The following is a 57,671-nucleotide window of genomic DNA, read 5'->3' as shown; positions in this document are numbered from 1 at the left end:
TTAAAAACCCAATTCAAGAATGTCGGATTCTACAAAAAACCAATTACAAAAAAGTTTAGGACTTAGTTTCAATATTGCCGTTTTAATTGGCGGAACAATTGGTGTTGGAATTTTAAGAACGCCTGGAACTATTGCAGAAATGTTGAATAATTACTGGCTTATTCTTGCTTCTTGGCTCTTTGGAGGTTTGTATGTTTTATTAGGAGCAAATTCGTATTCAGAATTGGCTACAATGCTACCAAAAGCTGGTGGATCGTACAATTATATTAAAAGAGCTTTGGGCGAGTATGCCGGTTTTCTTTCTGGCTGGTACGATTATATTGTAAATGCTATTCCGCCCGCATTTTATTGCATCGTAATTAGCGAATACACGATTATTTTATTTCCTCAATTGGCCCATTATTCGACAGTATTATCTATTTCTTTATTGGTTGCATTTGTTTTGCTGCACTTAAGCGGAGTCAAAAACGGAAGTGTAATTCAGCAGATTACCAGTTTACTAAAAGTCATTTGCTTTGTGGCTTTGGTTGTGGCTTGTTTTATGTATTCTGGAGTTGAAGTTCCAGCGATAAAAACGGATAGTTCTATTTTTCAAATCGGACTTATTTTTGGATTTTTTAAATCGTTACAGCTTATTATTGGAACTTATAATGGCTGGAATGCCGTTTGCTTTTTTGCAGAAGAAAATGATGATCCAAGTAAAAATATTCCGAAATCTTTATACAGCGGTGTTTTACTAGTTGTGGCCATTTATATTTTGGTAAACGCAGCATTTTTTCATGTATTGCCAATCGAAACTTTAGCCAAATCTAATCTAGCTGCTGCCGATGTTGCTAAAATTCTTTTTGGAGAAAGCGGAGCCAAAATCGTAACGGTAATTTCTATTTTTTCATTAATTAGTATTTTGAATGCCTTTATGATGATTCCGCCAAGAATTCTTTACGGATTAAGCCGTGACGGTTTCTTTATCGAAAAAGGAACAACAGTAAACAAAGGTGGAACTCCAATTGTTGCGCTATTGGTTTCCTCTCTTTTCAGTTTGTTTTTAATTTGCATTGGCTCTTTTGAAGTATTATTTTCTTTCGCTGCCTTTATCTCTATAATCGTTTGGGGATTGGCTTATTATTCGCTTTTAAAATTAAGAACCACAGAACCAAATTTACCAAGACCTTACCGTTCTTTCTGGTATCCTTGGACCACTATAATTGCGATTATATTTTCTATTGCATTACTTGGAGGATTTATTTACAGTGACCCTAAAAGTTTTATTATTATTGTTGCGATTACGATAGTTTCTTATCCTTTGTTTTTGGTTTTGAAGAAGAAAAGATAGCCACGGCTCGACCGAAGGGAATTGACGAAGTAATTCACGAATTTTATTTTACAATCGTTGGGTAAAACAATAATTTAGAAATTATTTCACGAATAGATTTTAAAAAATAAAATTCGTGAATTCGTGGCGGAAAAAAAATAAAAACCCGACACGTTTCAAAAAACTGTCGGGTTTAATTCTATAATATAATAGAAATTAAATTCTTATTTCAAACCAGCCAAACTCTGCTCTATTGTAGCAATTTTTGCTAGAGCATCAGCTTGTTTTTGTTTTTCTAAATTAAGAACTTTCTCTGGAGCTCCGTTTACAAATTTCTCGTTTGAAAGTTTTGCTTCAACAGATTTCAAAAATCCTTTTGTGTAATTTAATTCTTCTGTCAGTTTTGCAATTTCAGCCTCAACATCGATGTTTCCTGTAATCGGAATGAAATATTCATTTGATTTTACACGGAAAGACAATGCTCCATCTACTTTTTCTGAAACATATTCGAAAGCAGAAACGTTTCCTAATTTTGTTATGATTGAATCAAAATAAGTAGAAACATTTTCGCTGTTGATTCCTTTTAATTCGATGGCATCTTTAAACGGAATATTTTTGTCTTTACGAATCGTTCTTATTCCAGAAATTACTTCAATTGAGTTTTCAAAATCAGCAATTAATTTTGCGTCAAACGGTTTTACTTCTGGCCAAGTTGAAACAATTAAAGCTTCTTCTGGAGTTCTTTCTGCAATTAACTGCCAAATTTCCTCTGTCAAGAAAGGCATAAACGGATGCAATAACTTTAAGTTGTTTTCTAACATTTCGATCGCTTTCGCGAAAGTTACGCTGTCAATTGGCTGTTGGTAAGCTGGTTTGATCATTTCTAAGAACCAAGAACAGAAATCATCCCAAACCAATTTATAAATTGCCATTAATGAATCTGAAATTCTGTATTTCTCGAAATTATCTTCAATATCAACTAAAGTCTGTTGCAATTTCGCTTCGTACCATTCAATAGCCACTTTTGATGATTCTGGCTGTGGGATAGTTTCTGAAACTTCCCAACCTTTAATCAATTTAAAAGCATTCCAAATCTTGTTTGAAAACGCTTTTCCTTGACTGCACAATTCCTCATCAAACATAATATCGTTTCCAGCAGAAGCGCTTAAAAGCAATCCTACACGAACTCCGTCTGCACTAAATTTATCGATCAAATCTAAAGGATCAGGAGAATTTCCTAATGATTTAGACATTTTACGACGTTGTTTATCACGAACCAAACCAGTCAAATATACATTTGTAAATGGTTTTTCGCCAGCATATTCATAACCTGCAATGATCATTCTCGCAACCCAGAAAAATAAAATATCCGGACCAGTTACCAAGTCGTTTGTTGGATAATAATATTTAAAATCTGGACTTTCTGGATCCATAATTCCACCAAAAACAGACATTGGCCATAACCAAGATGAAAACCAAGTATCTAAAGCGTCAACGTCTTGTTTTAAGTCAGATGTTGTAAGTGAGTTGTTAGATGTTTTTTCTTTTGCTAAAGCCAAAGCATCTTCGATATTTTCTGCAACTACGAAATCTTCTTTTCCATCTCCATAATAATAAGCAGGAATTTGTTGTCCCCACCATAATTGACGAGAAATATTCCAATCACGAATGTTATTTAACCAATGCGCGTACGTGTTTTCGAAACGTTTTGGATGTAATTTAATTTCTCCTGTTTCTAAAACCGACTTAATTGCTGGTTTTACCAATTCTTCCATTTTCAAGAACCATTGGTCAGATAATCTTGGTTCGATTACCGCTTTTGTTCTTTCAGAAGTCCCAACTTTATTTAAGTATGTTTCTGTTTTTGCTAAAGCCCCAATTTCTTCTAGTTCTTTTGCAATTTCAGTACGAACCACAAAACGGTCTTTTCCTTGATAATGTAATCCGAAACTATTTAAAGTTGCATCTTCATTAAAAATATCAACGATTTCTAGGTTGTGCTTTTCTCCAAGAGTTTTGTCGTTCATATCGTGCGCAGGCGTTACTTTCAAACATCCTGTTCCGAATTCAACATCAACATATTCGTCTTCAATAATCGGAATTACTCTTCCGCAAATTGGAACAATCGCTTTTTTACCTTTTAAATGTGTAAAACGCTCATCGTTTGGATTGATACAGATGGCAGTGTCCCCGAAGATAGTCTCAGGACGTGTTGTAGCAATCGTCAAGAAATCTTCTGAACCTTCAATTTTATATTTTAAGAAAAATAATTTTCCTTGCTGTTCTTCATAAATTACTTCTTCGTCCGAAAGAGTCGTTTTTGCTTCCGGATCCCAGTTTACCATTCGGTATCCTCTATAGATTAAACCTTTATTGTATAAATCTACAAACGATTTAATTACAGATGCAGACATGTCTGGATCCATAGTAAATTTGGTACGTTCCCAATCGCAAGAAGCACCTAGCTTTTTAAGCTGCTCTAAGATTGTTCCACCATATTTATCGGTCCATTCCCAAGCATGTTTTAGGAATTCTTCGCGGGTCAAATCGTTTTTATTGATTCCTTCTGCTTTTAATTTCGCTACCACTTTTGCTTCAGTTGCAATAGAGGCGTGATCTGTACCTGGAACCCAACAAGCGTTGAATCCTTTTAGACGTGCACGGCGGATTAAAACATCCTGAATTGTATTATTCAACATATGTCCCATGTGAAGGACTCCAGTGACGTTTGGCGGCGGAATTACAATGGTGTACGGTGTTCTATGATCTGGTTCTGAATGAAAATAATTGTTTTTCATCCAGTAATCATACCATTTACTCTCAATCGTCTTAGCGTCAAATTGTGCTGGAATTGTCATTTACTAGGGTTGTTTAATCGTTAATTTGTTTAACCGTTTAATCGGTTTTTATCATCGAATTTCAAATTGATTGGTTTTCTTATTTTCTGTTTTAAAAAATCATTTATAAATCAATCTCAACGATTAGACAAATAAACGATTAAACAGTTAAACAAAAAAACTGGTTCAATTTTTGTATTTATAACTGACAGCAAAAGTAAATAATTAAGTAGACTATAAAAAGAGAAATAATAATTTGTGTGTTAATTAAAAGAATGTATATTTACTTACAATTAAAAAAAAGATTTCATATGAAAAATGCAGCCTCTTTTATTGCAGTCTTATTGTTTAGCGCAATAAGTTATGCACAAAACGGCCCGAAAATTGAATTTGCAGCCCCAGACAATACAATTGATTATGGAAAAATTTCTAAAGGTGACAATGGACTTCGTTCCTTTGAATTTACAAATACTGGTGATGCTCCTTTATTAATTACAGGCGCAGAATCTACGCTAAGTTCAATCGTTGTTACCAAACCTGCAGCAGCAATTATGCCGGGCAAAAAAGGAAAAATCGATGTAAAATATAACATGGTAGCAGGACCTATTCGTAAAACAATTACTGTTGAAACCAACGCAGTAAACTATCCTGAAGGAAGAGTAGCTCTTAAAATTAAGGGTGAAGTTCAATAAGAATTTAAAAACTTTAAATAACAAAAGCCGTTTCTAAATCTAGAAACGGCTTTTTATCTTTATAAAGAAACTCTTGCTTCTCACATCTTTATTCTTTATTCTTTACTTACTTCTCAGCGCATTCAACAGAATCAAATTTATATTTTACGCTTTCAAAATCAATTGGCTTATCTTTTACCAAATAAGTAACACCCATTGTAGTTTGCATAACACCATTTCCTAAAATAAGCTGGTTGTTACGTTTTAAAAGTGCCATCGGGTTCTTGAATGTTTTTTCTCCATTTACATTGTCTTTAAAAGTGTAATCTACAAACAAAGTATCACCATGAAACTCGCCTGCCACTTCTCCTGTTCTAACAGTTGAAGGAGCCACTCTCATAATCATATCTCCCGCTAGTTTTCCGTTTTTTAAAGTATTCAATTTTAAATCTATTGTATCCTTTTCATAAATTGCTTTGTAGCATGCGGTGCTTACCACTGCTTCACCTTCTGCTTTTGCAGCTTCAGTAGCTTTTTGTTTTTCTTCATTTTTACAGCTTTGCAATCCAATAAAGGACAAAAGCAAACAAGACAAGGTTAGATTTCTCATATTTTTTTTATTTCGTTGATATCACTATAAAATTAAAGAAAAAAGATTTCCGCAAAAAGGTTTTGGCAAAGTTTTTCTGTAAAATAAAACCCGACAGTTTTTTAAAATCTGTCGGGTTTACTATGTTTCAAAAAAATTACAAACTTTTGATTACAAATTCAGATCGTCTGTTCAATTCATGTTCTTCTTCTGAGCAAGATTCGTCTGTTTTACATTTTATAATTGGCACCGATTCTCCATACCCTTTTGCTGTAACTCGTTTTGCATCAATACCAGACTGAATTATAAATTCTCTTGTCGAATTGGCTCTTTTTTGAGATAAATCTTCATTAAATTTGGCGTTTCCTCTAGAATCGGTATGCGAACCAATTTCGATTTTCATATCTGGATATTTCTTCATCAGCTCTACTACCCTGCCCAAAACTACTTTTGATTCTTTTCGGATATACCACATATTGTAATCAAAGTAAATTGGATCTGTTTTAATGATTAAACGATCTTTATCTTTAACAACATCTTTTTCCTTTGCCAATATCTCTTTTACTTTTTCCTGCTTTTTAACTTCAGCCGCAACGATTGCTGCTTCTTTGGCTTTTTTCTCTTTTTCTTTTAGTTCAATTGCCACCAAAGCTTCTTTTTTCTTGTTTTCTTCTTCAATAATAATTTCTTGCTTTCTCTTATTTTCAGCAATTAGTTTTTCTTCCTGTTTAATAACTTCCAATGATTTTAAAGCCAAAGATCCGTCATTAACTTTATCTCTTGTTTTATCTAAAGTCAGTATTTTTGAAGCATTTGTATAGTTTTCTTTGGAAGCCAAAATTTTATACGAAGCCTCACAAGCAACCGTAAAACTGAATTTTCCATCCGCAGAAGTTGTAACGGTATTTAAAGTTTTATTTTCAGAATCTTGCAATAGTACCGTTGCATTTTCTAGAGCCAATTGCGTATCAATATCTGTAATGGTTCCCGCGATTAATTGCTTGCAATCTTCAACAATCAAATCTTTTATTTCTTTGAATTGATAAATATCATCACTTCCTTTTCCTCCTTCTCTATTAGAAGCAAAAAATCCTTCTTTGGTATTAGAATCGATATTAAAAGCGAAATCGTCTAAATTAGAGTTTACTGGAAGCCCAACATTAACGGGTTTCGAATATTCATTTCCGTTAATATCAGAAACAAAAACATCTAAAGATCCGTAGCCCAAATGTCCATCAGACGAAAAATAAAGTTTATTATCTGCTGAGGCAAAAGGAAATTGCTCTCTTTTATCTGTATTAATTTCTGAACCCAAATTTTTCGGAGTATCAAATGCTCCTTTATTAATATTAACGGAATAAATATCGAAAGAACCCAGAGATCCTGGCATATCTGAAGCAAAATACAATATTTTTTCATCTGCGCTCAAAGCAGGATGCTCCACAGAATAATTGGGACTATTGAATGGAAGAGAAGTAATATTTGTCCATTTTCCTTCAACCCATTCTGCTTTAAAAATCTGAAGATTAGAGATTTTGTTATCGTCTTTTTTCTTCTTTCCATTTTTAGAATTGTTTCGGGTAAAATACATCGTTTTGCCATCTTTTGTAAAAATAGCATTCGATTCGTGCATTCCAGTTTTTAATTCTTTAGCAAAATAATGAACTATAGAATCTCCTGAATTACTATTTTTTAAAGGAATTGAAACTAAATTCAAATACGTTTCGTTATCCCATTTAAACTTTTTATCAAATAAACCAGGCTTCAATTTCACCCCAGCAAAAACTAGATCTTCTTTATATTTTACAGCTCCAAATTCAGAATTTGGTGTATTTATCGCAAGGTTTTTAATCTCAAAACGTTTACCAATTGCCGTAACATTTTCTAATGTTTTAAAGTCTTTTTCAAAATTGATAATATCTTCTGCATTGGCAGACTTAGCATAATATTCTTTTAAATTGGCATTTGCATCGTCGTAACTATTTGTTGCTTTTAAAGTCTGAGCGTATCTAAAATAATATTCTCGGTCTAAATTATTGCTGTAATTTGAAATCAAAAGACGGTAATAACGCTGTGCTTTTACTAAATCGTTAGTATAGAAATAAGAATCGGCTAGATTTTTAATCACTTCTTGAGACGGTTTTTCGACTGCCAATTTTTGGTATAAAATAATAGCTTCACTGTAATATGTTTTATCAAAAAAACGTTTTGCTCTAGCTAGTTCTAGATCTTGTGCATTTATAAACTGTATTGAAAATACGAATATAATAACGAGTAATTTTTTCATATTTTTCATTTTAGAAGAATCTTGGAGATTTATCAAATCCTTTTCCTAACAAGTCCAGATCGAACAACAGCATAATTTCATGTGTTCCAGAATTAAATTGTCCGAAGTTTGTAAGCGTATAATCGTAAGCGTACCCCACTCTTAATGTCGGTGTAACATTAATATTGAAAAGCGCACTTACAGAATCATCTATTCTATACGAAGCTCCAAATTCAAACTTTTCGTTGTAAAGAACATTGGCTGAAACATCTAAAGTTATTGGCGCACCTTTTACAAATTTGGACATAAATGCAGGTTTCAATTTCAATGCATTGTTGAGCTGAAAAACATAACCAGCAGTCAAAAAAGTATGAATCTCTTCGGAACCAAAAGCATTCATTCCTGACTTTTCTTCAATATATTTTGACTTCAATAAGTTTGGGGCAGACAATCCCACATAAAGATTATCTCTAAAATAATACGCTCCAACTCCAATATTAGGTTTTGTTGCATTTATATTTTCTGAAAAAGCAATATCTGTTTGAGGGTCTGTAAAACGAAAACCATTAAAATTGCTTTGCATAGACGAAAATCCAGCTTTTAAACCCAGAGACAATTTATTTTTTCCGCCTAGTTTTAAAACATAAGCAAAATCAGCATAAACATTATTCTCTTTTTTAGCCCCATCTCCTATATCATCTGAAACGAATGAGATACCTGCTTCTATTTTGTCATTAATGGCTGTGTGCCCAAAAAAGGTAAATGTTTTTGGAGCGCCATAAGCACCAACCCATTGCGTTCTGTACAATCCGCCAAAATTCATCATGGCAGGAACTCCAGTCGCATAAGCCGGATTGACTACACTCATATTATACATATAATGGGTATATTCTGGATCTTGCTGAGCAGAAACGGATAAATAGAAAAGGAAATTTATAAGAAGTATTATTTTTTTCATTTGAAAATTATATTAAAATGTAAAAAGGTTTTATCGATTTAAATAAAGACGGCCTTGCTGTGGCGGTTTATTGTCTTTATTGAAATGCAACACATAAAAATAAACTCCGTTGGGTGCAATACCTCCAGCGATACCGCTTTTTTCGTAGTTTTTGCCATCCCAAGCAGGTTTATTATTATCTCCTTTATACATTCCGTTTCCGTATCTATTATAAATTTCAAGTGTATAATTTGGATATAAAAATTCAATATCTTTTATCACAAACGAATCGTTTACACCGTCTCCGTTTGGTGAGAATCCATCTGGAATAAAGAACTCATACTGTGCGACCTCGCAGTCCTGCAGTGAGACTTTTACTTCTTTATAGCTTTCTGACAAACAGTGGGTTGTTTCATTTAAATCATATCCATAATAAGTTGCATTATGAATTAGTAATGTAGTTGAAGGCAATAAATTTCCATCCACCGCATCATACCAAGCCACCGTTGACGGGACATTTGTTTTATTAGAAAGATCACTTATTTTTGGATTGGCCAGCCCGCAAAAATCTGCCGTTTCATTCATTTCTGGTGCAGCTGTATCATTTATAAGTACCGAAACTTTTGCAGGTTCCGAAACGCAGCCTGTAGCAGCAGTTTCTCTAATGAAGTAATCTTCTGTTTTTAAAACATAATCAACTGCAAGTGGCGTTGTTGCTGTTGCAGAATTGTACCATTTGTATTGAGTTCCCTTTGGTTCTAAATTGGCTATGACAGCTTCATCCACTTTACAAAATTGCTGATCTGAAACAGTTGGTGCTGGAGGAATTGGATTTATTACAAAATCATCTGTAACGTTGATTAAACTTACCTCACAATTGGTAACTGTATTCGTTAGATTCAAAAATGTAATTTTTGTCTCGCCTGCATTTAAAAGCAATTCGGCAGGAATAACAAAATCTAATTTACCATTTGTTACTGCTTTAGTAATCGTTTGTACCGCAGAAATATTAGCTTCTGACAATACATAAGAAATACTGACATTGGTTAAAGTTTCTAATCCTGAAACGGCAACGGTAACAGGCGCATTCAAACAATAATCTTTTACTGCTGCTTTTACTGTCAATGCATTTGGCAATGGATTTATATACAGATTTCCTGCAACATTTGCTGTATTGGTACACTGCGGCGAAGGATTGGTAATATTTGTTATGCTATAAATCGTAATTACCGATAATCCGCTTCTTGTACTCAGGTTTCCCGGAATTGTAAATGATGCTTTTCCGCCAATAGACCTCATTTCTGCGGTTTCGCCAAGAGCTAAATTATCTCCATTAATATTATATGAAATACGGTAAAGTCCATCAAGCAATTGAGGTGCAGCAATTTCAATTGTTGCCATATCATTTTGACAAATTGGAAGCGCTGTTAATGTAGCATTATTTAAGCGTGGCAACGGATAAATCTTTAAAACAGTTGAAAACGGATTAAATATGTTTACACATGTTCCTTTGCTCGTTGTAGACGTTATACCTGTAACAGTAATGGTATACTCTCCTACTTGTTTGAAATAAGACGATCGTATTGGGAAATTAAATTGGCCATTTACAAAATTTCCCCTTACGTTTTCAGATGATGATACTCCCGGCCCAACAACACTAAAGTTAACATCGTATGTTCCATTAGGAATATTATCTGGCCCCTGCGTAATTTTTGCCGAATAAGTGGCGGTCGAAATCTCAGATTCGCAAATATCTTTGCTAGCTTCTATTTTTGATCCTGTAAAATCAAGTCTTTTTTCGAGAGTTATATTTACTTTAACGTCTTTATTTTTGCATATATTATTACCAGGAACTGCCAAAACAGTATAGGTATAAGAATATACGCCAGGTCCATTCGCGTCAAACAATTCTTGAAGATTAATATTATGATCTGTGGCAGATGTTAAGCCCGTACCTGTCCAGTTACCTCCTCTATCTCCTCCAATTAGCTGATCAAATAAATCTAAATTGGTATAACCTGCCAAATCTGTAGTTCCGCATAACTCCAAATCTACTGGCCTTCCTATTTTTGGAGCTATATAAATAGTTACTTGTACATTGGTCGACTTTGAGTTAGGAGAACACGCAAGCACCGGTGGCACGGTATAAATGAAGTCAAGTGTCGTTTTGGTTGTATATTGCCCAATCTCTATTGTAGATTCTACAGGCTGACCTGAAGTAGTGGTAAATGTTCCGTTTACATGCGGCCCCATTACCTTACTATCAAAAGCCGTAAAAAGATTAAATAAGCCATTCTCGTTACAAACTGTTGCTTGAGATCCGACTCCAACGTATGCACCAATCGTAATTGTGACTACCGCTTTATTATCGGTACAACCCGAAGTGGCCGGAGCTGTGTAAGTATAGTGATATTCTCCTCCGCTAAGGATAAATTGAGCATTTAAAATACCCGTAGAAGGATTTAGCCCTTTTGAATTATTATCATCTGTCCATGTTCCACCTGGAACTGGAGAACCGCCTAACAAAGAAAATAAATCAACGGATTGATATATTGGATTAGTGACATCACAAATTAATTCATTTACGTTATCATTACCAGCGCATTGTGCGGTTAGTTTTGAAGGAAATGCGGTAAAAAAAATAAAAAACAATACAAAATGTAGGTAGCTAATGTAGTTTTTTGCCATAGATTAATTTTTTGTTAAACATAAGAAAATATTTAACTAAAAAACTAATTTTTAACAAACTTATTTTCACAAAAAACATACATTCCTTCAATACAGAAATATGAAACGCGGTTTTTAAAAATAATTGACCAAAAACTATAATTCAATCTTTTTACAATTCATCTTCTAGTTTAAATCTAAATTTAAGCACCAAACTATTTCGTTCGACTTCAAGATTAATCCATACATCATCTTCTGATTTTAAAAGATTATTTATTTGCTGAAGAGTATATTTATAGGGTTGCGTTTTATTGATACTGACAATAATATCTCCTTTACGCAATCCGCATTTTTCGGCAGCAGAATTTTTACGCACATTCACTATTTCGTAAACAGGCTTAAGCGCAAATTTATATTTAAAATTATTGTCGTTTTTGTCCTTTTCCTGCAGTTCTCCCATTGAAGATGCAACTCGTACGGTTTCTAAATGCACTGTTTCCTGTACCCACTGAAGTCCGTTGTGCTGCACCGTGATTCCGCTTTTATTATATGTAAATGGTTCCCCAAATCTCCCATTTTTTTTAAAGTATAGTTTTTTTCCTTGATAGTCTAAAACAAGTGTAAACCGTTTCAAAACTTCACCTCCAACAGATCCAATACGTCCTGGAACCATCTTAACGTTGCGAACCGACGCAGAATCCGGAAAAGAAACAATTGGTTTTTTAAAATCAAATTCGTCAATAGAAAATTTATCAATTTTAGCACGATGCCCTTCAATGTCACCGCTAAATCCTTTCCCTAAAAAGTCTGGGAAATTTTTATTCGGAAGTTTTATTTTATCATTTTCAAAAATCCAAAATGCATCGCTATTTCCAATATCAATAAGAAGCTTAGCCGGAACTTGCTCATTATTAACTGTAGCTGTTGTCATGATGTATGGTTTCGCTTTTTCTACCGTTATCGGAACCATTTTAAACTTTTTATCTAATTTTTCTTGATACTTAGCGGTTTTCGCCTGAACTATTATTTTCTTTTTCTGATAATTAACTTCAACAAAATTGTTTCTAAAGAATTTATGACCGATAATTCCATTTACTGGAATTCCGATATGAGAAGACAAATTAAAACTTTGATCCAGTATAATAAAAACCATATGATCGTTTGATTTAAGACCATGAGTTTCTAGAATATTTTTTGTCGATTTTAGGCCTTCTATTTCCTCTTCGCTTCCTAAACCGCGGAGTTTGATTTTTACAACATTATTAAAACTAACCTCTCGCTGTTCTTCCATACTAAATAGAATTGTTTCTTCGACGCCCGAATCTAACAGAAAATTTAGCTCGACTCCATTTACTTTTATAGGAATAAAAATAAGGTTGTTAATCAATTTAAAAGGTATTGTAGCCTTAGTTGCATTGTTTTCCAATATGAAATCGCCTTGTCCAAAAAGCAAAAAAGGTAAGAATAACCCAAAAAACAATACTATATATTTTTTCATTGACAATATTTTATTATAAAATTAGTAAATATATTTATTATTGTTACATTTTTGGAAGTACCCTTATTATTTACGTTAAATACGAAAAAAATATGCAAATTTGCACTTCAATAATTTATACTCATGCCGACAATTTCACTCAAGGGAAGAAACATGCCCGAATCTCCGATACGCAAGCTGGCTCCTTTTGCTGATTTAGCAAAGAAAAAAGGACACAAGGTGTATCACTTAAACATTGGTCAACCGGATATCAAGACACCGGAAGTGGCCATCGAGGCGGTAAAAAATATTGATTTAACTCTTATAGAATACAGTCCGTCTGCCGGATATGAAAGCTATAGAAAAAAATTAGCAGAATTTTACCAGCGCCAAAATGTAAACGTTAACACAGAAGACATCATTGTAACAACTGGTGGTTCTGAAGCCTTACTTTTTGCACTGGCCACAATTACAGATCCTGGAGACGAAATCATTATCCCAGAACCTTTTTATGCTAATTATCACGCATTTGCATCTTCAACAAGCGCAACTGTAGTTCCATTGGTTTCTACTATCGAAACTGCTTTTGCCTTACCAAGTATTGAAGAGGTCGAAAAATTAATTACACCAAAAACAAAAGCCATTCTGATTTGCAACCCTGGAAATCCGACTGGATATTTATATTCTGAAGCAGAAATTAAACAACTTGCTGGTTTAATTAAAAAACACGATTTATACTTAATCGCTGACGAGGTGTACCGTGAGTTTTTATATGACGGCGACGATGTGCACTTTTCTGTAATGAATTTAGAAGATGTACAGCAAAATGTAATCATGGTTGATTCTGTTTCTAAACGCTACAGTATGTGCGGAGCAAGAATTGGCTGTTTGGTTACTAAAAATAAAGATGTTTTAGCAACCGTAATGAAATTTGCTCAAGCACGTTTGAGTCCGCCAACAATTGAACAAATTGCCTGCGAAGCTGCGATTGACACACCTCAAAGTTATTTTGACGAAGTAATTGCTGAATATAAAGAACGCCGCAACACGCTGATTGCCGAATTAAACAAAATTGACGGTGTTATTGTAACAAAACCAAAAGGTGCTTTTTATTGTATTGCAGAACTTCCAATAAAAGATTCAGACGATTTTGCACAATGGTTGCTTGAAAGTTACAATTTAAATGGCGAAACGGTAATGATTGCTCCTGCCAAAGGCTTCTATTCGACACCTGGAATGGGACTAAATCAAGTTCGTATTGCTTATGTTTTAAACAAAAAAGATTTGATTACAGCCGTAAACATTCTAAAAGAAGCTTTATTGGTTTACAATAACAGATAATCAATTCATTATAATAGATTTAAAAAGACAATAACGTTTTTCGTTGTTGTCTTTTTTGTTTCTAATAACAGTATTTCTCTTCAAAATTTAAATTATATCCAAAAAGGAGTAATTAAATCCTAAAAACGATAGAAAAGGTTTCCTATTTATTAATTATCTTTACCGCCTTAAAAAGGAATACATATACTAATAGTAGTTTTTAATGATAAACAACGAAGAATTTTTAGACGAAATAGGAGATAATCACTTTAGCAGTAATGCAAAAAATCCTCTAAGAGAAGATGCTTTTGATATAACTGACGAAGAAAAAATAGAAAAAATTAAAAAAGATGTTGAAAGCATTCTGCAAACTCTTGGAATGGATTTGACAGATGACAGCATCAAAGGAACTCCAAACCGAGTTGCAAAAATGTTTGTAAAGGAAATTTTTGGTGGTCTTAACCCAGCAAAACAACCAAAAGCTTCTACTTTTGACAACAATTATAAATATGGCGAAATGCTTGTAGAAAAAAACATTACCGTTTATTCTACTTGCGAACACCATTTACTGCCAATTATTGGACGTGCTCACGTGGCTTATATCTCAAGCGGACGTGTGATTGGTTTATCAAAAATGAATCGTATCGTTGAGTATTATGCTAAAAGACCTCAAGTACAGGAGCGTCTTACAATGCAGATTGTTCAAGAATTACAAAAAGCTTTAGGAACAGAAGATGTTGCTTGCGTTATCGATGCAAAACACCTTTGTGTAAACTCTCGCGGTATTAAAGATATCGAAAGCAGTACAGTAACTTCTGAGTTCGGCGGAAAATTCAAAGATCCTCAAACGAAAAGAGAATTCTTAGACTATATTAAACTAGACACTCAATTTTAGTTTAATCGATAAATCGTTAATTTGTTTAATTGTTTAATCGTTAAACTTAATTTTCGGTTAAACGATTAAACAAACTAACAATAAACAAAAAAATGTACATTTTTTCTTTTGAGAAGCTTGAAGTGTGGCAAAATGCAAGAATGTTAATTTTGGATATTTATAAATTAACTAGTAAATTTCCGTCAAATGAATTATTCGGAATAACATCTCAAATAAAAAGAAGTGCATCTTCGATTGCAACAAATATTGCTGAAGGAACTTCAAGAAATACAAGCAAGGACAAAGCTCATTTTTTAACAATATCGTATTCATCTGCAATGGAAACTTTAAATCATTTAATTATCTCTAAGGATTTAAATTATGTTTCGGAGTTAGAATATACGACATCACGAGAAAAAATTGAAAAAATTTGCAATCAAATAAATAATCTAAAAAAATATTATCTTTCACAAGAATAATCCGTTCAGTACGATTAAACAAATAAACGATTAAACGGTTAAACATAAATTTTATGCCATTATATACAACGCAACCGCTCAAAATATACAATTCGCTTTCTGGCGAAAAAGAAGATTTCAAACCCATCCATGATGGAAATGTTGGAATGTATGTTTGTGGACCTACCGTATATAGTAATGTCCATTTAGGAAACGTAAGAACTTTTATGTCTTTTGACGTAATCTTCAGATATTTTCTGCATTTGGATTATAAAGTTCGATATGTTCGAAATATTACCGATGTTGGGCATATCGTAGATGATGTGGATGAAGGTGAAGATAAAATTGCTAAAAAAGCACGTTTGGAGCAATTGGAACCAATGGAAGTTGTACAGCGCTATACTGTAGATTTTCATAATATTCTAAAAGCGTTCAACTTTTTACCGCCAAGCATTGAACCTACAGCGACAGGCCATATTATTGAGCAAATCGAAATTATTAAAAAAATCATAGATAAAGGCATCGGTTATGTTGCCAATGGATCTGTATATTTTGATGTTGTAAAATACAACGAAACCAATAATTACGGCATCTTAAGCGGTAGAAATATCGACGATATGTTGGCAAATACGCGTGATCTTGACGGACAATCTGACAAGAGAAACCCACAAGATTTTGCATTATGGAAAAAAGCCGAGCCGGAACATATCATGAGATGGCCTTCTCCTTGGAGCGATGGTTTTCCTGGATGGCATTTGGAATGTACTGCAATGAGTACTAAATACCTTGGCAACCATTTTGACATTCACGGAGGTGGAATGGATTTAAAATTTCCACACCACGAATGTGAAATCGCTCAAAACGAAGCTTGCACTGGTCAGGCTCCAGTAAATTATTGGATGCACGCCAACATGCTTACCCTAAACGGAAAGAAAATGGCAAAATCGACTGGAAATAATATTCTTCCAGGCGAAATTCTTAGCGGAGACAACAACATCTTAAGCAAACCATTTTCTGCTTCAGTGACGCGTTTTTTCATGCTTCAAGCACACTACAGAAGTATTTTGGATTTTTCTGATGATGCAATTGTAGCTGCCGAAAAAGGATACAAAAGATTAATGGAAGCACTTGATGCTTTACCGAATATTACTGCAGGAAGTTCCAGTTCAATAGATTTCGGAGCATGGAAACAACTTTGCTACGATGCAATGAATGATGATTTCAATACGCCAATTTTAATTGCGCAATTGTTTGAAGCTGTTCGTTATATCAATCTATTAAAAGATGGTAAAGAAACTATTTCTAGTGAAGATTTAGTTGATTTCAAAACAGCGGTAAACGCTTTCGTATATGACGTTTTAGGACTTAATGATGACAAAGCAGCTGATGCTGATAGCGATAAATTGGAAGGTGTAGTAAATATGCTTATTGGCATGAGAAATCAAGCTAGAGCAGATAAAAACTTTGCGCTTTCTGACCAGATTCGCGATCAACTAATTGCTTTAGGAATTCAGCTTAAAGACGGAAAAGAAGGAACTACTTTTAGCATACAATAAAAAAAGTGGTCAGTGTTAAGTGTTTTAGCGTTCAGATTCAAACTTTGAACTGACAGCACACTAAAAACTGAATACTGACCACTATAAACTAACTTATACAAAAAAATATGTTTTCAAAAATTCTAATATATCCATTTGTATTGTTAGTCCGTTTTTATCAGACTGCCATTTCACCATTTACACCTGCATCCTGCAGATTTGAGCCAACTTGTTCGACTTATATGATTCAGGCACTACAAATTCACGGACTGTTTTATGGCGGATATTTAGGCATTAAACGTATCTTGAGTTGTCATCCTTGGGGAAGAACCGGTTACGATCCTGTACCAGAAAAGAAATGCAACCACAAACATTAACTTTTTAGAAAGCGGTACTTTACATTAAATATTTATTTTTACAGCTATATAAAAACATTTATACATGACACACGCCTTAAATTTAGTTTGGAATCCTTCTGAGGGAATCAACTTAGGATTTTTTATGATTCGCTATTACAGCTTAATGTTTGTAATTGCTTTTGGTTTAGGATGGTTCTTAATGAAAAAGATTTTCGAAAGAGAAAATGAATCAATTGAAAAACTAGATTCTTTGTTTGTTTGGACTGTTCTAGCAACCTTGATTGGAGCACGTTTAGGTCATGTTTTCTTTTATGATTGGGAATATTTCAGAAATCATTTACTTGAAATTTTCCTGCCATTTAAATTCGAGCCTGAGTTTCAATTCACAGGTTTCCAAGGATTAGCAAGTCACGGAGCTGCAATTGCAATTATTATTGCAATGTACTACTATAGCAAAAAAATACTAAAACGCTCTTTATTATGGATATTAGACCGTGTAGTAATTCCTGTTGCAAGCGGTGCTATTTTTGTGCGTTTAGGAAACTTCTTCAACTCTGAAATTATTGGTCATGAAACTAATTCTGCATTCGGAATTCGATTTCTTCATGATACATTCAGCAAAGCCGAAGCAGTGCAGAAAACGGGAATCGCAGACCCGAAAGAAGCCTATACCGCAATTGCAACCGATCCAAAATTTGCAACATTATTAGCAGAAGTTCCATCAAGACATCCAACCCAATTATATGAAGCTTTCTGTTACGTATTTGTATTCGCTATTTTATTCTTTTTATACTGGAGAACAAATGCAAGACTTAAATCTGGTCTTTTATTCGGACTATTTTTAGTGTTATTATTTGCTGTTCGTTTCGTTGTAGAATTTGTAAAAGAAAGCCAAGGAGGTTTTGAAAGCGAATTAGGTTTATTTTCGACAGGACAATGGTTAAGCATACCCTTTATCATTATTGGACTTTTCTTTATCATAAGAGCTCAGAGAAATCCTTTAGCTGAAGCATAAAATCAATTACTCTACATAAAGAAGCCCAATATCGTACGTATTGGGCTTCTTCTTTTTATAATTGATAAGATATACCAAATTCAATATTCTTTGTATTATAGCCTGCATTACTGCTTCCTAATCCAGCATTAGAAACATGTCTTATACTTGGACGAATATCAAACTGAAATTTATTACAACTTGCAGTGAAACCGACCGCTAAAACATCGGCAAAAGCAAAACCTTTAGAAATTCGCTCTGTTTCTGTATCTGTAATCATAGGACCAATACTGCCTAAAACATAAAAAGAACAAACTTCACCTATAGGTTTACGAATCAAAAAACCACAATTAAGCACATATTCGCGAACATCTTTTAAGCGGGTATATTCATCTCTTTTTTCCTGATAGTTTGGTGTTTCAGGCTTTACAAAATAGAAATTCAATAATTGATGCTCAGCAAAATTAACCTCCGGCTGAACTAAAATCTGATACTGAAAATGCTTTGTTTCCTTTATTTTGTAATATAGCTGAACTTTATAAAAGTGGTTTGTAAATGTATAGTTTCTATTACTAAATTCACTTCCAAAACCATAATTAAAACCTAAAGAAAAATTTGAATCATCTTTCTGGGCAGTGCTTTTTACAGCTATAAGAAACAATAAAACTAAAAGTAATTTTCTTGTCATAAATCTTTTTAAAATTCTATTTAAATATAGCATAAAAAAAAGATCCAGCTTTCGCTGGATCTTTTTTTTATATAATTAAAACAGTAATTATGCTTTATTATGTTTGTCTTCGATTGTGTGTTTCTCATCACTAGAAATCGTATCAACCAATACAGGAGTAGCGATAAATAATGAAGAGTAAGTACCAACGATAATACCGATTAACATTGCGAAGATAAATCCTCTGATAGATTCTCCACCGAAGATAAACATCGTTAATAATACGATAATCATCATTAATGAAGTATTCAATGTTCTTGATAATGTAGTATTAATAGAAGCGTTTACGATATCTTCGAAACTTCCTTTACGGTTTCCGATGATAAACTCTCTCACCCTGTCAAATACAATTACCGTATCGTTCATAGAGTAACCAATTACAGTCAAGATCGCAGCGATAAAGTGCTGATCCATTTCCATGTGGAATGGCATGAATTTGTAGCATAAAGAGTAAATTCCTAATACAAAGATTACGTCGTGCGCAACAGCTGCAATCGCACCTAATGAATACTGCCATTTACGGAAAGACACCATTAAGTATAAGAAAATAACTGCCATCGCACCAAGAACTGCCCAGTATGAGTTAGTTTTAATATCCTCAGAGATAGAAGCCCCAACTTTAGAAGCTTGCAAAACACCAACTTTTTTACCGTCGAAAGAGTTAATGAATTTCTCGTAAGAAGTATTCGGGAAATATTTTTGTAAAGAAGCATATAATTTTTGATTCACTTCTTCATCAATAGCTACACCATCTTCTTTAATTTTATATTTAGTAGTGATTTTCAATTGATCATCATCTCCTAAAATTTTAGCCTCAACCGGAGTACCGAAAGCTGCAGATAATTCATCTGAAACAGCAGTTGCATCAACTGGTTTTTCAAATTTAACTTGGAAAGTTCTACCTCCAACAAAATCAACACCTTCATCTAAACCATTAATAAAGAAAATAGAAGTTAAACTTACTACTGTTACAATAGAAGAGAAGATATAAGTGAATTTTTTCACTTTGATAAAATCAAAGTGGAAATTAGTAAACCAGTTTTTAGTAATATTTGTAGAGAAAGTTAAATCCCCTTTTCCTGCAATGTTTCTATCAATAAAGATTCTAGCAATAAAGATTGATGTAAACAATGAAGTTACGATACCAATTAACAATGTTAACGCGAAACCTTTAATAGGACCTGTTCCAAAAATAAACAAGATCGCTCCAGTTAAAACGTGAGTAACGTTAGCATCGATAATAGAACGCATTGCACCATGCCATCCGTAAGAAGCCGCAACTGCTTCAGAAAGTGATTTACCTTCACGCAATTCCTCTTTCGCTCTTTCGTAGATAATAATGTTCGCATCTACCGCTGTACCTAATGTAAGTACGATACCTGCAATACCCGGCAATGTTAATACAAAACCAAAACTTGCCATAATTCCGAATAAGAATAGTAAGTTCAATAATAAAGCAAGATTTGCATACCAACCTGCTTTACCGTAATAGAATACCATCCAAACACAAACTAATAAGAAACCTAATACAGAAGAGATTGTACCTGCATCAATAGCCGCTTGCCCTAAAGATGGACCAACAACAGTTGACTGGATAATATCTGCAGAAGCTGGTAATTTACCTGCATTTAATACGTTTGCTAAATCTTTAGTTTCAGCTACATCAAATGAACCTGTAATCTCAGATCTTCCTCCAGCAATAGGACCGCTTGTTACACCTGGAGCAGAATATACGATATCATCTAATACAATAGCAATGTAGCTTTTTTGAGCAAAAGCTCTTCCTGTTAACTCTTCCCAAACTTTAGCACCTTGGCTGTTCATCTGCATAGAAACTGCAGGTTTACCCATTTGGTCAAAAGTATCTTTTGCATCAGTTACAACACCGCCACTCATAGCTGGGTTATTGTCTCTGTTTCCTTTTAATGCATATAATTCTACAACTTCAATATCAGCTGCGCTTTTTACATCTTTAGCTTTAGGGTCTTTTATAGTTGTTGGCTTGCTCCATACAAATTTTGCATAGTGTTGGTCAGCACCCAATAAAACTCTAATTTCTGGTCTTTTAAAATATTCGTTGATAGTAGCAGTATCTTTAGGAGCAAAGTATCCTAAAACTGGTCCGCCACCATTACCAATTATTTTATCAAATAAAGGATTGTTTCCTTTTTTAACATCTGAAGAATCTTTAGCATCTGTTAATAATGCATTCAAAGAATCTTTAACAACTGTTTTAGTTTCAGTCTTTTTAACTTCAGTTTTCTTTAAAGCCTCATTAGCAGAAACTAAGAAATTACCAATTTCTTCAATTTTAAAAGTTTCCCAGAACTCTAATTGCGCTTTTCCTCCTAATAATTTTTTAATTCTATCAACATCCTTAGCACCTGGAAGCTCTACTAAGATTCTTCCTGTTTCTCCTAATTTTTGGATGTTTGGCTGTGTAACACCAAATTTGTCGATACGCTCTCTTAATACTTTAAAAGCACTTTCTACAGACTCATCAACTTTTCTTTTGATAACTTTTTGAACTTGTGCATCAGACATTTGAAAGTCTACTCCACCTTCTCCTTGAAGGCTTCTGTTAGCGAAAATATCTGGAGATGCCAATTTTACAGAACCTTTTGAATTTGCTTCAAAAGCTTCAAAAAACTTATTTAAATACGTTTTGTTTCCTTCTAAATTTGCAGATGCATCAGCTAATGATTTATTAAAAACTGGATTTTTAGAATTATTAGCCAAACCTTTTAATACATCTTTAATAGAAATTTGAAGAATCACGTTGATTCCTCCTTCTAAGTCAAGACCTTTATTAAGTTGTTTGTTTTTCACTTCGTTGTAAGTGAAATCAGTAAAACCAAGGTTTAATACTTTTTCTTTACCAATAGAATCTAAATATTTCAGCTCTTTATCAGGATTATCTCCTGCAAAAGCTTTAGCTTCACTTTTGACGCCATTTGCCACAAAAGTGAATGATAGTTGGTAAATACTTACCAATGCAAATAGAATTGCGAAAAATTTAATAAGTCCTTTATTCTGCATTATTACTAAAAATTAATTATGTTTTATTTTTGTTTTTGTTTTAAACTCCCATAAAATAAGCCCTGACATGATTTTTTAAAACAAAAAAACGAGATCACGAATTACCAATTTTTTTTTAAACCGAGCAAATATATAATTAACGAAAATATTAACCAATTTATTTATTAATTAATCTCAAAAAAAAAGCTGCAAAAGTGCAGCTTTTTTTCTTTTTTGCCGTTTTTATTATACTAAAATCGTTTTTAGGGCATCATTCATACTACGAACTGCATCTGCACTTTTAGCAAATAAAGCCTTTTCCTGATCGTTTAAGTTTATATCTAGAATTTCTTCGACACCGTTTTTACCAATTATACACGGCACTCCTATGCAGATATCATTTTGACCATATTCTCCTTCAACAAAAACAGAACATGCAATCATTTTTTTCTGATCGTTCAAAATACTGTCTACCAAATAAGCTACAGAAGCTCCTGGTGCATACCAAGCTGAAGTTCCTAGAAGACCTGTAAGAGTCGCTCCTCCTACCATTGTATCTGCAGCAACTTTTTGCAACACTTCTTCTGAAAGAAACTCCGATACCGGAATTCCGTTATAAGATGCTAAACGTGTTAACGGAATCATAGTTGTATCTCCATGACCTCCAATTACCATTGCCGAAATATCATTTGCTGGCTTATCTAGAGCTAAGGAAAGATATGTTCTAAAACGAGAACTATCTAAAGCACCTCCCATACCTATAATTCTATTTTTTGGAAGACCTGTAGCTTTTAAAGCCAAATACGTCATCGTGTCCATTGGGTTGGAAACTACAACAATTATAGTGTTTGGAGAATATTTCAGTACATTTTCGGCAACTGTTTTTACAATGCCTGCATTTATACCTATCAATTCTTCTCTTGTCATTCCTGGTTTTCTCGGAATTCCTGATGTAATTACTACTACATCGCTTCCTGCAGTTTTAGAATAATCGTTGGTAACGCCAGATACTTTAGTATTAAAACCAGTATTTGTCGCACATTGTGTAATATCCAATGCTTTACCTTCGGCAAAACCTTCTTTAATATCCAACAACACTACTTCGCTAGCAATTCCTCTATAAGAAATAACATCTGCACATGTAGCTCCAACATTTCCTGCTCCTACAATGGTAACTTTCATATTTTTTACTTTATCGGTTATTAATTTTGTCTATTCTTCAAAAAGACAATTCGTTTAATTGTCTAGTAAATTTAAACAATTAAACGAATTGGAATTATTAAATTTTCATTTTATGCATCAATATTTGCATAAACTGCATTTTTCTCGATAAATTCTCTACGAGGCGGTACCTCATCCCCCATTAACATAGAGAAAACTTGATCAGCTTCTGCAAGACTATCAATATTTACTTGGCGTAGAGTTCTGAAATTCGGATCCATTGTAGTTTCCCATAATTGCTCCGCGTTCATCTCTCCAAGACCTTTATAACGCTGAATATTGGCACTCCCCCCCATTCTTTCGTTAGCCTGATCACGCTGAACATCATTCCATGCGTATTCTTTCTTATTTCCTTTCTTAACTAAATATAAAGGCGGTGCAGCAATGTAAACGTGACCTTCTTCAATAAGCTCTTTCATGAAACGGAAGAAGAACGTTAATATTAAGGTAGAAATGTGGCTACCATCGACATCGGCATCACACATGATGATTACTTTGTGATATCTTAGTTTTTCAAGATTTAATGCTTTACTGTCTTCTGCAGTTCCTACTGTAACTCCTAATGCAGTAAAAATATTTCTAATCTCTTCGTTTTCGAATACTTTATGATGCATCGCTTTTTCAACGTTCAAGATTTTACCACGTAATGGCAGAATCGCTTGAAAGTTACGATCACGTCCTTGTTTTGCCGTTCCACCAGCCGAATCTCCCTCGACAAGGTAAACCTCACATCTTGCTGGATCTTGCTCCGAACAGTCAGATAATTTCCCTGGCAATCCGCCACCGCCCATAACGGTTTTACGCTGTACCATTTCACGCGCTTTTTTCGCTGCGTGACGCGCTTGAGCTGCTAAGATTACTTTTTGGATAATCAATTTTGCATCATTTGGATTTTCTTCCAAATAATTCTCCAACATTTCTCCAACCGCTTGAGAAACTGGAGAAACTACTTCTCTATTTCCAAGCTTAGTTTTCGTTTGTCCTTCAAACTGAGGTTCAGATACTTTTACCGAAATAATTGCCGTTAATCCTTCACGGAAGTCATCTCCAGCAATTTCGAATTTTAATTTATCCAATAAACCAGAAGCATCTGCATATTTTTTAAGCGTTCTTGTCAAACCACTTCTAAAACCTTGTAAATGCGTTCCCCCCTCGTGCGTATTGATATTATTTACATAAGAGAAAATATTCTCTGTATAACTTGTATTGTAAATTAAGGCAACCTCAACAGGAATTTCACCTTTATCATTATCCATACTGATAACATGAGAAACAATTGGCTCACGGTTACCATCTAAATAACGAATATATTCTTTAAGCCCTTCATCAGAATGGAATACTTCACTTTTAAATTCTCCTTTTTCATCAACTTCTCTCTTATCTGTAAAAGTAATTGTGATTCCTTTATTTAAGAAAGAAAGCTCACGCATACGAGCTGAAAGCGTATCGTATGAAAACTCAGTAGTTTGAGTAAAGATGGTATCGTCTGGGTAAAAAGTCTGGCGTGTACCTCTTTTATCTGTTTCTCCGATTTGTTTTACTGGATACAAAGATTTTCCTCTTTCGTATTCTTGCTCGTAAATCTTACCTTCTCTAAATACAGTAGATTTCATGTGAACAGAAAGGGCATTTACAACCGAAACCCCAACCCCGTGTAAACCTCCAGAAACTTTATATGAATCTTTGTCGAATTTACCTCCGGCTCCAATTTTTGTCATTACAACCTCAAGAGCAGAAACTCCTTCTTTTTTATGTAAATCTACTGGAATACCACGTCCGTTATCTTCAACCGTAACAGAACCATCTTCGTTTATTGAGACACCAATAGTATCACAATGCCCTCCCATGGCCTCATCAATAGAGTTATCAACAACCTCATAAACTAAATGATGCAGTCCTCGAACTCCTACATCTCCAATATACATTGATGGACGCATTCTTACGTGCTCCATTCCTTCTAATGCCTGAATACTATCTGCTGAATAATTGTTCTTCTTGATTTCTTCGCTCATATAATTTATTCTAAAATGTATTTATTGTCTAACACGCAAATATATGAAATCGCAAGCTATATACCCATTAAAATACGACTTAAAGCACTTAAGTTATTAACACAATTGTCTGAAAAACCAAAAAATAAATCCAAAAATGAGTTTAAATTCCAAATTTTTGAAAATCCCACAATTTTAAATATCAAATTCCAATTTTGAAAATCCAAATTCCAAATCTCGAACTCCAAATCTCAACCTGAAATACCGAATCAAATTTTTAAAATCAGTCTAATATGTTAAAATTAAAAAAACCGAAATGACATTAAAATTCATTTCGGTTTCCTTATATTCAGTTCCAACTTGGAATTTGGAATTTATTTTTTTTTTGAATTCTCCCTCTTGGTTTTGGAATTTGGAATTTGGAATTTAAGAAAATTGGAATTTCACTTCTTAAGCAATAACACTAGTCTTCACTGGTTCAAAATTACCGTTTAAATGGGCCGCATTTGCTCTTCCACTTGGATCAAGGTTTTCTTGCCATTTTGGAATCCATTTACGAACAGTTTGCGCTGCGCTGACCTGTGGATAGAATTTATGAAAAATAGATCTGTATAAATATGCTTCTTTAGTCGTTGGCGAGTTATATGGAAATTCCGCACTTGCTCCAAATAATTGCTCATCTGTAACCTGTGACGCACAATACTCTATTAATTCATCAACCCAATTATAGCCTACCCCGTCAGAAAACTGTTCTTTTTGTCTCCACAAAACTTCCGAAGGCAAATAAGGATCTTCTGGAGTATCAAACGCTTTTCTTAAAATATACTTTTCAACGCCATCATATGATTTAGGCTGTTTTTCTTCTGTTTTAATTCGAATAGCAACATCTAAAAATTCTGTATCCAAAAACGGAATTCGAACTTCTAAACCATTTGCCATTGTCGTTTTATCTGCGCGAAGTAAATCGGCCGTAAACAGCTTCTGAACTCTTTCTATTGTTTCATCTTGAAATTCTTCTTCTGACGGTGCATTTCTAAAGTACAAATGTCCTCCAAAAACCTCATCTGCCCCTTCTCCTGATAAGATTACTTTTATGCCCTGATCGGCAATTGCTTTAGAAAGCAGATACATTGGAACACCCGAACGTACAGAAATAATATCATACGTTTCAATATGATAGATTACTTTTTCTAAAACTTTAACTCCTTCTTCTACAGAAAAATGTATTTCGTGATGTTCTGTTCCTAAAAATTCCGCAGCCTTTCTAGCCGAAATATTATCTGGCGCATCAGCATCTAACCCAATAGAAAACGAATGCAATTTCTGTCCTTTTTCTTTTAATAATCTTGAAGTAATAGCCGAAATCAAAGAAGTATCCAAACCTCCTGACAGCACAACCCCTAGAGGAACTTCTGCCAATAAGCGCTTACGTGTTGCTTGAATAAGACTTTCACGAATTAGCCCTAAATCTAATGCCTGATTTGCATTTTTATGATCTTCGTATTCTGGATGATAGTATTTTACGAAACCTGTTTTTGCAGTGTAATAATGCCCTGGAGGAAAAGTAGAAAACGATTTGCACTGATCTGCAATAGCTTTCATTTCTGATGAAAAATAGATTCGTCCTCTTTCATCTAAACCATAATATAGCGGTTTTACCCCTATTGGATCACGACCTGCAATATATTTATCACCGTCAATAACCACAAAAGCAAAATCTCCGTCTAGTTTATTACAGAAATCATATCCAAATTCCTCATAAAGATGTACAATCACTTCTGAATCTGATTCTGTTCTAAAAGTATGATGCTGCAAAACTGTATTTTTCAGTTCCTGATAATTATAAATTTCGCCATCATGTACCATCCAAGCTTTATCAGTTCCTTGAATTGGCTGTCTACCCGAATTAAGATCGATAATCGATAAACTCTCATGACAAAGTATACTACCATTTTCCATAATGCGAACATCACTTTCATCAGGACCACGATGTAACATTCTTTCAGAAAGTTCTTTTACAAGTTTCGGGTCTTTTCCTTTACCAATTACGGCCAACAATCCAGACATAATATTCTATTTTTTTATTTTATTTTTCATTATTGCTCAACCGTGAAGCGAACATTAAAAAATCATTAAAATTTTCGACTGAAAGCAAAACTAAATATTAATTTTCGCTTTCCATTATTAAATTCGTTAAAATATCAAGTGTTTAACAATAATACTGCAGACACCAAATATATTAAAAGAAAATCAATTAATAGCTCGCCTCCTTGGAGTCAACGAGAAATTCACGGCAGTAAATTACTTTAGACAAGAAAAACGCTCTCGACAGAGAACGTTTTTCCTAAAAAATATATACTAATTCTAAAAATTAAACTCGTATTATGCTTTAACGTAGGCATCATCGTGAACGCTTGAAACCGCTCTTCCAGATGGATCGTTCATGTTTTTGAAAGCTTCATCCCATTCCAAAGCAATTTTTGTACTACAAGCCACACTTGCCTCCTGAGGCACACATAATGCCGCCGCATCACTTGGGAAATGTTCTGTAAAAATAGAACGATAGTAATATTCTTCTTTTGAAGTTGGAGTTTGTAACGGAAATTTAAACCTAGCATTTGCTAATTGCTCATCCGAAACTTCTCTTGCCACTACTTCTTTCAAAGTATCAATCCAGCTGTATCCTACTCCATCAGAAAATTGCTCTTTTTGTCTCCATGCCACACTTTCTGGAAGCATGTCTTCAAAAGCTTTACGAACAACCCATTTTTCCATCGGATGTTCTTTGTTGATCATTTTATCTTGTGGGTTGATGCGCATTGCAACATCCATAAATTCTTTATCTAAGAATGGTACACGACCTTCGATTCCCCAAGCTGCTAAACTTTTGTTTGCACGCAAACAATCGTACATATGAAGTTTTCCTAATTTACGAACGTTTTCTTCGTGAAATTCTCTTGCGTTTGGCGCTTTGTGGAAATATAAATATCCTCCAAACAACTCATCTGCTCCTTCTCCTGAAAGAACCATTTTGATTCCCATAGATTTGATCACTCTTGCCATTAACCACATTGGAGTTGAAGCTCTAACGGTAGTTACATCATATGTTTCTAAGTTGTAAATTACATCACGAACTGCATCTAAACCTTCTTGAATAGTGAATTTAATTTCGTGGTGAATAGTCCCAATATGATCTGCCACCTTTCTAGCTGCTGCTAAATCTGGCGAACCTTCTAAACCAACCGAGAAAGAGTGCAATTGTGGGTACCAAGCATCTGTAGTATCATCTGACTCAATTCTTTTTTGAGCGAATTTTTTAGCTACAGCTGAAGTAATAGAAGAATCTAAACCTCCAGAAAGTAAAACTCCGTAAGGAACATCACTCATTAATTGTCTGTGAACCGCAGCTTCCAATGCTTTTCTGATTTCTGGAATACTTGTCTCGTTATCTTTTACCGCATCATACTCTGTCCAGTCTCTTTTGTACCATTGTACAAATTCTCCGTCTTTGCTTGACAAATAGTGTCCCGGAGGAAATAATTCGATTTTTGTACAATATCCTTCAAGAGCTTTTAACTCAGAAGCAACATAAAAAGTTCCGTGCTGATCCCAACCAATATACAATGGAATAATTCCCATGTGATCACGAGCTACGAAATACTCGTCTTTATCAACATCATAAATTGCAAAACCGAAGATTCCGTTTAGTTCATCTACAAAGCTTACTCCTTTTTCTTTATATAAAGCTAAAATAACCTCACAGTCACTTTCAGTTTGAAAGTTATATTTTCCTTCAAATTGTTTACGTAAATCTCTGTGATTGTAAATCTCACCATTTGCAGCCAAAACCAATTTTTTATCTTCTGTAAATAAAGGTTGTTTTCCTGAAGCTGGATCTACAATAGCCAAACGCTCGTGAGAAAGAATCGCTTTATCATTGCTGTAAATTCCGCTCCAGTCTGGTCCGCGGTGACGAATGATTTTTGACATTTCTAATACTTGAGGTCTTAACGCTTCGGCTTTTTGTTTAAGATCAAAGGCACATACAATTCCACACATAATTTTATATTTTAATTCCTTAAATTTTAATTTGATAGGGCAAAGATGGAATATTAGTTACAATTGAAAAACACAAGTATTGATTTCAGTTACAATTTATAATCATAATTTTATTTTTACATATAAAATGTAAAATTTATAAGTAAAAACAAGCTCAAAACTTGAAAATTTTAATTTTGGCTAGAAAACTGGTTGAAAATTGAAAGTTTAAACCCGTTTTTTGAATTAATTTTTGAGTTATTCCATTACTGATGAAAGATTCGTAAAGAAGAAACTAAAAGTTGTTCTGGAATTATAATTTGTACAATCATTAGCCAACTGTTTATTATTTCATTCCCGAAGCTTCGGGAATGAAATCTTCGCAGTAACTCTACAATAACATTAAAACATAGCCCATGGTTTTAACCACGGGACGCAATACATACAATACGTTTCCCGTGGTTAAAACCACGGGCTATTTTTAATAAAAGGAAAAGATTCACAATATATACAATATAGTTGCTAGAGATTTGCTTCGCCAATTCGCTATCGCTCAGGTTTTTTTCCTCGAAATGACAAACTGTGTGGAATTACTTTATGTCTAATCTTTAGAGAACTTTGTCAAAGTTTCAAACTTTGACAAAGTAGTCCAAGTCTACTTTAGATTACTCAACGCTTTGAATAGTATAATGCGTCTTATTTATTTCAAACTGAAACCCAACCTTATTTCCCATTAAATGATTTCCTAGGGGAGATTGCGGAGAAAGTGCAATCACATTAATTCCGTCAATTGTTATTTTAGGAAGTGCAACACTCACATACAAATAGATTCCGTTTGCTTTAACTAAACTTCCTAAAACTATATTTTCAGTAGTTTTAAGTGGATCTATTTTGTCCAAAATTGCTTTTTGTTCTATCGCTTCTTTTAGTTTAGTAGTCAGTTTTTCCTGTTCGATATGCATCATTGACAAGGCCGTTTCGTGTTTATCTCCGGCAGAACCTTTGGCATCGTTTTTTGAATCTTCTGTCAGATTTGAAATCATGTCTCTAAAAACATCTATTCGGTCCTGAACCATCTGGGTGGAATGGGAATATATTTTTTCTTTGAAAGTCATTTTTTTTTGAGGTACTGAGGTTCTAAGTTACAAAGATGCAAAGGTTTTTCTTTTATTAAAAAAAAACAGCCACGAATTCACGAATCTACTCCAAAAAATTCATGAGTTCATGGCTGAAAAAAAAAGGCACATTCATGTAAAATGTTTTTGTGCCTAGGTATCTTTATGGCAAAGATCTCTTAAAAATCAAATTTATAATTTGCACCTCCTAAAACTTGGAATCCTTGTACAGGATAATTCATCCATTTTTGGTACGCTTGATTTCCAATATTGTTCGCTTTTAAGAAAAACGTTAAACGCTCGCTGAATTTATACCCAACGTGAGCATTGGCGTCAAAATAACTTTTTAAAGTAATTGGTGTAGTATCAATTCCTAAAGAAGTATTTGCCTGCATATCTTTTCTTTCACCCACATAAAACACATTCAATCCTGCATACCACTGCTTAGTAATAGTAACGTCTAAAGTTGAACTTAATTTCATTGTTGGCAAATTCCATGCTTCAACAACGTTATCTGTATTGTAACTATTAAAAGTTCCGTTGATCCCGAAAGTTACATTTTGAGAGAAATCAGCTTTTAATTCTGCATAAAAACGTAACGTTCTAATGTCTTCATAAACCACTCCAAAAGAGTTTCCAAAAGCATAATCTTCATTCGTAATCACTTCTGTATAATCATTAGCTTTAAATAATGCTTTGTCTTTTTCATTTAAGTACGAACCTGTCAAATTATAGTTTACATTGTTTGCCAATTTCCCTTTTAGACCAGCAAAAACATTATATTGTGTACTTGACGGACGCATATTTAAAGTCGGTGATAGAAACGGATTTTCGGTGACAAAATCGGCGTAAGAATTCTGCTTTAAACCTCCATCTACCCCTGTATAAAAAATCATTAAATCTCCAACCAGTTTGTATGAAGCATTTACCTTCGGATACAAATAGAATTTATTCCCACTATTTTCTGTATCTCCACTGTAGAAAACTCCTGCTCCTAATTCTAAAGCCCAATCGTTTTCATGAATCACAAAACTTGGCTCGATTCCTACATTCGTAAAACCATATTTTACAGCTTCTGTATTGTTTTGCAAATAATTATTCTTAAAAGAACCGCTTACGTGATCTACAATTACATTGGTTTTAATTTCCTGATCCATTACATCAACTGTAAAAGTTGGCTTTACAAAAAATCTGTTTTCTGATGAAGAATAACTGTCTGAAAAATGGGTGAATTTTGCTGCAAGATTGCTAAAAATGCTTTCTGTAAATTCGGCATTTCCGCCCAACCAAATCGTATTATAAGAATGATCCGGATTGATGCTGTTTACTAAATCATAGCGCTGATCTGGAATTGTAGAACCAAAGTCAGCTGGAAGTCCGTACCAATTGTAAATCTGATTTTGATATCCTAAATCTACATTCCAGTTGTTATCTCTATTATTCTGACCGTAACCTACATTAATTGCCGTATCGTAAAATTCATCATTCAATTCCACATCTTTAATACCTCCCTGAGAAGAATGATGGCGAAACATTCCTGCTACATAATCGTTATTTCCTAAATCCTGATTTACAAATAATTCTGCATTTAAAGTGCTGTAATTTCCAACACCCAAAGTTGCGTAGTTATTAAACAATCTTTCTTTTTTAGCTTTCTCAACCCCTTCTGCTTTTCCTTTTGAAGGAGTAAAAGTCGATGCTACAGGAACAGACAAAATACTGTATTTAATAACTTCTTTCGGCTGATTGCCACTGTCGTCAAGCGAAGGCGTTTCTTTTACTTTAAAAGCATCTGAAATAGTTGGCGAATAAGGCTTTACAACGTTTACAGTTTCCGTTCCTATACTTTCATTTTTCTTCTGCGCAAACGAAAATTGACCTACAAACAATACGAGTAAAACGATAATTTTATACTGGCAATTTAATTTCATATTTCTTCTTTTTAAGAGTATAGAGAAAAGAGTATAGAAAATAGACTTATGCTATTTCTTATTTCTTACACTAAAAACCCTTTGTTCTCTTTCTATATTCTAAAATCTTTTTCTTTGTTCTATTTTCTATATTCTCACTTAAGCTTCCCAATCACCTTTAGCCACAAACTGAGCTTTACCTCCTATTCTAATATCAAACAAATCTCCACTTAGTTTTCCGTTAAAATAAATTTCAGATGGGCGGCCTATGTAATCTCCTTGATGATTAGTCAATTCCAATTCAGGTTTATGATATTTTAATAAAAAAGCCTGTAAACAAGTACTGGCACTTCCTGTCGCAGCATCTTCTACCAATTGATTATGCTCTACACACAACATTCGGCTAAACAGTTTTTCTCCTTCTAAATAATAAAAGTATAAACCTCTATGATCTGTTTTGCAATGTTGTTTCATCCATTCATCAGCTTTATCTTTATCCAGAACCAAATTTTCAAGAGCTCTTTTACTGCTTAATCCAACCATAACAAAAGCGCTTCCGGTTGTAACTTCCTGAATTGGAAATTGATTTTCGAAATCACTCACTTGCAGATTACTGAAAAAGGTAAAATCTACTTTAGAAAAAGTATCCCAAAACTTTGGCTGCGCCGCTTTCAACCAGATCAAATCATCTGATTTAGAAATTGCAATTGGCCCAATCGGAACCTCTAATTTTATTTCGTTAGGCGAATTTTCAAAGATCTTATTCATCAGAACCCAAGAAGTTCCAATGATCGGATGTCCCGCAAACTGCATTTCGTGCGCAGGAGTAAATATTCTAATTTCTGCTTTATTATTTTCTCTATCTAGTTTGGTTACAAATGTGCTTTCCGCAAAATTAATCTCACGAGCCATCTGCTGCATTTGTGCTGTACTTAAATTTTCTGCATCCATAAAAACCGCCAACTGATTTCCAGCGTATTTTTTATCAGCAAAAACATCAACTATGTAAAAAGGTAAACTCATTGTTTTATTTTTTTAGAGAATAGAATAAAGAAAATAGAGAATAGATTTTCTTCTCTTTGCTTTAAATCTTTTTTCTATTTTCTTTATTCTATACTCTTGTATTCTTATTTATTAATCGACGAATTTGTTTTAGACTCTTCCGATTTAATTGCTGCTAATTCTTTTTTAGCTTCTTCAACAACATCTGGATAATCTGTAAAATTGTTGATTACATTATCTAAAATATATGTCGCTTGATAACTGTCTTTTAATCCGTAGAAATTTTTTGCCATTAAAACCAAACCTTTTGCTCCATAATATTTATAGGCAGAATAGCTCTTTGCTAATTTTTGAACAGCAACATTAGAAGCGTCATATTTCCCTTCTTTTGTTTTAAAATACGCATCATAATACAAAGCTTCTGCAGCCAATTCTCCTTTTGATGAAGCTGAAAGTTTAGCGTAAGCCGTTTTCGCTTTATCTTCATTTCCTGTCTGCATTGCTGCACGCGCTACAATAATCTGAGCATCTGCTTTTACGCCAGCGTCTGATTTAGGATTTTCTAATACTTTCTCAGCCGCAACTACAGAATGGTCATAATCTTTTTTATCATAATAACACTTCATCAAGTTCGCTTGAGCAAAAGTTTTATTCTGAGGATAATCGGCTTCGCTTTCTAATCTTGTTAGAACTGGAATTGCCTTATCGCAATCTTTTGCTTTCAAATAAATCTGAGCCAATCTGTTTAAAGCTTGTTCTGTAAACTCGTTTCTAGGCTGATCGATTACAAACTGATAATTTGCAACAGATTTTGTTTCAGAACCTTCTGCATAAGTAAGCTGTCCTAAATAGAAATTAGCTTCCAATGCATGCAATCCGTTTGGAAATTTAGAAACATAACCTGCAAAACCAGTAATAGCTTGCTTAGAATTGTTTTGGTTGTATTGTTTGAAAGCCGCATCGTAAGTATCGTTATCCAATTCTGCATCTGTAACGGCTACGAAGTCTAATGTACGAACCCAAGTCGCATATTCATCAACTTTTCCTGAATCCACATAAATCAATCTTGCTGTTGCAACTGCTTCTAAAGCTTCTGGTGTTTTCGGGAATTCAGCAGCTACTTTTTTAAATTTCGTCAAAGCCAGTTGATCACGATCTGAATTATAATAAATCAAACCTTGTTTTAAAATTGCTTTCGAAGTAAATGATCCATCTTTAAATTCAGAGATCAATTGATCATAAGTTTTTATTGCCTGATCGTTTTTCTTTTCTGCTACATAGGTATTTCCTAACTCAAATAAAGCATCATCACGATAAGATGACTTTTTGTACATCTGAAGAAAATTATTCAGTTCCTCAATTTTCTTAGCATTATTTGACATAAATCCGTAAGAAAGTGCTTTTTGGAATTGAGCATAATCTGCATCTACGCCTTTTGCTGCAATTGCTTTTGCATAAGCTTCATTTGCCGCACTATATTTTGAGGTTACAAAACGACAATCTCCCAAACGCAAATAAGAATCGTTTAAACGAACTTTATCTGAAGGAGCATTATCAATTTGAGTTTGAAAAGAATTTGCTGCCTGATCGTATTCTTTCAATTTAAAATACGTGTAACCAATGTTATAGTTGATATTTTTATATTCATCTGTAGATTTTGCCGCAGCCATTCCTGCAAACTGTTTGTAAGTCAGAAGAGCGTTTTGCATATCATCATTCAAATATTCAGTTTCCGCTTTCCAGAAAGTGGCACGTGCCGTAAATTCAGGAGTTTTTTGCTCGCTGATCGCGCTTTTGAACATTTTACCTGCTTCTTGATAATTAGATTCATTATACAATTCTAGTCCGCGATAAAAAAGCACTTTTTGGTAAGCCGCTTTGTTTTCTGCAGTTCTATTTTTTTCTAATAAAGCCAAAGCTTCTTTGTAGTTTTTAGAAGAAATATAAGAATCAACCAAAAGTTTTTCTACTTCTGCACGGCTTGAATTATTTGGATATTTTTTAAGGAAATCCAACAAAATGCCTGGAACAGCTTGGTAAGCGTTTCCGATATCATAACTCAATTTAGCATAATTTAAAGCAGCATCTTCTTGAATTTGAGCATTAAAATCCATTTCAGAAGCATTCTTAAAAGCGTTTAAAGCTTCTTGCTTTTTACCTGTATTTAAATAGCTTAAACCTAAATGATAATAGGCATTCTGAGCCACAAAATCTTTTCCTTCAATAATTTTATTGAACTGAGAAATTGCTTTTTCGTACTCTTTTTGTTCGTAATACGCATAACCTAATTGATAGAAATCGGTATTGTTCCATTTTCCTTTTTTACCGGCATATTGTTCTAAATACGGAATTGCTTTTCCGTATTGCTTCAAGTTGAAATAACTTTCTCCAATGATTTTATTCAGTTCCGATTTTTCAATATCGTTCGATTTGTTCATGGCTACCAATCCTAAATCAATCGCTTTTTGGAAATTTCCTAACTTGAAATTCATATCAGCTTGATAATAAGAAAGCTTTTCTTTGTATTTTTCTTCACCCGAAACCTCATCAAAATACTTCGTTGCTTCTTTGTAATCGTCACCCTCATAAGCCATAAATCCTAAATAATATTTGGCTTGAGAACCATATTCTTTAGAATTTACCACTTTATTAAAATAGTTAGTCGCTTCTTTTTTCTTTTTAGCATTAAAATAGCTGTAACCTTTCATGAAGTTAAACTTATCCGATTCTGTTTTACTCATGTAGCTTTCGTCTACTTTATCAAACCATTGCAAAGCTTTTGGATAATTTCCTTGTTCGAAGAAAAATTGCGCGGCATCGATATAAGCCTGATTTTGTTTAGTGCTTGTTGGATAATCATTCACAAATTGTTCTACCAGAGCATCGGCATTTGCTTTATTGGTTCTTATGGCAGAATTTGCAATATAGTAAGCACAGTCAGACTGCACTTCTTCATTTGTAGTATTGTTTTTTACTTTTTCAAAAATCAACTGTGCCGAAGCATATTGTTTGTCGTTATATAAAGCCAGTGCTTTGTCAAAATCCTTTAACTCATACGTATAAATCGCCGATTTTTGTGCCGAAGCTATAGTCGAAGCAAGGAAAATTTGGAATAAAAAGAACCTGGAAAGTTTACGCATTTTAATAATATTTAGTATTCAAATGTATCATTTTATAAGGGTTATAACGAAACGTTTTGAGGTTTTATTATGAACAAATTATGAAACTGTTGCTATTTTACGCTTTGTAAAACTTCAAATTATTGGTTCTCAAACTTTCTTAAACAAATAATTTTAAACCATATAAGCCCTCTTAAGTTATTATAAGCAGGAACCTTTATGAAGATGCTGTTAAAATGCACTTCTATAGCAATTTTATTCAGAATTCAGCGAAATTTATTTTGAATACAACCGTTATCTTATTACTTTTACCATTCAAACCAATTTATTATGTCACAAACCGTACTATCTCTTAAAGAAGTCACTATATATCAAGAAGGAAGAAAAATTATATCTCATATTAACCTAGACGTTAATCATGGTGAGTTTATTTACATTATCGGAAAAACTGGTTCTGGAAAAAGTAGTTTTCTAAAAACTTTATATGCTGATTTACCGTTAATTGAAGGCGAAGGACATATTGTTGAATTTGATTTGGCAACATTAAAAGAAAACGACATTCCGTATTTAAGACGTAAAATCGGAATTGTATTTCAAGACTTTAAACTACTTCCAGACCGTTCCATAAAAGACAATATGCTTTTTGTTTTAAGAGCTACAGGATGGGTCGAAAAAGAAGCCATGCAACACAAAATTGACGAAGTTTTGGATAAAGTTGGCATGAAAGATTTTGTAAACAAAATGCCTCATCAGCTTTCTGGAGGAGAACAGCAGCGTGTTGCGATTGCAAGAGCACTTTTAAACGATCCAGAATTTATCTTGGCCGATGAACCAACAGGAAACCTTGACCCTCAGACTAGTTCTGAAGTTTTAGAAGTTTTAAAAGCAATTAATGCTGCAGGCAAAACCATCATTATGGCCACTCATGATTATGCTTTATTGATGAAATTCCCATCTAAAACCCTAAAATGCGAAGATGAAAGAATCTTCGAAGTGGTACAAAGAAGCGTATAATGCTTTCCATTTTAATTCCGGTTTATAATTACAATGTTTTACCGCTTGCTAGCGAACTCGTAAAGCAGTGCAATTCTAGTGGAATTACTTTTGAGATTATTTTTTTAGATGATGCTTCTCAAAAGTTTGTAATTGAAAATGAAAGAATTAATCTATTTGAAAACGCCTCTTATTCTATTTTAGAAAAAAATATCGGACGAAGCGCTATTAGGAATTTATTGGCTCAAAAAGCAATTTATGAAAATTTACTTTTTCTAGATGCCGATACTTTTCCTGCCCATGCAGATTTTCTTTCTGTTTATATTTCTCAGATTAGCAATACTGAAAAAATAGTTTATGGAGGAATTTTGTATGAAAGTTCTAAACCTGCAAAAAAGGAACTTTTAAGATGGATTTATGGAAAGGAAAGAGAAGCTTTATCAGTTTCCCAACGGATAAAAAATCCATATCTTTCATTTTTGACTTTAAACTTTCTCATCAAAAAGAACACTTTTTCTAAAGTTAGATTTAACGAAAATATTCCAAATTTAAGACACGAAGATACCTTGTTTTCATTTGAGCTAAAACAAAATCAAATTGAGGTTCTTCATATTGACAATCCCGTTTTTCATCTTGGTTTAGAAGACAGTAAAACATTTTTGCAAAAATCTGAAGAAGCTGTTTTAGGTTTAAAAAATTTAATCGATTCGAATTTAATTTCTCCGGACTACGTAAAACTGGCACATTATTTTCAACTCATTAAAAAATATCATCTTATCTCTTTAACCGCTTTTGGCTTTAGGATTTTTAAACCTTTACTTAAAAAACAGTTATTAAGCGCAAAACCTTCGCTTTTTCTTTTTGATATTTATAGATTGGGTTATTATTGCATTATAAAAAAATAATCAATTATGGTCTTTTTTTCGGTTGTTATTCCGTTATACAATAAAGCTGATTATATTGAAAATACTATAAAAAGTATTCTCGATCAGACTTTTGCGGATTATGAAATCATTGTAGTGAATGATGGATCTACTGACGAAAGCGAAGCTATTGTACTCAGGTTTAATGATGAGAAAATTCAAATCTTTAATCAAAAAAATCAAGGTGTTTCTGCTGCCCGAAATTTTGGAATAGAAAAATCGAAAGGAAAACTCATTGCGTTTATGGATGCAGATGATTTTTGGCTCCCAAATCATCTACAAGAGTTGTCAGATTTGTATCATGATTATCCAAATTGCGGCCTATATTGCTCACGCCATAAAATAAGAATTTCTAAAAACTGCTTTCAAATTCCTTATTATGATGCAATAGATAATTCTTTTAGAGGAATCGTGAAAGATTATTTTCTTTCAAACAAACCATTTAGAATTACTTGGACTTCTTCTTTAGCTATTCCGCGAGAAATATTAGAAAATATTGGAGGATTTACGCCAGAAGTTACAAATGGTCAAGATCTAGAATTATGGACTAAAATAGGAATAAAATATCCTGTTGCCTTAACAAACAAGACAACATCTGTCTATAATTTTAATATTGAGAATAGTTTAGCTAAGAACAAAATAAACTCTAAGGTTTTGATGAATTTCGAACAATTCAAAATCTTCGAAAAAGACAATCCGTCCCTTAAAAAGTTTCTAGATCTATATCGAATTGAATACGGATTACACTATTATATTTCTGGCAATAAAACTCAAAAAAACTTTTATTTTCAAGATGTTGACCAAGAAAATATCCCGTTGAATGTTAGGATTTTATTAAAAGTTCCTCCTTTCATTTTACGATCTCTTTTAAAATTAAAAAGAAAACTAAAACAAAACGGAATTGACTTTTCTATTTACGATTAGAATAGGCAATAAATTCATCAAACTCTCTGATGTAATCCTCTTCTATATAAACTTCTGAAGCAATTACAAGACAAACCGAACCAGAAGAAAAATTCTGCAATTCTCTCCAAATTCCTGCATTAATTAATAATCCTTCATAAGGTTTGTTTAAGGTAATAATCTGTTCCTTTTTTCCATCTTTCAAAACCACATCAAAACTACCACTTAAAGCCACTAGAAACTGTCGCAGATTTTTATGCGCATGCCCTCCTCGTTCGGCTCCGGCTGGCACATCATACAGATAATAAACCCTTTTAATATCGAACGGAACAGTAGTATTCTCAATTACAGAAAGATTACCTCTTCTCTCTTCTATTTTAGGAATAGCTATTATTTGTATTTTATCATTCATTTAGTATACTTATATTTTCTGAAACATTTTATGACCTTTTATGGCACTGCTAAAAATCGCTTTCAGATTATTCATTTTTATTTTCTTCTGCTTTAAATCAAAAAAGATCTTTATGAAAATCCAAAAGATATATTTTTTTCTAAAAATTCTAGTAAACAATGCCCCGCTAATAAAGTATTTTTCTAAAACATCTATTTTGTCTGACGAAGTCGATGTATTATGTTCAACAATTATTTCAGGTTCAAAAACAAGTTGCTTGCCTTCTTTTTTCAAATCGGATAAAAAAATAGCTTCTTCTCCCATTTCGAACATTCCGCCTAATCCAAAATTTTCATCAAATTTATGTTTTCCAAAATCAACATGAAATTTATTTAGTGTTATTTCGATAGAACTTGTATTCAAAATATCAAAAATGCTTAAACTGCTTTTAGAATAGACTACATGTTTATTTAAAGGCTTGATATTGGGTTTTAAAGCGCTAAACTTTATTACTGCAGCATTCGGATATTTATGGTAAGCGTCGATTATTTTTGCGATAAATCCTTTCTGAAACACCACATCATCATCCGAAATTAAAAGAATTTTTCCTGTCGCATTCTCTAACGCTAGATTTCGGCTTTTAGAAAGTCCTTTTTCAAATGAATTTATAACTCTTATATTGGAATTACTCGAGCTAAGTTTTGTTTCATTTTGAACCTGATTGATTACTAATATCGAAATTTTCGAATGATCACAAGAAGGGAACATGGGAACTAAAAAGTCCAATGAATCTCTATTCATTGTTGAAATTAGTATTTCCACATCTTTTTCTTCAAACAAAATATTCATTCTCAATTTTATTAAACAATCATAAAAGGCTCAAAACCGGCTTTAAGATATGGTCTTTTTTTAAAATACAAATTACAATCTTAAACATTATAATATTCTTATTTTTGAATTTTATAAATTAATTTTAAAATCTATAATTTTCATGCACAACCTGCCTTTAGTAACTGTTATTTGTTTGTGCTATAACCACGAAAAATTCGTAATAGAGGCTTTGACTTCTATTACAAATCAAACTTACAAAAATATTGAAATTATAGTGGCAGATGATGCCAGTAATGATTCGTCTGTACAGAAAATTAAAGAATGGCACAAGAATTATCCTCACACTGCACTTATAATTAACGAAACCAATTTAGGCAATACCAAAACCTTTAACAAGGCATTAAAATTATCAAATGGTGATTTTATTATTGATCTGGCTGCAGATGATGTATTGTTTCCAAATTGTATCGAAAAACAGATAAGCACTTTTTTAAACGCTAAAACGGAACGTTTGGCAATAGTTTATGGAAATGCCGAAATTATCTCTGAAGACAACACACATTTAGACTATTATTACAAAGTTGACAATGATAAAAAAGCAATTACAAAACCCGCTTCAGGAGACATTTACAAAGCAATTTTAAGCCAAAGCAGCATGATTTGCTCTATTAGTTCAATGATTAAAAAAGAAGTTTTAATAGAGCTAAATGGCTACGATGAAAATTTGTCTTATGAAGATTTAGACATTTGGATAAGAACCTCAAGGAATTACAATTTTGAATTCATTGATTCTGTTTTAATCAAAAAGAGAGAACTTGCCAACTCTTTGGGCAATATGTTTTACAAAAAGCTTAATACGAGAACAAAAAAAATAAATCGATCCACTTATTTAGTTATTAGAAAAGCAATTGTCTTAAACCAGACAAAAGAAGAAAATAAAGCGCTTTTAAAAAGACTGCATTTTGAAATGGAAAAAGCATATAGAACTTTAGATCTTTTGCTTTTTCTAAGATACATTCCTTTAGAATTAAAATTGCGTTTTAGCTGATTTCTGATTTATAAAATCGTTTACCATCTTAGAACATTTCTCGGCTCCCAAATTATGCAAATGATCTGCGTCGTAAAAATCATCGTTAGAAAAACGAGGATCGCTGAATAGATTAAGATAAAAAACATTCGAATTTGTTTTTTGCAATAGCAAAGCACTTTCAAAAATCTTATTCAATTTCTCTTTATTCACTTTTTCTGCATAATTTTTTGTGACAGGCATTGTCACTATAATCACTTGAATTCCTTTGTTTTTACATTTTTCAATAATCGCCTCTATGGCTGTAATATTTTCTGCAAAATCTGTTAAATTATCTTCGTGTCTTTTGATTGTAATTACTGCACTTTTTTCTATATCTGCAGCTCTTTTGTGTTGTGTATAGTTTGTACCGAAACCGCTTTTATTGCAATCAACAATGTTTTTCTCAGGAAAATAGCGAGATATTAATTTAAGATTTGAACTAAAACTCTTTGTTCCAGAGATGAACCAATTATTAAAATCAAAACTTTGTATTATAGGAACTTCCAAATCCATATAGTGTTTATAATAATATTTTCGCCATCTATCTTCGTCGGTGTTTTTGAGCTGACTTAAACTGGTATATTCTATGTTTAAAACTAGAAATTTGACCTTCTTAAAATTATCAATATGTTTATCAAATAAAAGTTTATCGAAATATATGGATTGACTAATGTTGGACAAATTAAAAGTTGGCTTATCGAAATAAACTGGATTTAATCCGTAAAAAGAATGAGAATTTCCTAAAATTAAAACCTCTGCATTTTGATAGTTTGCTACACAATTTTCATTTTTTACAGTGTAATTATTAGGTGTTATTTGGTAAAAAATTTCAATAGACAAAAACACCAATATTATTGGAAATAAAAAGATTAAGGTATATCGAATAAAATTTCTCATTTAAAACTGAAAATAAATAAATTGCAATTCTTACCCGAAAAAAACAGAATCAATAGTACCAAAGCATAATAAAAAGCAATTCTAAATGGTTTTGCCCATTGAAATCCTAATTTTTCAATAGCAAAACGATTTTTTCTTCCAATCCATTCTATCCACATAAATACAGCCAAAATTAAAATTATTATTTTGGGAAATATTTCGGGAAATTCAAATAAGCTTTGCGAAAACATTTTAGAAATGTATGTGAATGCGCTTTCAACATTTTCTGATCTAAAAAAAATACGGGCAAATGAAAGCAATCCAAAAGTAAAAATCATGCTTGAAAAAATCTTTAAGCCAGATTTAAAACCAGTGACCGATATAACATCGATACTTCTTCGATTTTCATTAAACAGAACTAAAGGAAGGATGTATAGAAAATTTATAAATCCGTAAATGATAAAATTCCAATTGGCGCCATGCCAAAATCCTATTAACATAAAGACTATAAAAACATTGCGTATTTGTATCCATTTCGAACTTTTTGAACCGCCCAGCGGAATATAAACATAATCTCTAAACCAGCTCGATAAAGAAATATGCCATTTTCTCCAAAATTCTGCAATATCGCGTGCAAAATATGGATAGGAAAAATTCTGTAACAATTCGATTCCTAAGAGTCTAGAAACTCCTAAAGCAATATCTGTATAGCCTGAAAAATCTCCATAAATCTGGAATGAAAACAATATTGTCCCCATAACTAGTGTACTTCCCGAATAATGAGATGGATTGTCAAAAATTAAATCGACATACTCAGCACAACTATCAGCAATTACAACTTTCTTAAATAATCCCCACAAAATTTGTCTTAATCCGCAAATAGCTGTTTCATAATTAAAAGTTCTCTTTTTTTGAATCTGAGGCAAAAGATGCGTCGCTCGCTCTATTGGACCAGCAACCAGCAAAGGAAAAAAGCTCACAAATAATGCATATTCAATTATGCTGTCAACTGGTTTTATTTTTTCTTTATAAACATCAATTACATAAGAAAGTCCATGAAAAGTGTAAAAAGAAATTCCGATTGGTAAGATTAAATTTAAAGTCCAAAGATGCGCTTTAAACCCTAATGCCGTGACTATTTCTACAAAATTATCAATAAAGAAATTATAGTATTTAAAGACTCCTAAAACGCTTAAATTAATAATTATACTTAACCAAAGCCACCTCTTTTTTGTCGTACTATTTTTTGTATTGTTGTAAATTTTCTTTCCAACATAAAAATCTAAACCGATAGAAAAAAGTAAAAGAAAAGTGAATTTAAAATTCCAAAAGCTATAAAAAAACAAACTTGCCAGTAATAAAAAAAGATTCTGTTTTTTCAGATTTTTGTCGAATACAAACCAATAAAGTATAAAAACTATTAAAAAGAAAACCGCAAAACTTAGTGTATTGAAAAGCATAACTGGTTAATTAAACAAAGTCTTCTTAAAATAAACACACAACACAAACCAATAAATAAAATTATCCAACGCGTATCCAATCACAACTCCTTCAATTCCATAAATTGTAATAAAATACAAACTGAAAAAGTACAGAACTGCGAGTGAAAACAACTCACTTACAATAAATGCTGAAGTGTTCTTTTTCGCAAAAAACTGATACCCTAAAATAAGGGCACAAACTTTAAAAACATCTCCTAAAAGCTGCCAGAAAAACAAATCGGTTACGGGTAAAAAATCTTTTGTAAAAAGCAGTCGGACAATAAAAAATCTCATAAAATAAATGAGAGTGATGACCAAAATAAAGATCGGCAGAATAAATTTATAATATTGTAAAAAGATATTTTTTGTTTCTAAATCATTTTCTGCTTTAGATAATTTTGGCAGAAAATAAACACTTAAAATAGTACTTACAAACATCAAACAATAGGACGAAATTCTGGTCATTGATTCCCAATATCCTGCTTGTTCAATTCCTAAATTATGAATAATATGATTTCGAATGGCAAGAAATACAAAAGGCCCAAAAACAGACGAAACAAGCGTCATTAAGGAATAGGAAGAAAGGTTTTTTAAAATTTTAAAATCGAAAAAACTTAATTTTATCATTTGAAAAAACTGAATTTCCTTTTGAATCATATAAAAGGTAACCCAAAATAATAACGCTGGCGCAATTACAATCGACATTAAAGCTCCAATGGTTTTAAACTGCATAATAAGGAAAACCGAAGTCAACAAACCAATAATATTCCCGATAATATTGATCCTAATTACTTTTTTAAATTTGCCCAAACCATTGATTACAGCTATAAAAAAAATAGAAAATCCGTAAGTCGGTAAAACCAATACTAAGACTTTAAAAACAGCCAAATATTCGGTATTATTTCCGAAAATACTCTGATTCCAATAAGAAGCCGTAAAAAATAAAAATCCACTTAACAAAAGCGCAACAAATAATAAACTGATAAAAACCGTAGAAACTATTTTTTGAAGTTCGCTATTAGCTTTCTGATTTTCAGACGTATATTTTACGATTCCGTTTTGAAAACCTAAAGTAGAAATATTTTCTAATGAAGTTAAAAAATTACGAAGATTTCCAACCAAAGCCATTCCGTTTGGACCAACAAAAATGGCTAATATTTTCGAAGTGATTAATCCGATTCCAATTTTCAAAGCAACGCTCAAGCTGTTTAAAGACGTAATCTTAAACAAATTGGTTTTAATTATTTTATTGCAGAAATTCAAATTAGTATTGATTTAGAATTTCTATAATAAAATCAACCTCAACTTCGGTTAAAACTGGGCTCATTGGCAGACTCAGAACTTCATTATGGATTTTCTCTGTAATTGGAAATGACAGATTATTCCATTGTGGAAAAGCTTTTTGCTGATGTGGCGGAATTGGATAATGAATAACCGTTTGAATATTATTTTGAGTTAAATATTCTTGTAAGTCGTTTCTATTTTCTGTTCGAATAACAAACAAATGAAATACATGGTTGTTTGAAAAATCCCAAAATGGCAACGTTATTTTTTTGTTTTTAATTCCAGTTAAATATCGTTTTGCAACTGTTCTTCTTTTATCATTATCTGAATCCAAATGGGGCAATTTTAGATTTAAGAACCCCGCCTGTAATTCATCTAATCGCGAATTCAAACCAATGTATTCGTTATAATATTTTTTCTCTGAACCATAATTTCGAAGCGAAAAAAGCACCTTTGCCAAATCCGAATCATTTGTAGTAATCGCTCCGCCATCGCCCAAACATCCTAAATTCTTTCCTGGATAAAAACTATAAGTGATTGCCGATTTTAGATTGTAGATTGTAGATTTTAGATTTTTTTCTACGCCGTGAGATTGTGCTGCATCTTCAACGATAATTAAGTTGTGTTTTTCTGCAATTTCATTTATTCTCTCCATTTCGGCTATTTGTCCGTATAAATGAACAGCTAAAATAGCTTTGGTTTTTGGAGTTATTTTCTCCTGAATTAAATCTGGATTTATATTGTACGTTTCTAGTCTTGGTTCAACCAAAACAGGAACTAAATCGGCTTGTAGAATAGCCAAAATACTCGCAATGTAGGTGTTTGCTGGAACAATAACCTCATCTCCTTTTTTAAATTTTCCGAGTTCGATATACCCTTTAAAAATAAGAACTAAAGCATCCAATCCGTTTCCAACCCCAATACAATATTTAGATTGACAATATTCAGCGAAAGCCTTTTCAAAGGCTTCCACTTCTTTCCCTAAAACATACCAACCATTTTCTAAAACCAATTTCAGTTTTTGCTGAAAAGCGGTTTCATACGGTTCGTTTATTTTTTTAAGGTCAAGAAAAGATATCATCTCTGTTTTGTTTTAAATAAGAATGCCTTCTAATTTAGTATAATTGGCAGTATCAACTTCATAAAAATCATGAACCAAAGTGTTGGATCCAAAGCTTTCTTTCCAATAGGTTAATCCTTCGTTTAGATTTTTTCCTTGATTTTCATTTGAAATTCCAAAATCAAAAAAACGTTTTTCAGCAAAACGTTCATTAATGAGGTAATGAAAAAGATAATCTAAACTTCCTAAATCTTCTTTGTCTGGATCTTTTGAAATATACTGGCAATGTGCCACATTTTTTGTTTCAAAAATCGTCGTTCCGCCTACAATTTCGTCATTTTTATAAATATTGAACTGATGAATATTTTTAGAAAAAAGCGATTTTAATCTGTTTATTTCATCAATCGAATGAACTGGCGCTGCGTGATGTGTTTTTTCTAAATTCGGAATTAGAATTTTATTCCAAAACAATTCGAACTGATTCTCTTCTTTAATAATCAATTCGTTGGAAATTGCTTTTTTTAATCCTCTTTTTCTAATTTTAGAAATTGTTTTTTCTTGCTGTAAATCAATTACAGAAAGAGAATCTCTTCTCACAAGCTTTGCTTCTGCCAGAAATAAACTGTACAAAATTTCTTCTGCAGGTTTCAAATGATAAATGGAAGGAAGAGTTTTAAAGTATAATTTATCCAAATTATTTTTGTTCAGAAAAAACAACACCTCTCTAAAAATCTCAATAACCGCTTTTTGTTTGGTTTGTTCTTTATAAACTAATCCGCCGTAAGTTAATCCTTGATGGGAATATATCGAATTATCTTTTTTATTGGCAGGAAGAATAGCAAGCAGTTTTTTATCTTCGAAAACCAAAAGCGAAAAATCCTCAAAACGATCTTTGTGGTATTCCATAAAATCGCGATGAAACAAAAAAGTTGCATTTTTAGCCTGAGCGACAAAATCGTTCCAAACCGAATAATATTTCTGATCGTATTTTTTAATAATAAATTTCGCCATACTCAATTACATGTGATCAAATGCTTTTAAATGCCATTTGTATTTAACTGCCATTAATCGAATCACAATAATCACAAGAGAAGTAACTAAATATAAGATATCGTCATTTAAATTTAATTTTCGTAATCCAAAAAATACAATTCCACCCAAAATACAGATGGTTGCGTAGATTTCTTCTCGAAAAACGTTTGGAATTTCGTTACATAAAATATCACGAATTACACCACCAAAACAAGCAGTCATGGTTCCTAATGCAATACAAATTGCCGGATGAAGTCCCGTTATAAGCCCTCTTTCGAGACCTATTAAAGTAAAAACTCCAAGCCCAATGGTATCAAAGAGAAACAATGAGGTTCGAAGTTTATCAAATCTTTTTCTAAAAATAATGGCTAGAAAAAATCCTAAAATAATCACATACACATATTGCATGTCACGCATCCAGCCAACAGGAGTTCTTCCAATTAAGACATCACGAAGCGTTCCGCCGCCAACTGCAGTAACAAATGCAATGATAAAAACACCAAACGGATCTAGTTTTTTATGCATTGCTGTTAAGGCGCCAGACATAGCAAACGCCATTGTGCCAATAATATCAAGTAAGTGAAACATTTTTTCTGAGTTACAAAGATGCAAAGCGTCAAAGTTACAAAGTTGTAAGGAATAATCTTAGTAAATCTGACTCAGAAAAAAACCTGTCCTTTTTTCTAAGCTAAAAAAAGCAAAGTATCAAAGCTACAAAGTTCTAAAGGACGATTTTAGCCAATCCAACGCATAGAAATACTTATTATTTTTTTACATAAATCGGACTTCTTTTTAATAAATACGAAATAGAATCCATCCATCCATCTTTTAATGCTAGCAAAGGTTTACGCGTTTGAGAATAGATTTTATCTGTGTTTCTGTACATATCAAAATAAACCGTATAGTAATAATAGGTTTGGTTGTTTGCCGTTGTAGTCGAAATATCGCTGGTAGTTACTTTTTTATTGTTGTTGCTCACTTTAGCATTTCCACTATCATAAGTCGTAGCAGTAGTACCCGTTCCTATTGTGTACGAAACTTTTGCAGCAACAATATTGTCTACTCCTAATATTTTTTCCAGATCTTCTATTGGCGTTTCGTCAATGTTATTATGATCAATTCCACTTTTGTGCAATAAACTGTTTGTTGTTCTTAAATCCTGAACCGTCAACGGAAAAATATTAGATGATTTATCCAATAACTTGTTGTACAAATCGTTTTGAGCAAATTTTGCCATATCCTCAGAACCTTGCTGACTATCTGCATTTACGTAAGGAATTGGCAATACAGCAATTGTATTGTGCTGTTTCTCTGCACTGACTATGTTTGGAGATGACGTACTTTGAGCACTATTTGTTGCGTTTGGAGAAATGTCAAAGGTTTGAGATCTTCCGCTTGCAAAATCGATCTTCGCAATCTGAGAAACGTCTAGCGAGATCTGAACGGTCTCACCTGGAAGAGAATATTCAACTGTTTTATCAGACATTTTTAAAACTGTACATTCAATAATCTGATAATCTCTTTTTATAATTTTATCTAATTTTTTTCCGCTTTGAGCAAAACTTACGCAAGCAGATAATAGTACTAGTAATACGAGAAAAGGCTTTGTAATTTTCATTTGCTTGGAAATTTATAAATTAATTATCTATAAATAAATTTACGAAGAAAAAATAAAAAATTATCAGCAAAAATTAGAAAAACCAAATAATTCTTCAAAGAAAAAAATCACATGTTTTGGGTATAAAAATTATAATCTTTTAAAATTATTCGAATAAAATCGCTGTTGTTTCCAGATTGATTTTTAATACCTGTTACGCTTTCAATTTTTGCTACTAATTTGTAAATAACCTCGTGATCATTTTTAGCCGCCGCTTTTTGATACGTTTCTTTAATAATTCGCATATCATTGTCTGAAAGCTTGATAACTAAAGGATAAGTTGGCACATAGGCTTCACCGATTTCTTCTAAAATAGTATGGCTGATATTAATTTTATTCTTTAAAGTAATTACTGCTGTTCCTGCTGCCATGTCTCCCAATCGTTGCGATTTCTGACTCGTAATAACCGTAATAAGTCCTGGAAGTCCGAAAAAAGTAAAAAAGTCAATTACTCTAAAAAACCATCGAATTAAATAATCACCAAAGCCGGCTTGATAACCGTCAATTTTAACGACTTTAATCTTCAATAATTTTTTACCCAATGACTGTCCCTCAAAAACACTTTCTAAAACTAGCGAGTACACTATAACTGGCGAATAGAGTATTAAAAAAATCGCGCCTCGTGACCAACCGTCCAAGTTAACCATCAATCTATCTAATTGTAACCAATCAAAAAGTATTATCGAAAGCGCTGTTATATAACAGATTATAATGAACAAATCAATAAAAAAAGCTCCTAGTCTTTCACCAACAGAAGCGGCAATAAAATTTATTTTGACATTTTGTGTCGTATTAATAGATAATTCTGACATATTTCATATTTTAGCCTACAATGAGAGAAATCGCCTTTATAAAACAAAACAGAGAAAAATGGCTCGAGTTTGAGCTGGCAATTTTTGGTAAAGCTAAAAAAAATCCTGATGAATTAGCTAATTTGTACATTCAAATGATGAATGATTTATCGTATGCGCAAACGTATTACCCTAAAAGTAAAACGGTTGTATATCTCAATCATCTTGCTTCTCAGATTTATCAAAAGATTTATAAAACCAAACGCACAGACCAGAATCGTGTTATAGATTTCTTTAAAATCGAAGTTCCTTTATTGGTCTACGAATACAGAAGGTATTTGGTATATGCTTTTGTTTTGTTTTTTGTTACCGTTTCAATCGGAGTTCTTTCGGCTCGATACGATCGTGATTTTGTACGTCTGATATTAGGTGACGAATATGTCAATATGACTTTAGAAAATATTAAAAAGGGCAATCCGATGGCCGTATATGGTTCGGGCAGTAATTGGGGAAGTTTTATAGGAATCACTGTAAACAACCTATTTGTAGGCGCCAAATGTTATTTCTATGGTATTTTTGCCGGAATAGGAACTTTCAATGTTTTTCTTCAAAACTGTATCATGTTAGGTTCTTTTCAATATTTTTTCTACGAACAGGGCGTTTTCTGGAAAAGTGTTCGAGGAATTTGGATTCATGGTTCTATGGAAATTTTTGCAATTGTAATCGAAACAACTGCGGGGTTTATTTTAGGCGCTTCTATCCTATTTCCTAAAACTTTTTCGAGAATGAATTCTTTTAAAATTGGTTTCAAAAATAGCTTCAAAATATTCTTAAGTACTTTTCCTTTTACGATAAGCGCAGGATTTTTAGAAGGTTTTATTACCAGATATTCTATCGATATGCCCAATTGGTTAAGCAGTTTTATTATCTTGTTTACGCTTGCAATAATTTCATTTTATTACTTGATATACCCTTTCATTGTACACAAAAAAATTCATTCTTTAACCGCCGAAAAACTTTAAGACCAAGTAATGACAAGATTATTATTTATTTTATATTTTCTTTTGTGCTGTGGTATTTCTCAGGCTCAGGATTCTATTCCTATTACTGAAGATCCTCCAAAAATTACTGCAATTAAATATACCGAAAAAGATATTCAAGTAGACTCTGGCACTGTAGAAGCCAGACATTTTGAAAAAAATTTCAAGAAAAAATACACCGATAAAGAATTTATTTACGAATACAAAGCTCCCGAAAAAAACTGGTGGGATCACTTTAAGCATTGGCTGGCAAGACAAATTTTTAATTTGTTTAATTTTAGCAGCGTAAAAACATCGCTGAATTTTGTTGTTATTTTATTCAGAATAATTGCTGTTTTGGTCGTAATTGTTTTGATTTATTTTATTGCAAAAGCCTTAACCAAACAAGAAGGAAGATGGATTTTTGGAAAAAATTCCAACAAAAAAACCTTGTTTTATTCTGATGCCGAGAAAAACATTCATCTTTTAGATTTTGAAAAACTTATTAAAGAAAGCATTGAGGCGGGCGAAAGAAGAATTGCAATTCGATATTATTATTTATGGCTTTTAAAGGTAATGGCGCAGAATAATTACATTGAATGGGATATCGAAAAAACCAATTCTGATTATTTGTACGAATTGTACAACCCTACTCATAAGGAAGAGTTCACCTATCTTTCTTATTTGTACAATTATATTTGGTACGGCGAATTTGAAATTGATGACGTAACATTTAGAAAGACTGAAAACAGATTTAAAAAAGCATTAAAAACCTTTGGCAATGGATAATAAAGTTAAAATATACATTGCTATTCTGGTTTTAATTTTCGGAATAACATTATTAGTAGACAAAGGACAGCCAAAACCTATTGACTGGACTCCTACGTACTCTGTTGATGATAAAATTCCGTTTGGTTTATACATTTTTGATCATGAAGCAGACGGCCTTTTTAAACAGAAAGTAGAAAGAATTTCGACACAAACTCCATACGAATACCTAGATTCTCAATATGATGCAAGAGAGAATGTAGAAACGTATAAAATAAAAGGAACTTTTGTTAACATTTCTGAAGTTAATAATATTGACGAGCAGTCAATGAAAGAAATTTTATATTTTGTTTCTCACGGAAATAATGCTTTTCTAAGCATGAAAGTATTTCCGAAAGTATTGCTGGATTCTTTAAAAATCGAATTAAAAACCGATTTTATGCCCGTTGACAGCGTTTCGGTTTGGATGGCAAATAAAAAAGTAAACTCTAAAAAATATACTCTTAATACAGGGTTAAGCGATTACTTTTCAAAAATAGACACTTTAAACACCAAAGTTTTAGGCTATCAAAACAGTACTAAAAACAAAAGACAAGTCAATTTTATTGAAGTGCCTTATAAAAATGGTTATCTCTATCTGCACACGCAGCCAGTAGCTTTTACCAATTATAATCTGCTGAAAAAAGATTATTATCAGTACACCGAGAATCTAGCTTCGTACATTCCGAAAGGAAATATTTTTTGGTACAATAAAAGCTTTAACGACCAACGAATTTCAAGTTCTCCGCTGCGATATATCTGGAGTCAGCCCGCTTTAAAATCGGCTTGGTATTTAGGTTTAATCGGAATTCTTATTTTTATGATTTTCAATGCAAAACGAAAACAGCGCATTGTTCCAATTATAAAACCGTTACAGAATTTAACCGTTGACTTTACTAAAACAGTTGGAAATTTATATTATCAAGAAGGCGATCACACCAATATTATTGATAAAAAGATTATTTACTTTTTAGAAAAAATAAGAACCGATTATTTGCTGGATACCACCAAACTCGATGACGATTTTATAACCAAATTGCATTACAAAACAGGAAAAGACGAAAAAGATATTCGAGACTTGGTGCAGTTAATTAATGATCACCGAAATAGTTATCACGGAAGTCTGGAAGAAGACCTCCTTAGACTAAACAAAGCAATAGAAAAGATTTTCATTAACTAAAATAGTTTGCCACCGATTAAAAGGATTAAAATAATTTTATAAAAATAATCTACTTTAATCATTTTAATCTGTGGCAAAAAAAAATAAAATAACAGACCAAATTATGGACGACATCAATACAACATCAGGCGAAATCACAAACGAAAATGTGAATTTTGAAACGAGAATTAACTTAGCGCCTCTTTTAGAACACGTAAACACGATTAAGAAAGAAATAGAAACGGTAATTGTTGGTCAGCACAAAATGGTTGATCAACTTTTGGTGGCTATTTTATCAAACGGTCATGTTCTTTTAGAAGGTGTTCCTGGAGTTGCCAAAACAATTACGGCTAAATTATTGGCTAAAACTCTAAATATCGGCTTCAGCAGAATCCAGTTTACACCAGATTTAATGCCTTCTGATATTTTAGGAACTTCAATTTTCAATCTGAAAAACTCAGAATTTGAATTCAAAAAAGGGCCAATTTTTTCTAATTTGATTTTAATTGATGAGATCAATCGTGCTCCTGCAAAAACACAGGCTGCTCTTTTTGAAGTTATGGAAGAACGCCAAATTACAATTGACGGTTCTGCTTATCAATTAGAAGCTCCGTTTTTGGTAATTGCAACTCAGAATCCTGTAGAGCAAGAAGGAACGTATCGTTTGCCAGAAGCGCAATTGGACCGTTTTCTTTTTAAAATTACGATTGATTATCCAAAATTGAATGAGGAGATTTTAATTATCCAAAGAGAACATTCTTTACAAGATCACGGAAAGCTAGATGCCATCAAAACGATTCTTTCTGGAGATGAAATCAAAGGATATCAAGCTTTGGTAAAACAAATTAGAGTAGAACAAAATTTACTGGAATACATTGCTCGAATTGTAGTAAATACGCGTGAAAATGCCTTTTTATATTTAGGAGCTTCGCCTCGTGCTTCGATTGCTATTTTGAACGCTTCAAAAGGTTTTGCTGCAATCCGCGGACGCGATTTTGTTACGCCTGAAGATATTAAAGAAGCGGCAATTCCAGTTTTACAGCATCGTGTGATTGTAGCACCAGAACGTGAAATGGAAGGAATTACAAGCTCTGAAATCATTAAACAGATTATCGAAACAGTAGAAATACCTAGATAATTATCAATTGTCAATTATTAATTATTCGTCTCCCTGAGCAAAGTCAAAGGGCGTATAAGGCTTCGACTTCGCTCAGCCTGACAAAGCGAAACTTGAAACTTGAAACCTGAAACAACAAAAAGATGAAATTCATAAAAAGCCTATATCTGAATAATTTCTTTTTCTATGTGCTAATAGGCATTATAGGATTGTTTATCTGTGCCTTTATTTTTCCAAATATGTATAACGCAGTTTGGCTGTTGGTTTTAGGCTTGGTTACTTTTTTAGGACTTGACATTTTACTTTTATATTTATCCAGAACAGGACTTGAAGCAGAAAGAATTACGCCCGAAAAATTATCAAACGGAGATTTAAATCCAATTACAATAAATCTTAAAAATCATTATACTTTTCCTATTTCGGTTAAGATTATTGATGAAATTCCGTTTCAATTTCAGATTCGCGACTTCAAAATAAAAAAAACAATAAAAGCGGCCACGCAAAAAGAAATTGGTTACGATCTTCGTCCAACAGAACGCGGAGAATACCATTTCGGTTCTTTAAACATTTACGTTTCTTCGCCTTTAAGACTTATTTCTAGAAGATTTATTTTCGATAATGGTCAAATGGTTCCAACCTATCCTTCTTACATTCAATTAAGAAAATATGATTTGATTGCTTTTTCAAACAATTTATTTCAATACGGAATCAAAAAAATACGCCGAATTGGCCACACAATGGAGTTTGAGCAGATTAAGGAATATGTTCAAGGCGACGATTTAAGAACGCTGAACTGGAAAGCGACTGCAAAAAGAAACTCCTTGATGGTCAATCAGTTTCAAGATGAAAAATCGCAATCGGTTTATATGGCAATCGATAAAGGGCCCGTCATGCAAATGCCTTTTGACGGATTAAGTTTATTAGATTACGCCATTAATTCTTCCTTGGTTTTATCGAATGTGATTCTGAAAAAACAAGACAAAGCAGGTCTTTTTTCTTTTTCTAAAAAAGTAGAAAATCGAGTTTTTGCTGAAAGAAGAGGCTCGCAAATGCAGAAAATCCTTGAAACTTTATACAATGTAAAAACCGATTTTTTTGAAAGTGATTACAGCCGATTGTATGTTGACATTAAAAAAAATATCAATCAAAGAAGTTTGATCATTCTATACACCAATTTTGAAACAATGGATGGTCTAAATCGTCAATTACCTTATTTAAAAGGAATTGCCAAAAGCCATTTATTGGTTGTGGTTTTCTTTCAAAACACAGAACTGAATTCCATCATCAATAAAAAGACAGCAACAATTCAGGAAGTTTACGACAAAGTTATCGCGGAAAAATTCATGTTCGAAAAACGACTGATCGTAAACGAATTAAAGAAATACGGAATTCATTCGGTATTGACACAGCCAGAAAATCTTACGCTTGACGCCATTAATAAGTATTTGGAGATTAAATCAAGAGGGATTCTATAGCCATGTTTATCTGTTAACTTATGGTTATTTTAAAGATTGGCTTTACTATTATCTCTTTTATTAAATTAGTTTTGAAAGAAAATAATAACATAAAAACAGATAAAAAATGAAAAAAGCAATTCTATTTCTGTTCATCTTATTAAGCATTCAATCTCAAGCCCAAAAGACAGAAAACATCATTATTATCACTACAGATGGTTTTAGGTGGCAGGAAGTTTTTAAAGGAATTGATCCTGCGATTGCCAATGACAAAAAATTCAATCAAGGAGACAGCGCTTACATTTATAAAAAATATAGTGATGCCAATGTCAAAGAAGCTCGTAAAAAACTAATGCCTTTTTTCTGGTCTGAAATCGCTTCGAAAGGTCAGATTTATGGAAATAGAGATTTAGGGAATAAAGTTGATGTTGCCAATCCGTACTGGTTTAGTTATCCTGGTTATAGCGAAATTATGACTGGAAATGTAGATTTAAAAGTCAATTCAAACAGCTATAAAGCCAATCCAAATGTGAATGTTCTGGAATTTTTAAATCAGCAGTCTAAATTTAAAGGAAAAGTTGCCGCTTTTGGCGCGTGGGATGCTTTTGACCGAATTTTAAATGAAGAAAGAGGCGGATTTCCTGTAATTTCAGCCTTTGACAAAGTGGGTGGAAACAAACCAACAGCAGCTCAGCATTTATTAAATGAAATGCGTGATAATTCATATAAACCCTTTCACATGGATGAATGCTTAGATGTTTTTACGCATTATCAAGCTTTAGATGAATTGAAAACTAAAAAACCAAAAGTACTTTACATTGCATATGGAGAAACCGATGAATGGGCACATCACGCACAATATCGTTCGTATCTGGATGCAGCCAATCAAGTCGATAAATGGATTCAGGAAATCTGGAATTTTGTTCAAAATGATCCGCAATACAAAAACAAAACAACTCTTTTCATAACAGTCGATCACGGACGCGGTGACAAAGTAAAAACGCAATGGACCGATCACGGTTCTGATGTTCCAGGTGCCTCAGAAATTTGGTTCGCCACAATGGGACCAGAAATTGCTCCAAAAGGTGAAATCAAAACCGATTCTCAAGTTTACCAAAAACAATTTGCTCAAACTTTAGCAAAAATTATGGGATATAATTTCAAAACGGATCATCCTGTAGAAACTGAGATTAAAGAAGTTTTCGAGAAATAATTTTTCCAGCAACGACCCGAGCGATAGTGAATAGGCAAAGTAATTGCATTAATTTTTACGAATTTCTATTTTGTTTTGCCACAGATTAAGGGATTAAAAATGATTTAATCTGTGAGAATCTCTTTAATCTGTGGCGAAAAATTATTGCAATTCGTGGCAAAAGAAACTTTATTGCTATACCTACAAGGTTTTAAAAACCTTGCAGGAAGAAAAAAACTCAGTACCTTAGCGCCTTAGAATCTTAGTCGCTTAAAAAAATGAAACAAATTACTTCAGTTCAAAATCCGTTTATCAAATCTTTGGTTTTACTTCAAGAAAAATCCAAAGCCAGAAAACAAACCGGAACATTTTTGATTGAAGGTTTAAGAGAAATTTCTTTAGCCATAAAAGGCGGTTACGAAATCGAAACGATTTTGTTTTTACCCGAATTAGTTTCTGAATCGGAAATCGATAAACTAATTCAAAATTCTTTTCAAATCATAGAAATCAATAAAGAGGTTTATCAAAAATTGGCTTATCGTGATACTACAGAAGGAATTTTAGCGGTAGCGAGAACCAAATCATTAAAATTATCAGATTTAAAATTATCAGATAATCCATTGATTTTAGTGGTAGAATCTTTAGAAAAACCAGGAAATATTGGTGCCGTTTTACGAACTGCAGATGCAGCCAATTTAGACGCTGTTTTAATCGCCAATCCGAAAAGCGATTTATACAATCCGAATATTGTTCGTTCTAGCGTTGGATGTCTTTTTACCAACCAAATCGCAACAGGAACATCTGAGGAAATTATTGCTTTTTTGAAAGAAAAAAAGATCAATTTCTACAGTGCAACTTTACAAAATTCAACTTCATATCATACTCAAAACTTCACAACACCAACCGCTTTGGTCGTTGGTACAGAAGCAACTGGTTTAACTCAGCAATGGCGTGACGAAGCAACTCAAAACATTATTATCCCAATGCAAGGAGAAATCGACAGCATGAATGTTTCTGTTGCTGCTGCAATTTTAATTTTCGAAGCTAAAAGACAAAGAGGGTTTTGATTTTTGATTTTTGATTTTTGATTTTTGATTTTTGATTTTTGATTTTTGATTTTTGATTTTTGATTTTTGATTTTTGATTTTTGATTTTTGATTTTTGATTTTTGATTTTTGATTTTTGATTTTTGATT

45 protein-coding genes are annotated in these 57,671 nt (G+C 32.9%); 19 read left to right on the top strand and 26 right to left on the bottom strand.

Annotation, left to right across the window (positions count from 1 at the left end; translation table 11 throughout):
* Positions 1 to 19 precede the first annotated feature (19 nt).
* Positions 20 to 1,333, top strand: coding sequence for an APC family permease (locus NCC77_RS09035; RefSeq protein WP_250835274.1), 1,314 nt, complete (start codon positions 20 to 22; stop codon positions 1,331 to 1,333).
* A 203-nt stretch (positions 1,334 to 1,536) separates the two neighbouring features.
* Here the strand turns inward: NCC77_RS09035 and NCC77_RS09030 are convergent, their stop codons facing one another.
* Positions 1,537 to 4,170, bottom strand: a complete 2,634-nt coding sequence (locus tag NCC77_RS09030; protein ID WP_250835273.1) for a valine--tRNA ligase — start codon at positions 4,168 to 4,170, stop codon at positions 1,537 to 1,539.
* A 290-nt stretch (positions 4,171 to 4,460) separates the two neighbouring features.
* On the opposite strand from NCC77_RS09030, the gene NCC77_RS09025 reads away from it, so the two are divergent.
* Entirely contained in the window at positions 4,461 to 4,841 is a 381-nt protein-coding gene (locus tag NCC77_RS09025) for a DUF1573 domain-containing protein (RefSeq protein ID WP_250835272.1), read from the top strand.
* A 106-nt stretch (positions 4,842 to 4,947) separates the two neighbouring features.
* Here NCC77_RS09025 and NCC77_RS09020 read toward each other — a convergent pair whose 3' ends face one another.
* From NCC77_RS09020 to NCC77_RS09000, 5 genes are all read right to left on the bottom strand, one after another.
* Complete coding sequence (locus NCC77_RS09020) at positions 4,948 to 5,430, bottom strand: hypothetical protein (RefSeq protein WP_250835271.1); 483 nt, start codon at positions 5,428 to 5,430, stop codon at positions 4,948 to 4,950.
* 136 nt (positions 5,431 to 5,566) lie between these two features.
* A complete protein-coding gene (locus NCC77_RS09015) occupies positions 5,567 to 7,696 on the bottom strand; it encodes an OmpA family protein (protein WP_250835270.1) in 2,130 nt (709 codons plus the stop codon).
* Positions 7,697 to 7,706: 10 nt separating this feature from the next.
* The gene (locus NCC77_RS09010) at positions 7,707 to 8,633 is read right to left on the bottom strand and encodes a PorP/SprF family type IX secretion system membrane protein (protein WP_095929807.1); all 927 of its coding nucleotides are present in this window, start codon (positions 8,631 to 8,633) and stop codon (positions 7,707 to 7,709) included.
* 30 nt (positions 8,634 to 8,663) lie between these two features.
* A complete protein-coding gene (locus tag NCC77_RS09005; protein WP_250835269.1) occupies positions 8,664 to 11,300 on the bottom strand; it encodes a T9SS type B sorting domain-containing protein in 2,637 nt (878 codons plus the stop codon).
* Between the two features lie 151 nt (positions 11,301 to 11,451).
* Positions 11,452 to 12,777, bottom strand: a complete 1,326-nt coding sequence (locus tag NCC77_RS09000; protein ID WP_250835268.1) for a PDZ domain-containing protein — start codon at positions 12,775 to 12,777, stop codon at positions 11,452 to 11,454.
* Positions 12,778 to 12,900: 123 nt separating this feature from the next.
* Here NCC77_RS09000 and NCC77_RS08995 point away from each other — a divergent pair, with 123 nt between their 5' ends.
* The 6 genes from NCC77_RS08995 to lgt all read left to right on the top strand — a co-directional run bounded on the left by NCC77_RS08995 (position 12,901) and on the right by lgt (position 18,317).
* Positions 12,901 to 14,097 (top strand): pyridoxal phosphate-dependent aminotransferase, encoded by a 1,197-nt coding sequence (locus tag NCC77_RS08995; RefSeq protein WP_250835267.1) that lies wholly within the window; start codon positions 12,901 to 12,903, stop codon positions 14,095 to 14,097.
* Positions 14,098 to 14,299: 202 nt separating this feature from the next.
* Positions 14,300 to 14,971, top strand: coding sequence for a GTP cyclohydrolase I FolE (gene folE / locus NCC77_RS08990; protein ID WP_095929803.1), 672 nt, complete (start codon positions 14,300 to 14,302; stop codon positions 14,969 to 14,971).
* Positions 14,972 to 15,063: 92 nt separating this feature from the next.
* Positions 15,064 to 15,429, top strand: a complete 366-nt coding sequence (locus tag NCC77_RS08985; RefSeq protein ID WP_250835266.1) for a four helix bundle protein — start codon at positions 15,064 to 15,066, stop codon at positions 15,427 to 15,429.
* A gap of 53 nt (positions 15,430 to 15,482) precedes the next feature.
* Positions 15,483 to 16,964, top strand: a complete 1,482-nt coding sequence (gene cysS / locus NCC77_RS08980) for a cysteine--tRNA ligase (RefSeq protein ID WP_250835265.1) — start codon at positions 15,483 to 15,485, stop codon at positions 16,962 to 16,964.
* A 107-nt stretch (positions 16,965 to 17,071) separates the two neighbouring features.
* Positions 17,072 to 17,320 carry a membrane protein insertion efficiency factor YidD gene (yidD, locus tag NCC77_RS08975; protein ID WP_095929800.1) on the top strand — a complete coding sequence of 83 codons (249 nt, stop codon included), beginning with the start codon at positions 17,072 to 17,074 and terminating at the stop codon, positions 17,318 to 17,320.
* Positions 17,321 to 17,384: 64 nt separating this feature from the next.
* Positions 17,385 to 18,317, top strand: a complete 933-nt coding sequence (gene lgt / locus NCC77_RS08970; RefSeq protein WP_095929799.1) for a prolipoprotein diacylglyceryl transferase — start codon at positions 17,385 to 17,387, stop codon at positions 18,315 to 18,317.
* 55 nt (positions 18,318 to 18,372) lie between these two features.
* Here lgt and NCC77_RS08965 read toward each other — a convergent pair whose 3' ends face one another.
* The 10 genes from NCC77_RS08965 to NCC77_RS08920 form a co-directional block, all read right to left on the bottom strand.
* On the bottom strand, positions 18,373 to 18,984 hold the full coding sequence (locus NCC77_RS08965) for an acyloxyacyl hydrolase (protein ID WP_250835264.1): 612 nt from the start codon (positions 18,982 to 18,984) through the stop codon (positions 18,373 to 18,375).
* A gap of 87 nt (positions 18,985 to 19,071) precedes the next feature.
* Positions 19,072 to 22,062, bottom strand: coding sequence for a protein translocase subunit SecDF (gene secDF / locus NCC77_RS08960; protein WP_250835263.1), 2,991 nt, complete (start codon positions 22,060 to 22,062; stop codon positions 19,072 to 19,074).
* Positions 22,063 to 22,287: 225 nt separating this feature from the next.
* Complete coding sequence (gene mdh, locus NCC77_RS08955; RefSeq protein WP_250835262.1) at positions 22,288 to 23,223, bottom strand: malate dehydrogenase; 936 nt, start codon at positions 23,221 to 23,223, stop codon at positions 22,288 to 22,290.
* 110 nt (positions 23,224 to 23,333) lie between these two features.
* Positions 23,334 to 25,274, bottom strand: coding sequence for a DNA topoisomerase (ATP-hydrolyzing) subunit B (gene gyrB, locus NCC77_RS08950; protein ID WP_095931436.1), 1,941 nt, complete (start codon positions 25,272 to 25,274; stop codon positions 23,334 to 23,336).
* Between the two features lie 429 nt (positions 25,275 to 25,703).
* Positions 25,704 to 27,320: an asparagine synthase B gene (gene asnB, locus NCC77_RS08945; RefSeq protein WP_250835261.1), complete on the bottom strand. Its 1,617-nt coding sequence runs from the start codon at positions 27,318 to 27,320 to the stop codon at positions 25,704 to 25,706.
* Positions 27,321 to 27,635: 315 nt separating this feature from the next.
* A complete protein-coding gene (gene asnB / locus NCC77_RS08940) occupies positions 27,636 to 29,312 on the bottom strand; it encodes an asparagine synthase B (protein ID WP_095931434.1) in 1,677 nt (558 codons plus the stop codon).
* A gap of 644 nt (positions 29,313 to 29,956) precedes the next feature.
* A complete protein-coding gene (locus NCC77_RS08935; RefSeq protein WP_250835260.1) occupies positions 29,957 to 30,406 on the bottom strand; it encodes a hypothetical protein in 450 nt (149 codons plus the stop codon).
* A 179-nt stretch (positions 30,407 to 30,585) separates the two neighbouring features.
* Positions 30,586 to 32,337 (bottom strand): TonB-dependent receptor, encoded by a 1,752-nt coding sequence (locus tag NCC77_RS08930; RefSeq protein ID WP_250835259.1) that lies wholly within the window; start codon positions 32,335 to 32,337, stop codon positions 30,586 to 30,588.
* Positions 32,338 to 32,475: 138 nt separating this feature from the next.
* Positions 32,476 to 33,339, bottom strand: coding sequence for a PhzF family phenazine biosynthesis protein (locus NCC77_RS08925; RefSeq protein ID WP_250835258.1), 864 nt, complete (start codon positions 33,337 to 33,339; stop codon positions 32,476 to 32,478).
* Between the two features lie 104 nt (positions 33,340 to 33,443).
* Complete coding sequence (locus tag NCC77_RS08920) at positions 33,444 to 36,458, bottom strand: tetratricopeptide repeat protein (protein ID WP_250835257.1); 3,015 nt, start codon at positions 36,456 to 36,458, stop codon at positions 33,444 to 33,446.
* A 309-nt stretch (positions 36,459 to 36,767) separates the two neighbouring features.
* On the opposite strand from NCC77_RS08920, the gene NCC77_RS08915 reads away from it, so the two are divergent.
* From NCC77_RS08915 to NCC77_RS08905, 3 genes are read left to right on the top strand one after another with little or no spacing between them, the layout of a single operon-like run.
* Positions 36,768 to 37,451, top strand: coding sequence for a cell division ATP-binding protein FtsE (locus tag NCC77_RS08915; protein WP_248725983.1), 684 nt, complete (start codon positions 36,768 to 36,770; stop codon positions 37,449 to 37,451).
* Positions 37,451 to 38,335, top strand: coding sequence for a glycosyltransferase family 2 protein (locus NCC77_RS08910; protein ID WP_250835256.1), 885 nt, complete (start codon positions 37,451 to 37,453; stop codon positions 38,333 to 38,335). Before NCC77_RS08915 ends, NCC77_RS08910 begins: the two co-directional genes overlap by 1 nt.
* A 6-nt stretch (positions 38,336 to 38,341) precedes the next feature.
* Complete coding sequence (locus tag NCC77_RS08905; protein ID WP_250835255.1) at positions 38,342 to 39,277, top strand: glycosyltransferase family 2 protein; 936 nt, start codon at positions 38,342 to 38,344, stop codon at positions 39,275 to 39,277.
* Here the strand turns inward: NCC77_RS08905 and NCC77_RS08900 are convergent.
* On the bottom strand, positions 39,264 to 39,668 hold the full coding sequence (locus tag NCC77_RS08900; RefSeq protein WP_250835254.1) for a sugar 3,4-ketoisomerase: 405 nt from the start codon (positions 39,666 to 39,668) through the stop codon (positions 39,264 to 39,266). The two genes, NCC77_RS08905 and NCC77_RS08900, sit on opposite strands and share 14 nt — an antisense overlap.
* A gap of 9 nt (positions 39,669 to 39,677) precedes the next feature.
* Positions 39,678 to 40,496, bottom strand: a complete 819-nt coding sequence (locus NCC77_RS08895; protein ID WP_250835253.1) for a glycosyltransferase family 2 protein — start codon at positions 40,494 to 40,496, stop codon at positions 39,678 to 39,680.
* A gap of 142 nt (positions 40,497 to 40,638) precedes the next feature.
* On the opposite strand from NCC77_RS08895, the gene NCC77_RS08890 reads away from it, so the two are divergent.
* A complete protein-coding gene (locus tag NCC77_RS08890; protein WP_250835252.1) occupies positions 40,639 to 41,526 on the top strand; it encodes a glycosyltransferase family 2 protein in 888 nt (295 codons plus the stop codon).
* Here NCC77_RS08890 and NCC77_RS08885 read toward each other — a convergent pair.
* The 8 genes from NCC77_RS08885 to NCC77_RS08850 all read right to left on the bottom strand — a co-directional run bounded on the left by NCC77_RS08885 (position 41,506) and on the right by NCC77_RS08850 (position 49,749).
* Positions 41,506 to 42,387: a DUF1574 domain-containing protein gene (locus NCC77_RS08885; RefSeq protein WP_250835251.1), complete on the bottom strand. Its 882-nt coding sequence runs from the start codon at positions 42,385 to 42,387 to the stop codon at positions 41,506 to 41,508. The genes NCC77_RS08890 and NCC77_RS08885 overlap by 21 nt on opposite strands.
* A 53-nt stretch (positions 42,388 to 42,440) precedes the next feature.
* On the bottom strand, positions 42,441 to 43,883 hold the full coding sequence (locus tag NCC77_RS08880; RefSeq protein WP_349306044.1) for an MBOAT family O-acyltransferase: 1,443 nt from the start codon (positions 43,881 to 43,883) through the stop codon (positions 42,441 to 42,443).
* A gap of 6 nt (positions 43,884 to 43,889) precedes the next feature.
* The gene (locus NCC77_RS08875) at positions 43,890 to 45,134 is read right to left on the bottom strand and encodes an O-antigen translocase (RefSeq protein ID WP_250835250.1); all 1,245 of its coding nucleotides are present in this window, start codon (positions 45,132 to 45,134) and stop codon (positions 43,890 to 43,892) included.
* Positions 45,135 to 45,168: 34 nt separating this feature from the next.
* Entirely contained in the window at positions 45,169 to 46,269 is a 1,101-nt protein-coding gene (locus NCC77_RS08870) for a DegT/DnrJ/EryC1/StrS family aminotransferase (RefSeq protein ID WP_250835249.1), read from the bottom strand.
* A gap of 12 nt (positions 46,270 to 46,281) precedes the next feature.
* Complete coding sequence (locus NCC77_RS08865; protein ID WP_250835248.1) at positions 46,282 to 47,259, bottom strand: GNAT family protein; 978 nt, start codon at positions 47,257 to 47,259, stop codon at positions 46,282 to 46,284.
* A 6-nt stretch (positions 47,260 to 47,265) separates the two neighbouring features.
* Entirely contained in the window at positions 47,266 to 47,868 is a 603-nt protein-coding gene (locus NCC77_RS08860; protein WP_095931419.1) for a trimeric intracellular cation channel family protein, read from the bottom strand.
* A 175-nt stretch (positions 47,869 to 48,043) separates the two neighbouring features.
* On the bottom strand, positions 48,044 to 48,898 hold the full coding sequence (locus NCC77_RS08855) for a hypothetical protein (RefSeq protein ID WP_250835247.1): 855 nt from the start codon (positions 48,896 to 48,898) through the stop codon (positions 48,044 to 48,046).
* 107 nt (positions 48,899 to 49,005) lie between these two features.
* Positions 49,006 to 49,749: an RDD family protein gene (locus tag NCC77_RS08850; protein ID WP_250835246.1), complete on the bottom strand. Its 744-nt coding sequence runs from the start codon at positions 49,747 to 49,749 to the stop codon at positions 49,006 to 49,008.
* 20 nt (positions 49,750 to 49,769) lie between these two features.
* Between NCC77_RS08850 and NCC77_RS08845 the strand changes: the two genes are divergently transcribed.
* From NCC77_RS08845 to NCC77_RS08815, 7 genes are all read left to right on the top strand, one after another.
* Positions 49,770 to 50,750, top strand: coding sequence for a stage II sporulation protein M (locus NCC77_RS08845; RefSeq protein WP_250835245.1), 981 nt, complete (start codon positions 49,770 to 49,772; stop codon positions 50,748 to 50,750).
* Positions 50,751 to 50,759: 9 nt separating this feature from the next.
* Positions 50,760 to 51,536: a DUF4129 domain-containing protein gene (locus tag NCC77_RS08840; protein ID WP_250835244.1), complete on the top strand. Its 777-nt coding sequence runs from the start codon at positions 50,760 to 50,762 to the stop codon at positions 51,534 to 51,536.
* Positions 51,529 to 52,734 (top strand): DUF4350 family protein, encoded by a 1,206-nt coding sequence (locus NCC77_RS08835; protein ID WP_250835243.1) that lies wholly within the window; start codon positions 51,529 to 51,531, stop codon positions 52,732 to 52,734. The genes NCC77_RS08840 and NCC77_RS08835 overlap by 8 nt, the downstream gene beginning before the upstream one ends.
* Before the next feature lie 103 nt (positions 52,735 to 52,837).
* The gene (locus NCC77_RS08830; RefSeq protein ID WP_250836254.1) at positions 52,838 to 53,851 is read left to right on the top strand and encodes an AAA family ATPase; all 1,014 of its coding nucleotides are present in this window, start codon (positions 52,838 to 52,840) and stop codon (positions 53,849 to 53,851) included.
* Positions 53,852 to 53,973: 122 nt separating this feature from the next.
* Positions 53,974 to 55,305 (top strand): DUF58 domain-containing protein, encoded by a 1,332-nt coding sequence (locus NCC77_RS08825; protein ID WP_250835242.1) that lies wholly within the window; start codon positions 53,974 to 53,976, stop codon positions 55,303 to 55,305.
* A gap of 106 nt (positions 55,306 to 55,411) precedes the next feature.
* Entirely contained in the window at positions 55,412 to 56,497 is a 1,086-nt protein-coding gene (locus tag NCC77_RS08820) for an alkaline phosphatase family protein (protein ID WP_250835241.1), read from the top strand.
* Between the two features lie 257 nt (positions 56,498 to 56,754).
* Complete coding sequence (locus NCC77_RS08815; RefSeq protein ID WP_250835240.1) at positions 56,755 to 57,543, top strand: TrmH family RNA methyltransferase; 789 nt, start codon at positions 56,755 to 56,757, stop codon at positions 57,541 to 57,543.
* Positions 57,544 to 57,671: the final 128 nt, after the last annotated feature.

The organism is Flavobacterium tyrosinilyticum, assembly GCF_023656565.1.
GTDB lineage: Bacteria > Bacteroidota > Bacteroidia > Flavobacteriales > Flavobacteriaceae > Flavobacterium > Flavobacterium tyrosinilyticum.
Note: the sequence above shows the minus strand (reverse complement) of the source record. Positions and strands in the feature narration are given on the sequence as shown.

Coding starts and splice junctions, on each gene's coding strand:
- NCC77_RS09020 (WP_250835271.1), bottom strand. CDS start 5,430: ATGAGAAATCTAACCTTGTCTTGTTTGCTTTTGTCCTTTATTGGATTG.
- NCC77_RS08915 (WP_248725983.1), top strand. CDS start 36,768: ATGTCACAAACCGTACTATCTCTTAAAGAAGTCACTATATATCAAGAA.
- NCC77_RS08835 (WP_250835243.1), top strand. CDS start 51,529: ATGGATAATAAAGTTAAAATATACATTGCTATTCTGGTTTTAATTTTC.
- NCC77_RS08895 (WP_250835253.1), bottom strand. CDS start 40,496: ATGAATATTTTGTTTGAAGAAAAAGATGTGGAAATACTAATTTCAACA.
- cysS (WP_250835265.1), top strand. CDS start 15,483: ATGCCATTATATACAACGCAACCGCTCAAAATATACAATTCGCTTTCT.
- NCC77_RS08845 (WP_250835245.1), top strand. CDS start 49,770: ATGAGAGAAATCGCCTTTATAAAACAAAACAGAGAAAAATGGCTCGAG.
- NCC77_RS08815 (WP_250835240.1), top strand. CDS start 56,755: ATGAAACAAATTACTTCAGTTCAAAATCCGTTTATCAAATCTTTGGTT.
- NCC77_RS08830 (WP_250836254.1), top strand. CDS start 52,838: ATGGACGACATCAATACAACATCAGGCGAAATCACAAACGAAAATGTG.
- folE (WP_095929803.1), top strand. CDS start 14,300: ATGATAAACAACGAAGAATTTTTAGACGAAATAGGAGATAATCACTTT.
- NCC77_RS08930 (WP_250835259.1), bottom strand. CDS start 32,337: ATGAAATTAAATTGCCAGTATAAAATTATCGTTTTACTCGTATTGTTT.
- NCC77_RS08925 (WP_250835258.1), bottom strand. CDS start 33,339: ATGAGTTTACCTTTTTACATAGTTGATGTTTTTGCTGATAAAAAATAC.
- NCC77_RS08860 (WP_095931419.1), bottom strand. CDS start 47,868: ATGTTTCACTTACTTGATATTATTGGCACAATGGCGTTTGCTATGTCT.
- NCC77_RS08965 (WP_250835264.1), bottom strand. CDS start 18,984: ATGACAAGAAAATTACTTTTAGTTTTATTGTTTCTTATAGCTGTAAAA.
- NCC77_RS08935 (WP_250835260.1), bottom strand. CDS start 30,406: ATGACTTTCAAAGAAAAAATATATTCCCATTCCACCCAGATGGTTCAG.
- gyrB (WP_095931436.1), bottom strand. CDS start 25,274: ATGAGCGAAGAAATCAAGAAGAACAATTATTCAGCAGATAGTATTCAG.
- yidD (WP_095929800.1), top strand. CDS start 17,072: ATGTTTTCAAAAATTCTAATATATCCATTTGTATTGTTAGTCCGTTTT.
- asnB (WP_095931434.1), bottom strand. CDS start 29,312: ATGTGTGGAATTGTATGTGCCTTTGATCTTAAACAAAAAGCCGAAGCG.
- mdh (WP_250835262.1), bottom strand. CDS start 23,223: ATGAAAGTTACCATTGTAGGAGCAGGAAATGTTGGAGCTACATGTGCA.
- NCC77_RS09025 (WP_250835272.1), top strand. CDS start 4,461: ATGAAAAATGCAGCCTCTTTTATTGCAGTCTTATTGTTTAGCGCAATA.
- NCC77_RS08825 (WP_250835242.1), top strand. CDS start 53,974: ATGAAATTCATAAAAAGCCTATATCTGAATAATTTCTTTTTCTATGTG.
- NCC77_RS09010 (WP_095929807.1), bottom strand. CDS start 8,633: ATGAAAAAAATAATACTTCTTATAAATTTCCTTTTCTATTTATCCGTT.
- NCC77_RS08840 (WP_250835244.1), top strand. CDS start 50,760: ATGACAAGATTATTATTTATTTTATATTTTCTTTTGTGCTGTGGTATT.
- NCC77_RS08865 (WP_250835248.1), bottom strand. CDS start 47,259: ATGGCGAAATTTATTATTAAAAAATACGATCAGAAATATTATTCGGTT.
- NCC77_RS09000 (WP_250835268.1), bottom strand. CDS start 12,777: ATGAAAAAATATATAGTATTGTTTTTTGGGTTATTCTTACCTTTTTTG.
- secDF (WP_250835263.1), bottom strand. CDS start 22,062: ATGCAGAATAAAGGACTTATTAAATTTTTCGCAATTCTATTTGCATTG.
- NCC77_RS08820 (WP_250835241.1), top strand. CDS start 55,412: ATGAAAAAAGCAATTCTATTTCTGTTCATCTTATTAAGCATTCAATCT.
- NCC77_RS08920 (WP_250835257.1), bottom strand. CDS start 36,458: ATGCGTAAACTTTCCAGGTTCTTTTTATTCCAAATTTTCCTTGCTTCG.
- NCC77_RS08910 (WP_250835256.1), top strand. CDS start 37,451: ATGCTTTCCATTTTAATTCCGGTTTATAATTACAATGTTTTACCGCTT.
- NCC77_RS08855 (WP_250835247.1), bottom strand. CDS start 48,898: ATGAAAATTACAAAGCCTTTTCTCGTATTACTAGTACTATTATCTGCT.
- NCC77_RS09005 (WP_250835269.1), bottom strand. CDS start 11,300: ATGGCAAAAAACTACATTAGCTACCTACATTTTGTATTGTTTTTTATT.
- asnB (WP_250835261.1), bottom strand. CDS start 27,320: ATGTCTGGATTGTTGGCCGTAATTGGTAAAGGAAAAGACCCGAAACTT.
- lgt (WP_095929799.1), top strand. CDS start 17,385: ATGACACACGCCTTAAATTTAGTTTGGAATCCTTCTGAGGGAATCAAC.
- NCC77_RS09030 (WP_250835273.1), bottom strand. CDS start 4,170: ATGACAATTCCAGCACAATTTGACGCTAAGACGATTGAGAGTAAATGG.
- NCC77_RS08900 (WP_250835254.1), bottom strand. CDS start 39,668: ATGAATGATAAAATACAAATAATAGCTATTCCTAAAATAGAAGAGAGA.
- NCC77_RS08870 (WP_250835249.1), bottom strand. CDS start 46,269: ATGATATCTTTTCTTGACCTTAAAAAAATAAACGAACCGTATGAAACC.
- NCC77_RS08850 (WP_250835246.1), bottom strand. CDS start 49,749: ATGTCAGAATTATCTATTAATACGACACAAAATGTCAAAATAAATTTT.
- NCC77_RS09015 (WP_250835270.1), bottom strand. CDS start 7,696: ATGAAAAAATTACTCGTTATTATATTCGTATTTTCAATACAGTTTATA.
- NCC77_RS08985 (WP_250835266.1), top strand. CDS start 15,064: ATGTACATTTTTTCTTTTGAGAAGCTTGAAGTGTGGCAAAATGCAAGA.
- NCC77_RS08995 (WP_250835267.1), top strand. CDS start 12,901: ATGCCGACAATTTCACTCAAGGGAAGAAACATGCCCGAATCTCCGATA.
- NCC77_RS09035 (WP_250835274.1), top strand. CDS start 20: ATGTCGGATTCTACAAAAAACCAATTACAAAAAAGTTTAGGACTTAGT.
- NCC77_RS08880 (WP_349306044.1), bottom strand. CDS start 43,883: ATGCTTTTCAATACACTAAGTTTTGCGGTTTTCTTTTTAATAGTTTTT.
- NCC77_RS08890 (WP_250835252.1), top strand. CDS start 40,639: ATGCACAACCTGCCTTTAGTAACTGTTATTTGTTTGTGCTATAACCAC.
- NCC77_RS08905 (WP_250835255.1), top strand. CDS start 38,342: ATGGTCTTTTTTTCGGTTGTTATTCCGTTATACAATAAAGCTGATTAT.